51 protein-coding genes and 1 tRNA gene (2 of these 52 cut by a window edge) are annotated in these 57,039 nt (G+C 65.8%); 24 read left to right on the top strand and 28 right to left on the bottom strand.

The window, feature by feature from the left end:
* Positions 1–1,460 carry the 5' portion of a BamA/TamA family outer membrane protein gene (locus KF724_11185; protein ID MBX3356245.1) on the bottom strand. Its footprint begins 937 nt before the window's first position, so the window shows 1,460 of its 2,397 coding nt (coding positions 1–1,460); it begins with the start codon at positions 1,458–1,460; the stop codon falls past the left edge of the window.
* 170 nt (positions 1,461–1,630) lie between these two features.
* Between KF724_11185 and lpxD the strand changes: the two genes are divergently transcribed.
* Both lpxD and gcvT read left to right on the top strand, forming a co-directional pair.
* Entirely contained in the window at positions 1,631–2,719 is a 1,089-nt protein-coding gene (gene lpxD, locus KF724_11180; protein ID MBX3356244.1) for a UDP-3-O-(3-hydroxymyristoyl)glucosamine N-acyltransferase, read from the top strand.
* Positions 2,716–3,864: a glycine cleavage system aminomethyltransferase GcvT gene (gene gcvT / locus KF724_11175; GenBank protein ID MBX3356243.1), complete on the top strand. Its 1,149-nt coding sequence runs from the start codon at positions 2,716–2,718 to the stop codon at positions 3,862–3,864. Before lpxD ends, gcvT begins: the two co-directional genes overlap by 4 nt.
* 244 nt (positions 3,865–4,108) lie before the next feature.
* Here gcvT and KF724_11170 read toward each other — a convergent pair whose 3' ends face one another.
* Positions 4,109–5,005 (bottom strand): sigma-70 family RNA polymerase sigma factor, encoded by an 897-nt coding sequence (locus KF724_11170; GenBank protein MBX3356242.1) that lies wholly within the window; start codon positions 5,003–5,005, stop codon positions 4,109–4,111.
* A gap of 304 nt (positions 5,006–5,309) precedes the next feature.
* Positions 5,310–6,116 (bottom strand): methyltransferase domain-containing protein, encoded by an 807-nt coding sequence (locus KF724_11165; protein MBX3356241.1) that lies wholly within the window; start codon positions 6,114–6,116, stop codon positions 5,310–5,312.
* Between the two features lie 120 nt (positions 6,117–6,236).
* On the opposite strand from KF724_11165, the gene KF724_11160 reads away from it, so the two are divergent.
* Complete coding sequence (locus tag KF724_11160; GenBank protein MBX3356240.1) at positions 6,237–6,839, top strand: DUF456 domain-containing protein; 603 nt, start codon at positions 6,237–6,239, stop codon at positions 6,837–6,839.
* A 61-nt stretch (positions 6,840–6,900) separates the two neighbouring features.
* Here the strand turns inward: KF724_11160 and KF724_11155 are convergent, their stop codons facing one another.
* On the bottom strand, positions 6,901–7,326 hold the full coding sequence (locus KF724_11155) for a hypothetical protein (protein ID MBX3356239.1): 426 nt from the start codon (positions 7,324–7,326) through the stop codon (positions 6,901–6,903).
* Positions 7,327–7,363: 37 nt separating this feature from the next.
* Here KF724_11155 and KF724_11150 point away from each other — a divergent pair, with 37 nt between their 5' ends.
* Positions 7,364–8,053: a tetratricopeptide repeat protein gene (locus tag KF724_11150; protein MBX3356238.1), complete on the top strand. Its 690-nt coding sequence runs from the start codon at positions 7,364–7,366 to the stop codon at positions 8,051–8,053.
* Positions 8,053–9,024 carry an ArsR family transcriptional regulator gene (locus KF724_11145; GenBank protein ID MBX3356237.1) on the top strand — a complete coding sequence of 324 codons (972 nt, stop codon included), beginning with the start codon at positions 8,053–8,055 and terminating at the stop codon, positions 9,022–9,024. The genes KF724_11150 and KF724_11145 overlap by 1 nt, the downstream gene beginning before the upstream one ends.
* Positions 9,025–9,033: 9 nt before the next feature.
* On the opposite strand, the gene dnaK is transcribed toward KF724_11145, so the two are convergent.
* Together dnaK and KF724_11135 are read right to left on the bottom strand one after the other, a co-directional pair.
* Entirely contained in the window at positions 9,034–10,947 is a 1,914-nt protein-coding gene (gene dnaK, locus KF724_11140) for a molecular chaperone DnaK (protein MBX3356236.1), read from the bottom strand.
* 141 nt (positions 10,948–11,088) lie between these two features.
* A complete protein-coding gene (locus tag KF724_11135) occupies positions 11,089–11,832 on the bottom strand; it encodes a type II secretion system protein (GenBank protein ID MBX3356235.1) in 744 nt (247 codons plus the stop codon).
* Between the two features lie 220 nt (positions 11,833–12,052).
* Between KF724_11135 and KF724_11130 the strand changes: the two genes are divergently transcribed.
* Together KF724_11130 and KF724_11125 are read left to right on the top strand one after the other, a co-directional pair.
* Entirely contained in the window at positions 12,053–12,616 is a 564-nt protein-coding gene (locus tag KF724_11130) for a sigma-70 family RNA polymerase sigma factor (GenBank protein ID MBX3356234.1), read from the top strand.
* Between the two features lie 276 nt (positions 12,617–12,892).
* Complete coding sequence (locus KF724_11125) at positions 12,893–13,756, top strand: hypothetical protein (protein ID MBX3356233.1); 864 nt, start codon at positions 12,893–12,895, stop codon at positions 13,754–13,756.
* A gap of 52 nt (positions 13,757–13,808) precedes the next feature.
* On the opposite strand, the gene KF724_11120 is transcribed toward KF724_11125, so the two are convergent.
* A complete protein-coding gene (locus KF724_11120; GenBank protein ID MBX3356232.1) occupies positions 13,809–15,893 on the bottom strand; it encodes an ABC-F family ATP-binding cassette domain-containing protein in 2,085 nt (694 codons plus the stop codon).
* Between the two features lie 54 nt (positions 15,894–15,947).
* Here KF724_11120 and KF724_11115 point away from each other — a divergent pair, with 54 nt between their 5' ends.
* A complete protein-coding gene (locus KF724_11115) occupies positions 15,948–16,460 on the top strand; it encodes a hypothetical protein (GenBank protein ID MBX3356231.1) in 513 nt (170 codons plus the stop codon).
* Positions 16,461–16,476: 16 nt separating this feature from the next.
* Positions 16,477–17,361 carry an aminotransferase class IV family protein gene (locus tag KF724_11110; protein MBX3356230.1) on the top strand — a complete coding sequence of 295 codons (885 nt, stop codon included), beginning with the start codon at positions 16,477–16,479 and terminating at the stop codon, positions 17,359–17,361.
* On the opposite strand, the gene KF724_11105 is transcribed toward KF724_11110, so the two are convergent.
* Entirely contained in the window at positions 17,327–17,626 is a 300-nt protein-coding gene (locus KF724_11105) for a hypothetical protein (GenBank protein MBX3356229.1), read from the bottom strand. The two genes, KF724_11110 and KF724_11105, sit on opposite strands and share 35 nt — an antisense overlap.
* Positions 17,627–17,818: 192 nt before the next feature.
* On the opposite strand from KF724_11105, the gene dnaE reads away from it, so the two are divergent.
* Positions 17,819–21,775, top strand: coding sequence for a DNA polymerase III subunit alpha (dnaE, locus tag KF724_11100; protein ID MBX3356228.1), 3,957 nt, complete (start codon positions 17,819–17,821; stop codon positions 21,773–21,775).
* A gap of 77 nt (positions 21,776–21,852) precedes the next feature.
* On the opposite strand, the gene pdxH is transcribed toward dnaE, so the two are convergent.
* Both pdxH and KF724_11090 read right to left on the bottom strand, forming a co-directional pair.
* Positions 21,853–22,512: a pyridoxamine 5'-phosphate oxidase gene (gene pdxH, locus KF724_11095; protein MBX3356227.1), complete on the bottom strand. Its 660-nt coding sequence runs from the start codon at positions 22,510–22,512 to the stop codon at positions 21,853–21,855.
* A gap of 3 nt (positions 22,513–22,515) precedes the next feature.
* Positions 22,516–23,025: an NYN domain-containing protein gene (locus KF724_11090; GenBank protein ID MBX3356226.1), complete on the bottom strand. Its 510-nt coding sequence runs from the start codon at positions 23,023–23,025 to the stop codon at positions 22,516–22,518.
* A gap of 337 nt (positions 23,026–23,362) precedes the next feature.
* On the opposite strand from KF724_11090, the gene rpsU reads away from it, so the two are divergent.
* The 5 genes from rpsU to trmB all read left to right on the top strand — a co-directional run bounded on the left by rpsU (position 23,363) and on the right by trmB (position 27,381).
* Positions 23,363–23,596, top strand: a complete 234-nt coding sequence (gene rpsU, locus KF724_11085; protein MBX3356225.1) for a 30S ribosomal protein S21 — start codon at positions 23,363–23,365, stop codon at positions 23,594–23,596.
* Entirely contained in the window at positions 23,593–24,027 is a 435-nt protein-coding gene (gene rsfS, locus KF724_11080) for a ribosome silencing factor (protein MBX3356224.1), read from the top strand. The genes rpsU and rsfS overlap by 4 nt, the downstream gene beginning before the upstream one ends.
* A gap of 36 nt (positions 24,028–24,063) precedes the next feature.
* Positions 24,064–24,435 carry an aspartate 1-decarboxylase gene (locus KF724_11075; GenBank protein MBX3356223.1) on the top strand — a complete coding sequence of 124 codons (372 nt, stop codon included), beginning with the start codon at positions 24,064–24,066 and terminating at the stop codon, positions 24,433–24,435.
* A gap of 187 nt (positions 24,436–24,622) precedes the next feature.
* Positions 24,623–26,680, top strand: coding sequence for an alpha/beta hydrolase (locus KF724_11070; protein MBX3356222.1), 2,058 nt, complete (start codon positions 24,623–24,625; stop codon positions 26,678–26,680).
* A gap of 32 nt (positions 26,681–26,712) precedes the next feature.
* Positions 26,713–27,381 carry a tRNA (guanosine(46)-N7)-methyltransferase TrmB gene (gene trmB, locus KF724_11065; GenBank protein MBX3356221.1) on the top strand — a complete coding sequence of 223 codons (669 nt, stop codon included), beginning with the start codon at positions 26,713–26,715 and terminating at the stop codon, positions 27,379–27,381.
* Between the two features lie 7 nt (positions 27,382–27,388).
* Here trmB and KF724_11060 read toward each other — a convergent pair whose 3' ends face one another.
* From KF724_11060 to KF724_11050, 3 genes are all read right to left on the bottom strand, one after another.
* Positions 27,389–28,354 (bottom strand): homocysteine S-methyltransferase family protein, encoded by a 966-nt coding sequence (locus KF724_11060; GenBank protein MBX3356220.1) that lies wholly within the window; start codon positions 28,352–28,354, stop codon positions 27,389–27,391.
* A gap of 98 nt (positions 28,355–28,452) precedes the next feature.
* Positions 28,453–28,656, bottom strand: coding sequence for a hypothetical protein (locus tag KF724_11055; GenBank protein ID MBX3356219.1), 204 nt, complete (start codon positions 28,654–28,656; stop codon positions 28,453–28,455).
* Between the two features lie 192 nt (positions 28,657–28,848).
* Complete coding sequence (locus KF724_11050; GenBank protein MBX3356218.1) at positions 28,849–30,408, bottom strand: glycine--tRNA ligase; 1,560 nt, start codon at positions 30,406–30,408, stop codon at positions 28,849–28,851.
* A 221-nt stretch (positions 30,409–30,629) separates the two neighbouring features.
* On the opposite strand from KF724_11050, the gene KF724_11045 reads away from it, so the two are divergent.
* A complete protein-coding gene (locus tag KF724_11045) occupies positions 30,630–31,430 on the top strand; it encodes an SDR family NAD(P)-dependent oxidoreductase (GenBank protein ID MBX3356217.1) in 801 nt (266 codons plus the stop codon).
* Positions 31,431–31,592: 162 nt separating this feature from the next.
* Here KF724_11045 and folE read toward each other — a convergent pair whose 3' ends face one another.
* Complete coding sequence (gene folE, locus KF724_11040) at positions 31,593–32,327, bottom strand: GTP cyclohydrolase I FolE (GenBank protein ID MBX3356216.1); 735 nt, start codon at positions 32,325–32,327, stop codon at positions 31,593–31,595.
* A 39-nt stretch (positions 32,328–32,366) separates the two neighbouring features.
* Entirely contained in the window at positions 32,367–34,493 is a 2,127-nt protein-coding gene (locus KF724_11035; GenBank protein MBX3356215.1) for a S9 family peptidase, read from the bottom strand.
* Between the two features lie 44 nt (positions 34,494–34,537).
* On the opposite strand from KF724_11035, the gene KF724_11030 reads away from it, so the two are divergent.
* Entirely contained in the window at positions 34,538–35,920 is a 1,383-nt protein-coding gene (locus KF724_11030; protein MBX3356214.1) for a formimidoylglutamate deiminase, read from the top strand.
* On the opposite strand, the gene KF724_11025 is transcribed toward KF724_11030, so the two are convergent.
* Positions 35,871–37,220, bottom strand: coding sequence for an FAD-dependent oxidoreductase (locus tag KF724_11025; GenBank protein ID MBX3356213.1), 1,350 nt, complete (start codon positions 37,218–37,220; stop codon positions 35,871–35,873). The genes KF724_11030 and KF724_11025 overlap by 50 nt on opposite strands.
* Before the next feature lie 47 nt (positions 37,221–37,267).
* Between KF724_11025 and KF724_11020 the strand changes: the two genes are divergently transcribed.
* Positions 37,268–38,350: a Gfo/Idh/MocA family oxidoreductase gene (locus KF724_11020; protein MBX3356212.1), complete on the top strand. Its 1,083-nt coding sequence runs from the start codon at positions 37,268–37,270 to the stop codon at positions 38,348–38,350.
* Positions 38,351–38,453: 103 nt separating this feature from the next.
* Here KF724_11020 and KF724_11015 read toward each other — a convergent pair whose 3' ends face one another.
* Positions 38,454–39,557 carry a redoxin family protein gene (locus KF724_11015; protein ID MBX3356211.1) on the bottom strand — a complete coding sequence of 368 codons (1,104 nt, stop codon included), beginning with the start codon at positions 39,555–39,557 and terminating at the stop codon, positions 38,454–38,456.
* A gap of 98 nt (positions 39,558–39,655) precedes the next feature.
* Between KF724_11015 and KF724_11010 the strand changes: the two genes are divergently transcribed.
* Positions 39,656–40,546: a bifunctional 5,10-methylenetetrahydrofolate dehydrogenase/5,10-methenyltetrahydrofolate cyclohydrolase gene (locus tag KF724_11010; protein ID MBX3356210.1), complete on the top strand. Its 891-nt coding sequence runs from the start codon at positions 39,656–39,658 to the stop codon at positions 40,544–40,546.
* On the opposite strand, the gene KF724_11005 is transcribed toward KF724_11010, so the two are convergent.
* The gene (locus KF724_11005; GenBank protein MBX3356209.1) at positions 40,530–41,480 is read right to left on the bottom strand and encodes a phosphoribosylaminoimidazolesuccinocarboxamide synthase; all 951 of its coding nucleotides are present in this window, start codon (positions 41,478–41,480) and stop codon (positions 40,530–40,532) included. The two genes, KF724_11010 and KF724_11005, sit on opposite strands and share 17 nt — an antisense overlap.
* Positions 41,481–41,526: 46 nt before the next feature.
* Here KF724_11005 and KF724_11000 point away from each other — a divergent pair, with 46 nt between their 5' ends.
* Genes KF724_11000 through mfd form a run of 3 tightly spaced genes read left to right on the top strand, consistent with a single transcriptional unit; the run spans position 41,527 to position 46,894 of the window.
* Positions 41,527–43,083, top strand: coding sequence for a hypothetical protein (locus KF724_11000; GenBank protein MBX3356208.1), 1,557 nt, complete (start codon positions 41,527–41,529; stop codon positions 43,081–43,083).
* Positions 43,080–43,475 (top strand): helix-hairpin-helix domain-containing protein, encoded by a 396-nt coding sequence (locus KF724_10995; GenBank protein MBX3356207.1) that lies wholly within the window; start codon positions 43,080–43,082, stop codon positions 43,473–43,475. The genes KF724_11000 and KF724_10995 overlap by 4 nt, the downstream gene beginning before the upstream one ends.
* Positions 43,472–46,894, top strand: a complete 3,423-nt coding sequence (gene mfd, locus KF724_10990) for a transcription-repair coupling factor (protein ID MBX3356206.1) — start codon at positions 43,472–43,474, stop codon at positions 46,892–46,894. Before KF724_10995 ends, mfd begins: the two co-directional genes overlap by 4 nt.
* Before the next feature lie 230 nt (positions 46,895–47,124).
* Here the strand turns inward: mfd and KF724_10985 are convergent, their stop codons facing one another.
* The 10 genes from KF724_10985 to KF724_10940 form a co-directional block, all read right to left on the bottom strand.
* Positions 47,125–47,517, bottom strand: coding sequence for a hypothetical protein (locus tag KF724_10985; protein MBX3356205.1), 393 nt, complete (start codon positions 47,515–47,517; stop codon positions 47,125–47,127).
* A gap of 125 nt (positions 47,518–47,642) precedes the next feature.
* A complete protein-coding gene (rplI, locus tag KF724_10980) occupies positions 47,643–48,296 on the bottom strand; it encodes a 50S ribosomal protein L9 (GenBank protein MBX3356204.1) in 654 nt (217 codons plus the stop codon).
* A gap of 138 nt (positions 48,297–48,434) precedes the next feature.
* Positions 48,435–48,884 carry a single-stranded DNA-binding protein gene (gene ssb, locus KF724_10975; GenBank protein ID MBX3356203.1) on the bottom strand — a complete coding sequence of 150 codons (450 nt, stop codon included), beginning with the start codon at positions 48,882–48,884 and terminating at the stop codon, positions 48,435–48,437.
* Between the two features lie 226 nt (positions 48,885–49,110).
* Positions 49,111–49,533, bottom strand: a complete 423-nt coding sequence (rpsF, locus tag KF724_10970; GenBank protein ID MBX3356202.1) for a 30S ribosomal protein S6 — start codon at positions 49,531–49,533, stop codon at positions 49,111–49,113.
* 2 nt (positions 49,534–49,535) lie between these two features.
* Entirely contained in the window at positions 49,536–50,147 is a 612-nt protein-coding gene (pth, locus tag KF724_10965) for an aminoacyl-tRNA hydrolase (GenBank protein ID MBX3356201.1), read from the bottom strand.
* Positions 50,144–50,806: a 50S ribosomal protein L25 gene (locus tag KF724_10960; protein ID MBX3356200.1), complete on the bottom strand. Its 663-nt coding sequence runs from the start codon at positions 50,804–50,806 to the stop codon at positions 50,144–50,146. The genes pth and KF724_10960 overlap by 4 nt, the downstream gene beginning before the upstream one ends.
* An 81-nt stretch (positions 50,807–50,887) precedes the next feature.
* Positions 50,888–51,871 (bottom strand): ribose-phosphate pyrophosphokinase, encoded by a 984-nt coding sequence (locus KF724_10955; protein ID MBX3356199.1) that lies wholly within the window; start codon positions 51,869–51,871, stop codon positions 50,888–50,890.
* Positions 51,868–52,686 carry an NTP transferase domain-containing protein gene (locus KF724_10950; GenBank protein ID MBX3356198.1) on the bottom strand — a complete coding sequence of 273 codons (819 nt, stop codon included), beginning with the start codon at positions 52,684–52,686 and terminating at the stop codon, positions 51,868–51,870. Before KF724_10950 ends, KF724_10955 begins: the two co-directional genes overlap by 4 nt.
* A 23-nt stretch (positions 52,687–52,709) precedes the next feature.
* Positions 52,710–52,780, bottom strand: a tRNA-Gln gene (locus KF724_10945).
* A gap of 603 nt (positions 52,781–53,383) precedes the next feature.
* Positions 53,384–54,301, bottom strand: coding sequence for a polyphosphate kinase 2 family protein (locus KF724_10940; GenBank protein MBX3356197.1), 918 nt, complete (start codon positions 54,299–54,301; stop codon positions 53,384–53,386).
* A 127-nt stretch (positions 54,302–54,428) separates the two neighbouring features.
* Between KF724_10940 and KF724_10935 the strand changes: the two genes are divergently transcribed.
* Together KF724_10935 and KF724_10930 are read left to right on the top strand one after the other, a co-directional pair.
* Positions 54,429–55,274, top strand: coding sequence for a hypothetical protein (locus KF724_10935; GenBank protein ID MBX3356196.1), 846 nt, complete (start codon positions 54,429–54,431; stop codon positions 55,272–55,274).
* 45 nt (positions 55,275–55,319) lie between these two features.
* Positions 55,320–57,039, top strand: the 5' portion of a protein-coding gene (locus KF724_10930; GenBank protein ID MBX3356195.1) for a fumarate reductase/succinate dehydrogenase flavoprotein subunit. Its footprint extends 95 nt past the window's final position; 1,720 of the gene's 1,815 nt are visible here — the first part of the coding sequence; the start codon lies at positions 55,320–55,322; its stop codon lies off the right edge, out of view.

Here is a 57,039-nt window from a genome sequence, read left to right as displayed (position 1 = left end):
GCGCGCCCGGAGATGAACTCCGAGAAGGAGAGGGGCCAGTCTGCAATGTCGAAGTTGGACTGAGAGAGTGAAACCTCTCCGCCGAAACCCTGGTCGGAGCCGATCGAGACTCCGAAATTGAGCGACCCCGTGTTGCGCTCCTTGACCTCGATGAGGACATCGCGGGTGGTCGGGTCATCTTCGGAGGGCGCCTGGGCGGTCACGCGGGCGTCATTGAAGAGCCCGGTGGCGACGAGCCTCGCCTGAGTGAAATCCGCCACTTCTCGGCCGTCGATCGGGCGGCCCGGCTGGATGCGCGCCTGGCGTCGAATGACCTTGTCGCGGGTCAGGAAGTTCCCCTGAATTCGGATCAACCCGGCGTCGTAGGTCTCTCCCGGATCGACCGAAATGAGCATGTCGACCTCGGCCGTCTCGCCGACGCGGTAGTAAGTCTCCTGGACGCGAACATCGATGTAGCCCATCACGCGATGAGCTGTCTCGAGGCTCTGGATCGTCTTGTCGATGAGGTTCCGCTGATAGACATCGCCCGGACGGATGACCATCAGCGCCCGAAGCTGTTCCTGATCAAAGACCTGCCGAAGTTCCGGCGCGTTGCCGAGCCCTTCGAGTCGCACCGAGCGCAGACGGTATTGTCGCCCCTCGGTGATGACGAAGATGAGCTTCGCCTCCTTCTGATCGGGACTCAGCTCGATGCGGCGATCAACGCGCACATCGATGTAGCCGCGATCCCGATAGAAGCGATTGATGGCCGCGACATCGTCAATGAGCTGCTGCTCGTCGATGTTGCCCTTCACAAAGAGGAAGAACCACGGCTTCGTCTTGATCTGCGCCTGGAGCTGCCGCGCTTCGAAGGCCTTGTTGCCCACGAACTCGATGTCGCGAATGCGCACGCGCGGCCCTTCGATGATGCGGAAGATGACGATGCCGGAGTCCCGCAGGCGCGTCTCATCCACCGTGACTTCCACGAGATAGTGGCCCCGATTGCGATAGAGCTCGCGGATTCGGAAGATCGACTGCTCCATGAGGAAGTCGTCGCGAGGACCTCCGGCCACCAGCGGAATGGCCGCGCGAAGCTCCTGGTCCGTCGCGGCAGTGTTGCCCACCGTCTGGATGTCGCGGACCATCGCCTGCTCGGTCATGGAGAAGGTCACGACCACCGTCCCGTCGCTCTGAAGCGTCGCGTCGGCCGCGACCGTCTCAAAGTGACCGAGGCGATAGAGGGTCGCCACATCGTTGCGCACGGCGGCCGCTTCGTAGGGCTGCCCTGCACCGATCCTCAGGTTGTTGCGAACTTCCTGCTCCGTGATCCGGTCGAGGCCGCGGATGACGACGCCGGAGATCGGACGATCGGCGAAGGTCTCGTCCTCCACGCTTTGCGCCGAAGTCGCGGCTGCCAGGTGAAGCGTGACCAGCAGGCCGAGAAGGGCGAAGCGGACCACGCCCCACGCGCCGAGGGGCATGCCATGATGACGGGGCCACTTCGACTCTTGGTGTCGGTGTGTTCCGAGGGAAGCGCCGATCCGTGCGGCGCCTGGCTCCAAGCGTGTCGGGCGCAACGGCGGCATCAAGTCTGCGGGAGAATAGCGGTGACCGCCACGACCTGCTACCGTGATCGTTCCCGCGTCGAACCATGACCATGACGCTTGCCGAACTCGCTTCACGGATCGGCGCCGAGTTGGCCGGCGACGGTTCGGTCTCCATCCGCGGAGTCGCGCCGATCGATCGTGCCGAGCCGGGCGAAGTCACCTTCCTCGCGAACGCGCGCTACACGGCGCATCTGCCCACGACCAAGGCGTCGGCCGTCATCATTGGACAGGGCATCGCCTCTCCGCCCCACCTGGCGCGGCTCGAAGCCGAAGACCCGTACTTCGCGTTTCGGCAAGCGCTGGTGTTGCTGCATGGCGAGCGGGTGCACCCCGGGCCGGCGGATGCCGTCGACGGGGCCGACATCAGCCCCGGCGCGGTGATCCACCCCGAGGCGACGATCGGCGAGGGAAGCCTGATTCACCCTGGTGTGGTGATCGAGCGCGGCGCCTCGATCGGACGCGGATCGGTGCTCTATCCAGGCGCCTATGTCGGCGTCGGAGCTTCACTCGGTGAGGAGTGCGTGCTCTTTCCCAATGCGGTCATCTACGACGGCTGCCGCCTCGGGCGCCGCGTCACGATCCATGCCAACGCGGTCATTGGCTCGGATGGCTTCGGCTACGCGACGCACAAGGGGCGTCACGAGAAGATCCCTCAGACCGGCATCGTCGTCATCGAAGATGAAGTCGAGATCGGCTCGGGGTGCGTGATCGAGCGGGCCGCCATGGAGGAGACGAGGATCGGCGCCGGAACCAAGTTCGCCGATCTCATTTCGATCGGGCATGGCACCCGCATCGGTCGAGGCTGCCTGCTGGTGTCGCTGGTCGGTATCTCCGGAAGCGTCGAGGTCGGCGACTTCGTCGCGTTTGGCGGGCAGGTGGGGGTGACGGGGCACCTCTCGATCGGTGATGGCGCGCGCATCGCTGCGAAAGCCGCAGTGGTCACCGACATTCCCGCGGGCGCTCGCGTGGCCGGAGTGCCGGCCATCGACCTCGAGGCCGCCAAGCGCAACGCGCTGGCTGGGCGCGATCTCTACGGCATGGCGCGGCGACTGCGGGATCTGGAGCGCCAGATCCAGCGAATGCAGCAGAGCCTCGGAAGCCAGGGCGCCGCGGCGCCCAAGGACACCCCATGAGCACCACCACCGAACTCCTGAAGACTCCGCTCCACAAGCTGCACCTCGACTCGAAGGCGACGATGGTCGACTTCGTCGGCTGGGAGATGCCGCTGCACTACGGCTCGATCATGGAGGAGCACCGGCAGACGCGCACGAGCGGCGGCTTCTTCGATGTGAGCCACATGGGGCGCCTGCGATTCAGCGGCCGTCATGCGCGGCGCTTTCTCGATCGCGTCTGCACACGGCAGATCCTCGGCATGGATCGCGGCGCGGTGCGCTACTCGCTCGTCTGCAATGATCGTGGCGGGTGCCGAGACGATGTCCTTGTCTACTGCTTCGACGAGGACGACTACCTGATGGTCTGTAACGCGGCCAATCGTGCGAAGCTCCTCGAGCACTTCGCCCGCGAGAAGGGGGACATGGTCTTCAAGATCGACGATCAGACGCGATCGACCGCCATGGTGGCGGTGCAGGGGCCGAAGGTGATGGAGGTCGTCGCCAGCCTCTCACGCGAGATCCCCGCGCTCAAGCGCTATCGCTTTGTTGAGAAGAGCCTCATGGTGGTGAAACTCATCGTGAGCCGGACGGGCTACACGGGCGAGGATGGCGTCGAGGTCATTCTCGGTGCCACCATGGCGAACCTGGCCCTGAAGATGCTGCTGAAGGACAAGGGTGATGCCGGGGCGCTCATCAAACCCTGCGGCTTGGGCGCTCGCGACACGCTTCGGACCGAGGCGGGCATGCCGCTCTACGGCCACGAGATTTCGGAGGAGTTCGATCCGCTCTCGGCGGGATTGCGCTTCGCGGTCAAGCTCGACAAGGGCGATGATGACGAGCGCGCCGGGCGTTTCATCGGCCAGGAGGCGCTCCGAGCGATCGACGCGAAGGGTCTGTCCCGGACGCTCGTCGGGCTCACGCTCGAAGGGCGCCGCAGTGCCCGGCAGGGCATGAAGGTCTTCCACAGCGATCGGGAGATCGGATTTGTCACCAGCGGGTGCATCAGCCCCACGCTCGAGAAGCCGATTGCGATGGCCTATGTGCCCCCCGATCGCGCCGCTCCCGGAGGCGAGGTGCAGATTGATCTTGGGCGCGAGAAGGTCTCGGCCCAGGTCGGCCCGCTGCCCTTCTACAAGGCGCCCCCGGCGCAGCGCGCGGGACAGTAAGGGAGTGCTTCGAGAGTTCTGCCTCGCCGAGAGTGAGCCAGCAGGACCCGGGCGAGGATGAGCGGCCCCATGAGCGCGCGAGCACCGTGGGTCTCACGCCGTGCGGCATGCGAACTTCGACACAGGAGCGCGATGCACGAGCCGGTCGAGGACGGCGCAGGCCTTGAGTCGACGATGAACTCGCCCCGCGCCATGGCGCAACGGCCGCGATCGATGGCCTATCGGCCGCTTTCCCAGGTTGTCGTCATTGACCGCGACGAGTCTTCGCCGACGCGCCCTTCCGCGTGGTGGGGTCCTGCAGGAAGCGCATCGGGCGATCGTCGTTCAATTGCTGCTGGAGCTTGCGCAGCGCCTCGACCTCGATCTGTCGCACGCGCTCGCGCGTGAGGCCGACCTCTTCACCGATCTGCTTCAAGGTCAGCGGCTCCTTGCCCTCGAGGCCGAAGCGCAGCCGCAGGACGCGGGCATCGCGCTCGTCGATGCTCTCGAGCAGTCGCAACACCACCTGGAACTCCTCGCTCTGGGCGACACAGGAGTCGGGAGGACCGTGACGAGTGTCCTCGAAGAGGTCGGAGAGATCCACCGCCTCGCCATCCTCGTTCGAAGGAACCTGGCTCGGCGCGTGGTAGGCCTTCACTGCGCGGCGGATGATCTGGAGTTTCTTGACCGGGACCTTCATCACCTTCGACAGCTCATTGAGCGAAGGTGGACGCCCAAGTTCCTCTTCCAGCTTGCGAGTCGATTCCTTCCAGCGCGCGATCAGTTCGACCATGTAGGCGGGAATGTGGATCGGCTGCACGGCGTTGATGAGCGTGCGCTTGATCGCCTGCTTGATCCACCAGCTCGCATAGGTGCTGAAGCGGGCGCCTTGGGCCGGGTCAAAGCCCTCGACCGCCCGAATGAGGCCAATGTTGCCTTCCTCGATGAGATCCGCCAGCGGGAGCCCGCGATTGGCGTAGGTCTTGGAGATCGAAATGACGAGGCGAAGGTTCGCCTTGATCATCCGCTCCTTCGCTTCGAGGTCGTTGTCATTGATGATGCGCCAACCGAGATCCTTCTCCTCCTCGGCCGTGAGGAGGGGAACATCGTGGATCTCACGCAGATAGAGTTGAAGTTCCGACTGCAGTGATTGACGCGACATGATGCTCCCTGACCGCCCACCCGAGTCGCGGAACCTCGAATGCTAGGGATGGGGTCGGCAGAATGCCAGCGCGGGGTTGCTCGAAGTTGAGACTGGCATCGGTCTCGCATTCCGGCGCGGATCATGAGGTTGGGTCGTGAGATGTGCCCGGAAGAAGTGGTCCGAGATTCAGGGCGCATCGCTGGCGGAGTGACGAACCGGGCGAGGCGGCGGGGGTGTTCATTTGGAACCCGGGATCCGGCGATGGACCTCCAGTTGCGTTGAGTTCCGAAGCGGCTGAGGACGCGACGCCGCGATCGCGCCGTCAGGAGGAGGGGCGCTCCTTGGTCGAAAGTACGGACGATGACAGGGGGGGCGGGTCGGCGGCGGTCATCGGTCGACGAGCGAAGGCGAAGAGCGTGCTCCGCAGTGGCGGGGGCATGACCCGGTGAAAGAGCGATGCGATTCGAAAGAGCGTGGGGCTGAAGGCGAGATAGGAGGGCTCCGACTCGTGGGTCCAGACCACCGGATCGAGGCCGGCCCTTCGAAGCGCCGCTGCCAGCGTTCGCCTGCGATTGCACCGGTACCAGGTGGGAAAGACATCGGCGGCGTCGCGGTTGGCCTGGACCTTCGCAAGCAATCGGGCCTTGTGCCGATGGGGGGTCAATTGTGACGCGATGGCGGGATAGCCCCATCGGTTCGGAGTTCGCGCGGCAAAGATTCCTCCCGGCCGCAGCACCCGGGCGGCCTCGGAGAGATAGATGAGCGGCTCTTCCACATGCTCGAGGACAAAGTCACTCAGCACCAGGTCCGCCGACCTATCGTCGACAGGCCAGCGAGCAGGATCGACGATCAGCCTGAACTCCGTGATGCAGGGGTTCGTCGCCGAGGCGGGATCGATGTCGATGCCGATGACTCGACGATTCTCGCCGCGCAGATCTCGCAATCGCTCTCGCCACGCACAGGGATCGGAGGAGATTCTGCCGCGGCCGCACCCGGCATCCACAACGACCTGGCCCGGCCGGAGGAGCGCGTGAACCCGGTTCATGAACGCGATCGTGCCATCGTGTCGCGTGTAGCCGCCGTAACGGGACTCCGGGAATGCCTTCTCGACATGCGAGTGAGTCGCCATTGGGACGAGCGCAGCATAGGAGGATCAATGCTTCGACTGCGGATAGGCCTCGGAATCTTGCGAGCGGCCGAGTCGTGATCTACGGAATGCCGTGAGGCGATTCCCAAGTAGTCTCCCGAAATGACCCTCTGGAGCGTCGTCGTGGGCCTTGGATTCTCGCTCATCGGAGCCGTCTGCGTTCTGCTGGTCATCGTTGGTCTTCCCGGCGCATGGATCATGTTGGCCGTCGCGGCGCTGATCGATCTTCTGTTGGCTCCGCGAGTCGGCGACGGCGCCGCCTTCTTCGGGTGGTGGGCGATCGGGGCCGGCGCCGTGGTGGCGCTCCTGGGCGAGGTGATTGAGACCTTGGCCGCCGCCGAGGGTGCGCGGCGAGGCGGAGCAAGTGTGCGGGGCGCGATCGGCGCGACCATCGGAGGCATCGTCGGCGCGATCGCCGGCACCATTCTGATCCCCATTCTGGTGGTCGGCTCACTCGTGGGTGCCGCGCTCGGCGCGGTCGCGGGCGCGGTCCTCGGGGAGCTCACCCGTGAAGGCATGCGCTTGCGCGACACGGCCAAGCCTGCGACGGGTGCGGCCATCGGCAAGGTGCTCGGCACCATCGCAAAGATCCCCTGTGCCGTGGTGGTCTGGCTGGTCCTTTCGATCGCGGCGCTTCTGCATGGGAGCGGCGCAGCGGTGCCAAGTGACGGCGGCGAGATCGAGCAATGGACCGTCGATGAGTGATTCTCAACGACTTGGGGAGGGGCGCTTCTCTTCGGACGCTTGATCGCTCGGGGCGAACGCATCACTCCACGCGGCGGAGACGCGTCGCCGGTTCGAGGCGCTCGGGCTGCCGGGCGTCGAGAACCTCGCCGTCCCTCTCGAAGTGAACGATCATCGGTGGTGCGTGGGGGCGCCAGAGAAGGTGGGCGTCACGCTCGGCGCCGGCGTGCCATCGCCCGTGGGCGATGGGATGCACGGTGCCGCGTCCTTCGCTGAGTTCGATCGGTTCCGTGAGTTCAAGGTAGAGCCCCCGGTGGCGGAGGATCGGCGTGAGTTCGACGCATTCGCCCGGAGCGAGATCGTGGAGATTGACCGTCGAGCGCCACGCCATGGCGCAAGGATCGCCGGGCGCCGGGTGCGCCTCCAGTCCCAGCAGCAGATCGAAGTGGCTTCCGATGCCGGGGACATCGTGCCGGAGGAGCGCCGAAGGTCGAGAGGGCTCGCTCATATGGGTATCATCGCGACCTCTTCATCAGGAGACCAGCATGTTTCGTGTTCAATTGATTGTTCGATGGCGCTCCGGTCTCGCTCTGGCCCTCATCGCGGCCGCTGTCATGGCGTGCCAGTCGGTGCCACCGGCCGAGAGCAGCGCCGCGCGGGCCAGCTTTCTGAACGATTACGCCCGCTACCAGGAGGCTGCGGATCTTCTTCAGCCGATCATCGAGGCGACGCCCGGTGTCTGGCAGGTGGAGTACGAGTACGGTCGCGCACAACTCGGACTCGGCAATCTCGACGAGGCTCGCCGCTCGCTTGAGCGGGCCAATGCGCGTGTGCCGACGAACCTGACGATCATCTTCACGCTGGCGGAGTGCTACGGCGCGCTGGGTCAGAACGCCAGGCTCTACGAGCTGCTGCGCAACGCGGGAACACAGCTTCGATCAAGCGAGGCGTGGATCAAGCTCGCGGTTGCGGCGGATGAACTGGGTGATCCCGACACTGCACTCCAGTCGATCAATGCGGCCATTGAGATCGATGACGGATTCGACATCCGTCGTGGTACGGAGTGCTACTGGGTGGCGAGCCAGCTTGAGGAGAAGTACGGCAGCAGTGAGGCCTCGTTGCGGCGCCTTCGGCAGGCGTTCGGCGTCAATCCCGAAGATCCGCGTGTGCGCCGGGCGCTCGAAGAAGCGGGCATGCCGCTCGATCGAAGAACGGCGCTGCCGCCGGGCCAGTAATGGCGCGCCGACCTCGCACCGATCCTGGTCAATGGAGTGCGCTCACCTCGCTCGTGGGTGATGTGGTGCGCCTTCGGATCATCCGGCTGCTCGAGCGCGAGGAACTCGGCGTGGGGGAGCTGGCTCGCGTGCTCCAGCTTCCGCAGAGCACCGTGAGCCGTCATCTGAAGGTGCTGCTGGATGCAGGATGGACGCACCGGCGACACCAGGGCACGGCGGGGCTCTATCGCGTGGACCCGGCGCAGCTTGATGAGACGGCGAGGCGAGTCTGGGAGATTGCGCGAGATCAGGTTTCCGCGGCACACATGGCGGCCGATGAGGCGCGCCTCGCGGGCGTGCTCGCGGAGCGGCGCATCGATTCACGCGACTTCTTCGGACGCCTCGGCGGCGACTGGGATGTGCTGCGCCGCGAGCTCTTCGGGACGCAGTTTCCCTCTCAGGCGCTGCTGTCGCTGCTTGATCCGCGCTGGGTCGTTGCCGACCTCGGGTGCGGCACGGGTGATGTGGCGGAGCAAATCGCGCCGCTCGTCAAGCGCGTGATCGCGGTTGATCGGGAGCCGGCCATGCTCGACGCGGCTCGCCGGCGACTGTCCGGCGCTCGCAATGTCGACTTCCGCCGCGCCGATCTCCAGTCACTGCCGATCGGCGACGGCCAGATCGACGCGGCTGTCCTCATGCTCGTCCTGCACCATGTGGACGCTCCTGCCGATGTGCTGCGCGAGTGTGGGCGAACGCTGCGCGCCGGCGGCCGACTTCTGGTCGTTGACATGGTGCGTCATGATCGCGAGGAGTACGCCCGCACGATGGGACACAGACACCTCGGCTTCGAGGAGCGCGATGGTCGCGCATGGGCTCGTACGAGCGGTCTCTCGCTCGAACGATGGCAGACGCTCAGGGCGAGCACCGAAGCGCGCGGACCCGCCCTGTTCGCCGCGCTCTTCCTCGCCGAGGGCGATCGCTCGAAGAAGTGACGCTCGGGCTCAGCGGCTGTCCTTGACCTCGAACTCGGCGTCGATCACATCGTCCTTGCGACCTCGTGATGGGCCGCTGTCAGCCTGCGACGATGACTCCTGACCGGGGCCTGCCGCAGCACCCGCTTCATTGGCCACTCGCCCCAGTTCGCTCGCGGCGTCGGTCAGTGTCTTGAGCGCGGCATTGATGGATGCCTTGTCGTCGCCCTTCAGAGCCGACTCGAGGTTCGACACGGCGCTCTCGATGCGGCCCCGAATCTCGGCCGGCACCTTGGCACCGAGCTCGTCGAGCGTCTTGCGAGTCTGGTACGCGACCGACTCCGCCTGGTTCTTCAGATCGACCAGCTCGCGCCGCGCCTTGTCCTGCGCCGCATTGGCCTCAGCTTCCGTGCGCATGCGCTCGACCTCGTCCTTGGAGAGGCCGCTCGAGCCGGTGATCTTGATCTCCTGCTTCTTGCCGGTGGCCTTGTCGGTCGCCGTGACATTGAGAATGCCGTTGGCGTCGATCGCGAACTCCACTTCGATCTGCGGAATACCGCGAGGCGCCGCGGCAATGCCCGAGAGATCGAACTTGCCGAGGGTGCGGTTGTCGGAGGCGAACTCGCGTTCGCCCTGGAGCACATGAATGGTGACCGAGGTCTGGTTGTCGCTCGCCGTCGAGAAGGTCTCCTTCTTGCTGGCGGGAATGGTGGTGTTCCGCTCGATCAGCCGCGTCATCACACCACCCTGCGTCTCGACGCCCAGCGAGAGCGGTGTCACATCGAGCAGCAGCACATCCTTCACATCGCCCGTGAGGACGGCGCCCTGAATGGCGGCGCCGATCGCCACGACTTCGTCGGGGTTGATGCTCTTGTCGAGTTCCTTCGTCTGGAAGATCTCCTTGGCGATCTCCTGCACGCGCGGAATGCGGATCGAGCCGCCCACCATGACGACTTCCTGGATGTCCTTGGGCGTGAGCTTGGCGTCCTTGAGCGCCTGCTGGCAGGGGCCCTGGAGACGCTTGAAGAGATCGGCGCACATCTGCTCGAATGCCGCCCGGGTCACCGTGACCTGGAGGTGCTTGGGGCCGCTCTGATCGGCGGTGATGAAGGGGAGATTCACAGTCGTCTCGAGCTGGGTCGAGAGCTCGATCTTCGCCTTCTCCGCAGCTTCCTTCAGGCGCTGGAGCGCCATCGCATCCTTACGGACATCGATGCCTTCCTTCTTGCGGAACTCTTCCGCGAGGTGATCGATCAGCCGCTGGTCGAAGTCGTCGCCGCCAAGGTGGCCGTCGCCATTGGTCGAGAGCACCTCGAAGACTCCATCGCCGACATCGAGGATCGAAACATCGAAGGTACCGCCACCGAGATCGAAGACGACGATGCGCGCGTTCTTCTTCTTCTCGAGGCCGTAGGCGAGCGCCGCGGCCGTCGGCTCGTTGATGATGCGCTCGACCTTCAGGCCGGCGATTTCACCCGCGTCCTTGGTGGCCTGGCGCTGACTGTCGTTGAAGTAGGCGGGCACGGTGATGACCGCGCGCTCGACCTTCTCGCCAAGGTAGTCCTCGGCGGTCTTCTTCAGGTCCTGGAGGATCATCGCGCTGATCTCCGGCGGGGTGTAGAGCTTCCCGCGGATGTTCACCTTGACGAGTTCGTTCTCTCCACCGACGACCTCATAGGGCACCAGCTTCTCCTCGCTCTGGACCTCGTCGTGACGACGACCCATGAAGCGCTTGATGGAGAAGACGGTGTTCTTCGGGTTGGTCACCTGCTGGTGCCGCGCCGGCTGGCCGACGAGGCGCTCGCCCTTGTCAGTGAATCCGACCACGCTTGGGGTGGTTCGGCTGCCGGAGGAGTTGATGAGCACCTTGGGCTGACCGCCCTCCATGATCGCCACGACGGAGTTGGTGGTCCCGAGGTCAATGCCGATGATCTTGCTGGACATGGCCGTCAGGAGTGCAACGGCGGTGCCAGCCTGACGAGCCCTTGCTGCGGCACGATGGCGGTCGACGGCGACCCCGGGGCATCGATCAAGGCGCTTGATCGCTCGAGAGCCCCGGCCGCCTGCCTTTCTGGCAGCGCGGCGTCACTCCTGGACGAGGGCCTGCCAGATCTGGAGATACAGCGTCTGCTGCTGATTGGCCGGAATCTCGGAGTGGGGGAGCACGCTTCCGATCCACTCATTCTGATCGCGCCACCATGAGACTGAGAGATCGCCATGCAGGCGATTGGCGCCAGTGACATGATTGAAGTCGGACTTCGTTCGAAGCCCATCAGTCACGAAGATGGTCGACCACGGGGAATCGATCATGCGGACGCGGCGCGTCGCCGGATCGATGTGTCCGCCGTAGTGATAGTTCATGTAGCTGCGATCGGTTCCGACGGTGAAGCCCTTGGGGTAGTTCTCGCGGTCGTGATTGCCCCGATGGCTTGCGCAGAAGAAACAGCGGTCGCAGTCGACATATCCACCGGCCCGCGATGAGAGCCAGCCGAGACCTTCCCACTTGTTGGCCACCTGCTCGGTGAAGCCGATCGTGGCCGCCATCATTTCCTGGGGGCGGTTCACCGTCGCGCTGCCGAAGTAACTGGGCGGCAGCCGGTCGCGGTAGTCCTTGGCGTAGAGGCCGAGCCCTGTACCGATTCCGTACAGGTTGCTCGCGCACGCGAGTCGCTGGGCCGTCTCACGCGCGGCACCGAGCGCCGGCGTCAGAAGAGCGATGAGGATCGCCACAACGCTCAGCGTGATCAGGAGTTCAAGCAGAGTGAAACCGCGCGGTCCTGCATTCGCACGGAACCGCCGCGAGGCGAGCATGTCTCGATGACGAGCCATCGGCATTTCAATTCGGGTCAAACGACCCGCGAGTACCTCCACCCGCACGACACCTCCCACAGGTATCGTAGCCTGTCCGAAAACATGCCACACAAATCAAGAGAAGGGTAGCAAAGTATGGACCTTTCCCATGAGTTTCGTTCGGGAACGGGTAGACTTTCTTCGGTCAAGGCCCTCTCGGCTGGACCGGCAATCACCGAGTGGTGGGAGTGTCGGCGTCTTGGATCCACTTGAACACGATGACTGGATGCTGATGAGGCGCGTCGCGGCTGGCGACGAGCAGGCTGTTGTCAACCTGTACGACCGCTTCGGCTCACTTGTTTACAAGGCGGCTCGCCAGGTCCTCAATTCTCGTGCGGAAGCGGAGGATGCGGTTCAGGATGTTTTTGTTCGGCTCTGGCAGACTGCCGACCGATTCGATCCACGACGGGCGAGGCTTGTCACCTGGGTCATGCTGATCGCCAGGCGGCATCTCATCGATCGCCTCCGTCGCAAGGGATCGAGGCCCGAGCGGCTCGGATTGGATTCTCAGACATCAGCCGGGGAGGCGGATCCGGAGGCTCACCGACAGCAGGAAGCGTCCGAAGGTTCCCCAAAGTTGCGGGAGAAGCTTCGCGAGCTGCCCGAGCTTCAACGAGAAGTGATCGAGCGGGCGTATCTCCAAGGCTTCACCCTTCGCGAAGTGAGCCAGCAGCTCAATGCGCCACTCGGAACTGTCAAGTCGGCTCTGAGTCGCGGGCTCCAGCGCCTGCGGGATCGAATGGGGTCCGAGAATGCGCTGTGATTCAGTTCAATTCGGTCAGGAAGAGGCGGCGAACGCCTTTTGGACCCGCTGGCTCCGGTGGCGCGGGCTTGTCCGTGTGATCGTGACTCTGCATGGGAACCTTTGGCGTGACCGAGCGAATAGGACGACGCCATTTTCAGGCGCAGTGGCCGCCGACGCGTTGAGTCGGCATCTGTCGAGGGTCGCTTCCCGTGAAGTGATCCCGATCGTCCGGGCGGGGCCAGCTTGCGAGTGGCAGAGAGGGTCGCCTCTTCGGCGACATCGGAGTCGAAGGCCATGAGTTCGTCGGAGTCCGTGTCACGAGAAGAACTTCTTGACCTTGCGTGGCTTGAAGCGATAGGTGTTCTCGATGAGGTCGACTGCGACCGGATGAATCGCCTCTTCCACGCGGCCTCGACCGCGCTTCAGAATGAGGTCCGGGCGGTGCAGGCGTCGGTGGTTGCCGAACTTGCTCGTCACGAGGAGGAAGAGCCTGCCGTCAACCTCCGTGGCACCGCGATCACCCGAGTGCGCGATGCGATGACGGCCGAGCAGGCGGCCTTGGCGCCTATCGCGAGCATTGGTCCCCGTCGTGGCGGAGCCTCTCCGGATCCTGATCAGGCCATTGAAATCGTCCGGCTCCGCGCCGAGTGCGAGTCGACGCGCTCCGATGTCAGTCGGTGGAGCCGTGCCGCCGTCATCTGGCGCGCCGCAAGCATCGTTGTCGGGGCTCTCCTTCTGGTCAGCCTCTACTACAACCTGGCGTCGAACTACTACGCAGTTCGGATCGGCCAACTCGCCCTGGATGCGAACGCCCGCGACGCGCTCATCCGAGAGCTCGGACCAGGCTACAGGGACTTCGTCGACGCCGCGACCATGGTGCGAGGGCTGGCCGCCACGCAGCGTGGCTTCAGTGGCGCCGCCACGGTCTATGTGAACAGTCGCAGCAATCAGTCGCTCGTCGTGGTCTTCGGCCTTCGAGAAGAGGCTCGATACACGGTGCGCCTGGTCTCCGACGATGGACGCGCCGTCAATGTGGGCACGATCGTGCCGAGCGGGCCTGTTGCGCTGCTCCGCGTTGATGGCGTGGATGGCATGCAGCTCGCCTTCAGTCGCTGGGAGATCGTCGACTCGGCTGGTGAAGTCGTGCTGCGGACCTGAGTGCAGTCCCGGTTCCCTTGAAAGTAGCGCTGTTGACTGCGGGCGAGTCCCGTCAGCCCGGGTTCGCCGCGCGGCGATTCCATTCAGCCTCGAGCGGCTTCAACTCGTCGACGAGTTGTTCCCTTTCGGCGGAGATCTTCTGGTGTCGCGCGGCGTTCTTCCAGAAGTCCGGGTCGCCCATCTCGGCCTCGATCTCCCGCAGCCTCGACTCGATCTCCTCGATGCGGGCCTCAAGGACAGATTGCGACAACCGAGCGAGCCGCTGACTCGTGCGATCTCGGGGTGGGTCACTCGAAGGCTTGGCGTTCGGCGCCTTGGTCGATGCGTTGCTCTGCGCTTTGGTTTGCACTTTGGCCTGCTCCTTGGTGTGCGCCGGAGTCGCACGCGGGGGCGCGGCAGCCCCGTCCTTGCTCGCCGCGCGGGGCGATGAGGAGGCGCTGGCTCGCCGCGGCGGTGTCGCCGATGGTGATGCGGAGGGCGTCGCCGCGGCGTGATCAGCCTGGTCGAGCCACTCGGGCACATCACTCGATACGAGCGTCCATCCGCCGCGCCCGTCGAGGACAAGGAGCCGGTCGCAGACATTCGCCAACAGGGCGCGGTCATGGCTGACCAAGAGGATCGTGCCGCTGAAGCCGCCATCAGCAGGGTCCGTGGCGAGGGCCGCTTCCAGCCGCTCGGTGGCCGGGATGTCGAGGTGGTTCGTCGGCTCGTCGAGCACCAGCAGGTTCTTCGAGCTTGCGACGAGACCCGCGATCACGGCGCGGCTTCGTTCACCGCCGGAAAGCGTGCGGAGGATCTTCTCCTGATCGGCACCGGAGAAGAGAAAGGCTCCGGCGAGGTCGCGCGCCTGCTGCTCGCTGGCTCGTGCACCGCCATCTTCCGCCACGATGACCGATTGGAGGTACTCCCAGACGGAGAGGGTGAGGTCGAGGTGCTCCTGCGTCTGTCGGAACCACCCCACTCGAAGCTGCGGCGAGGTGCGCAGGTCGCCGGCATCGATCGCCTCTTCACCGAGCAGGCAGCGCACGAGCGTCGTCTTGCCGGCGCCATTCGGGCCCACGATGCCCAGCCGCTCACCGGGTGTGATCACGAGGTCGAGGTCGCGGAAGAGGACACGATCTCCATACGCCTTACGCAGTGCTGTCGCCGCAAGCACCCGATCGCCAACGCGCGGTGCCGGAGGCAAGCGCACCTCGAAGACATCGAGTTCGCTCGGACGATCGACCATCTCGTCGCTTCTGAAGCGCTCGAGGCGCGTCTGCCTTCCGCGGGCCTGCTTCGCGCGCTGTCCCGCCTTGTAGCGGCGGATGAAGGCCTCTTCGCGACGAATGTGATCGAGCTGCTTGCGATGTGCGCGCGCTTGCGCGAGCTGACGCTCGGCGCGAAGGGCACGGTACTGCTCGTAGTTGCCGGGATAGTCGTGGAGGGCGCCGCCTTCGACTTCTTCGATCCGGTGGACGACGCGATCGAGCAGCCAGCGGTCGTGGCTCACGAGCACGACGGCACCCATGAACTCATCGGCGAGGAAGGTTTCAAGCCAGCGCCGCCCCTCGATGTCGAGGTGATTGGTCGGCTCGTCAAGGAGCAGGAGATCGGGCGACTCAAGCAACAGTCGAGCGAGCGCCAGTCGCCCGCGCTGGCCACCCGAAAGGGTGCCGACGCGCTGCGGGAACTGTTCGTCGGTGAAGCCGACGCCATGCAGTGCGGCTTCGACCCGATGGGCAACGGCGAATCCTCCGGCCGCGTCGCGCCGATGTTCGAGGTCCGCCTGTCGGCGCAACAGGGCGTCGAGTGCGTCGCCTTCGGCTGTCGCCATCTCGTCATAGAGCGCTTCGAGATCACGCTCGATCGACTCGAGCGCCGCAAACGCGCCTTCCGCAGCCTCGAGCACGCTCTGCTCGGGATCGATCTGCGGATGCTGTCGCAGGTAGCCGAGTCGTCGGCCTCGCTCCAGGTGCACGCTCCCGCGATCGGGCTCGAGGTCACCCGCCATGATGCGCAGGAGCGTGCTCTTGCCCTGGCCGTTCCGACCGACAAGGCCAACGCGCTCGCCCGGCTCGATGGCGAAGTGCACTCCATCGAGCACGACATGCGTGCCGTGGGCGAGTCGAATCCCGGTGACACCGGCGAGGGGCATTCGGAGATGGTACGCGCCATTGCGGCGAACGGCCCCCGCGGTGATGATGCGTCCATGCACAGCGATTCCGATCCAGTGGCCTCGCGCTCCGCGCACGGTCCATGCACGGCACGAGGTCGCCCTTTGAGGATCGTGGCGATCGGGGGGTGTCTCCTTGGCGTCGTTGTCGCGTCGGGGTGCACCGATAGCTTTCGGGTGGAAGCGCCCTATGACTGGGCGTGGGAGCGCGCGATGACCGCCATGACCGACGCAGGCTTCGAAATGGTGGTCGAGAACGATGAACAGCGGATGATCCCCGCGTCGAGCGCTGCCACTGGTCGCGCGTGGTTTCTTGGCTGGCCCGATCCGGATGCGGTTCATCCCTCCCCGCGCGTGATCTCGATCACCATCGAGCCGGTGCTTCCTCCCGAAACAGCGTGGCGAACGGTCAGCGTGAAGGCGCAGGATCGAAGCTGGGTCGCGCGCGCGGAAGTGCCCGATCCAGAGGTTCGAACGCGCGTGACCTGGATTCTGCGCGAAGCGCTTCTCGCTCCGGGCACGACCGGTGCGCCGAGCTTCGACCACTAAACCATGCCGCGGTCTCATGCGACCTGAAGTCTGGCTCAATGGCGCGTTCGTCTCCGCAACCGAGGCCCGAGTGCCGGTCTTCGATGCAGGCCTTCAGCATGGCATCGGCCTCTTCGAGACGATGCTCGCGAAGAACGGCAGGGTCTTCCGCGTCGACGCGCACTTGCGGCGCCTCGCGGAAAGCGCGTCGATCCTCGGGCTGACGAAGTCGATTCCAATGGAGCGCCTGCGCGCCGCGACCGTAGCCACGGTCGAGCGGAGCGGCCTGCGCCAAGCTCGAGTGCGACTGACACTCACCGGTGGATCGTTGAACCTGCTCGCGCGAGAGCGGCGACCGCCGGCCCACTTCACCACCATGATCGTGGCGCAACCCGCAGTGGTCTTCAAACCGGAGGCGTACGAGCAGGGCGTGCGCGTGCAGGTGGCGGAGCCTCGGCTCAACCCCACTGATCCGATGGGTGGCCACAAGACGGTCAACTACTGGCTGAGGCTCTCCGTGCTCCACGCCGCGGGAGAGGCGGGCATGGATGAAGCGCTCTGGTTCACGACCGGCGGGAGACTCGTGGGCGCCTCGATCGGCAACGCGTTCGCAGTGATCGATGGGGTGATCGTGACGCCGCCGGTGCGGAGCGAGACCGAGGGACACCCCGTGCTTCCCGGCATCACCCGGGCCGCCGTGCTGGAGGTCGCGTCGATCGAGGGGATTGCGGTCGACGAGCGTCACCTGACCCTGGCGGAGATTCTCGCGGCCGATGAGATCTTCCTGACGAACTCGACATGGGGGGTTCTTCCCGTCTCCTCGGTCGAAGGGCAGTCGATCGGATCGGGTCGATGCGGACCGGTCGCCCGCGCCATGCGCAGCGCGATCATGGATCTGATCGATGTGGAGACACGCGAATGACCGTGTTTTCCTGACGGGAGCGCACGAGGCCGATCCGGGCGAGCAACCCCCAGATCCAGGCCACGCAGAGCGCTGCGAAGGTGAGCGCCGTGGCGCCGAGGAGCGCCACCACCAGCAGGGCGAAGATGGGGATGGCCAGCAGCACCGTCGCGGCAATCCAGAGGGCCCGTTCAAGTCCGCCGCGGCGGCCCGACTGCTGCCAGGCGCGGCGCCCTTCAGCGGCGCTTGAGCCAAGTTGGACCCAGATTTCGCGGCTGAAGCCCATCGGTTGAAGTGTATGGGGCGGGCAGGGCGGGGCTCCCAAGGTCGAACATCCTTCGCCCTCTGGACTTGGGGCGGAGTGGCGCGCCGCAGGAAGCTCGAAGGGCTTGTGGACAAGATGGCGCGGGGTGGCGGTCGAGCCCGCTACCGTGTCTCATGCTCAGTCGGCACGCGTGATCCCCAGGAGGTGATGGCCATGGATGGCACGAAGAACGGAAAGGGCACGGCGCCAGCGCGCTTCGTTCACCTTCATCTCCACAGCGAGTACAGCCTGCTTGACGGGGGCAATCGCTTCAAGCCGCTGGTAGAGCGGGTGAAGGAACTGGGCATGGACGCCGTGGCGGTCACCGATCACGGGAACCTGCACGGCGCCTGGGAGTTCCATGAAGTCGCTCGGGCGGCAGGCGTCAAGCCGATCCTTGGCATCGAGGCCTATGTCGCGCTCGGCGATCGACGCGATCGGACGCACACCGGCTCCGTCGACGGAGGCTTCCACCTCGTGCTGCTCGCCGAGACGATGGAGGGGTGGCGCAACCTGCTGAAGCTCTCAAGCGACGCCTTCCTGAACGGCTTCTATTACAAGCCGAGGATGGACAAGTCGACGCTCGCCGAGCGGAGCGCCGGACTCATCGCCATCAATGGTCACCTCGGGAGTTCCATTGCCCACCACCTGCTGGCGTTTGTCCAGGGTGGCGACCAGCGCCACTGGGAGTCGGCGCTCGAGGAGGCGCGATGGCACGCGAAGACCTTCGCGCCGAACGAACGCGGCGAACCATGCTTCTTCGTCGAACTTCAACGCCACATCGAGGAGCAGGAGTCGATCAACCCGCTGCTCATCAAGCTGGCGAGGGAGCTCGACCTGCCGCTGGTGTGTGACAACGACGCGCACTTTCTGCGACGCGAGGATCACGACACGCACGACACGCTCTTCTGCATTTCTCTTCAGAAGCAGAAGGACCAGGTGGATCGCATCCGCTACAGCCCCGAGCTCTATGTCAAGAGTCCGGAGGAGATGGTCGCGCTGTTCCCCGAGGTGCCCGAGGCGGTGGCGAACACCGTGGCGATCGCCGAGCGCTGCAATGTGGAGCTGCCGAGCAAGGCCAACCACGCGCCCGTGGTCCGGGTGGTTCGTCCGAAGAGGCTCGATCCTTACGACGGAGGCGACCTGACCGCGTGGTTCAAGCGGGTGTGCCGGACCGTCGAGCTTCATCCCTTCGACGCGACGCGCGACTCGGAGAGTCCCGAGGAACTCCGTCGCGGCTGTGATGAAGCCCTTCGACTGCTGTGCGAGGCGGGGCTCATCTGGCGTTACGGGGTCGACGGTGTGAGCGAGGCGATCCGCGCGCGTGCGGAGCGCGAGCTCGCGGTCCTTTCGGGCAAAGGCATCAGCGCGTACTTCCTCATCGTCTGGGACTTCGTGAACTGGGCGCGGCAGCATGGCATTCCGGCAACGGCGCGCGGCTCTGGTGTCGGCACGATGGTCGGTTTCGTGCTCGGTCTTTCGAACGCCTGTCCTGAGCGCTTCGGCCTCCTCTTCGAGCGCTTCACCGACCCCGACCGCGCGGAGTACCCCGATATCGACATCGATCTCTGTCAGGATGGTCGAGCGCGGGTGCTCGACTATGTTCGTCAGAAGTACGGGCATGTCGCGCAGATCGGCACCTTCGGGCGGCTGAAGGCGCGCGCGGCCATCAAGGATGTGGCGAGGGTCATGGGCCTCTCACCGAGTGAGGGCCAGCGTCTCTCGAACCTCGTTCCCGCGGAACTCAAGATCACCATCGAGCAGGCGCTCTCGAAGGAGCCTGAACTCGCATCGCTCTACAAGTCCGATGAGCGCATCCGTCGTGTGATCGATTCGGCACGCGCGCTCGAAGACCATGTGCGCTCAAGCAGCACCCATGCGGCGGGCGTGGTCATTGCCACGCGGCCTCTCGATGACATCGTTCCTCTCGGGCGACCGCCGGGTGGAGGCGACGAAGTCGTGACCCAGTGGGATGGCCCGACCTGCGAGGCGGCGGGCCTTCTGAAGATGGACTTCCTCGGACTTCGCACGCTCAGCACCATCGAGCGGGCGAAGGCGCTTGTGGTCGAAGCGCTCGACGAGGCGGCGATCTGGCGCGCCGTGGGGCGCGATCTCAAGGCGGAGCGCACGAGCGAGGCGGAGGAGGCGGGCCCGGGACTTGAACTGGCGGTGACCGAGGGGCGGGAGCTGACCAAGCGACCTCATCCGCTTGATCTCGACCGACTGACCTGCGATGACCAGCGGGTGCTGGCCCTCTTCCGTCGCGGCGAAACGCAGGGGATCTTTCAGTTTGAATCAGGCGGCATGCGCAAGCTGCTGGTCGACATGCAGCCCGATCGACTGGAGGACCTGATTGCCGCCAACGCGCTCTTCCGGCCAGGGCCGATGGAGCTGATTCCCCAATACAACGCGCGCAAGCATGGCCGAGAACCGGTGCCGAGCATTCACCCGGTGGTCGATGAGATCACGCGAGAGACCTACGGCATCATGGTCTATCAGGAGCAGGTGATGCAGGTGCTGCACCAGCTCGGCGGCATTCCGCTCCGCGCCGCGTACACGATCATCAAGGCGATCTCGAAGAAGAAGAAGGAGGCCATCGAGAAGGCGCGGAGTGAGTTCGTGGATGGGGCCGGCACGCGCGGCGTGGCGGTGTCGATGGCACGCGATCTCTTCGATCTGATCCTCAAGTTCGCCGAGTACGGCTTCAACAAGAGCCACTCCACCGGGTACGCCATCATCGCCTACCAGACGGCGTACCTGAAGACCTACTTCCCGGCACAGTACATGGCCGCGGTGCTCTCGTTCGAGAGTCAGGCGCGCAAGGTCGAGGAGTGGGCGGTCTATCTTGAAGAGTGTCGCCGCGTGCCCTTCGCGGATCATGCGCCGGATCGGCCGCACATCGGCGTCGATGTCAAGCCCCCCGATGTCAATCTCTCGAAGGCGGACTTTGCCGTCGTCTTCACGCCGGGCGAGGCACGCGACGCGCTGCATGGGCACATCCGCTTCGGACTCCAGGCGATCAAGGGCGCCGGTGAAGGTGCGATCCGCGCGATCATCGCCGAGCGGGATGCGAGGGGCCCGTTCAAGGACATCTTCGACTTCTGCGGGCGCGTCGATCTTCGAAGTGTCAATCGCGCCACCGTCGAACGATTGGTTGCTGCCGGCGCGTTTGACGGCTTGCATGGCGTGGAGGCCCGCGCGTCGCTGGTGGCCACCATTCCCGACGCGATGGCGGCTGGCCAGGCGCTGGCCAAGGATCGTCGCAGCGGTCAGATGAGTTTGCTCGGCGACTTCGAACTCTCCGCACCCGAGACGGCGTCATCGTTCGTCGGCACGCTGCGCCGGGTGGAGCCATGGGATCGCATCACGGCGCTGCAGAAGGAGCGCGACAGTCTCGGGTTCCATGTGAGCGGGCACCCGCTCGATGAACATCGCCGACTCATGGAGGTCTTCTGCAACGCCGATACGGCCTTGATTCAGGATCGACCCGAGGATGCGCCGGTCGTCATGGCGGCGGTGGTGACAAGCGTGCGCCCCATCTTCAGCAAGGGTGGGCGCGACTCGGGCAGCGGCGAGCAGGGCAAGAAGATGGCGATGATCACCCTTGCCGATCGCGCCGGCGTGATCGACGGCGTCTGTTTCAGCGAGGTCTTCGCGAAGCACGGCTCGCTGCTCGTGAACGACAAGCTGGTGGTGGTGGCGGGCTTCGTCGATCGCCGTCGCGCTGAGCCCGCAATCCGCGTCGAGCGGATCCTGGCAATCGAAGACACCGCGGCGCACTGTTCGACAGGTCTCGACATTGTGCTTTCGCTGCCAGCAAGCGATGCTGATGAGCCGATCGAGCCGGTGCTCGAGATGATCGCGGGACACCTTCGCATGGCTGCGGGCTCCTTTGCCGCGACGCGCGGGCGGCCCGTGGAGGTGCTCATTCAGTTGGTCCTTGGTGACCGCGTCGCCGTGCTCTCGTCGCCGTCACTTCGAGTGGTGCCGGAGGCCGCGCTCATTCGGCGGCTGCGCGAGGCGGTCGGCAAGCGGGGCTCGGTTCGCGTCCGCGGCGGCTGGGTGCCGGCGCGACCGGAGCCGCCATGGAAGAAGAATCGCGTCGCAGCCATGGCAGGCGCTGTGGAGTAGCACCCCCGCAGCGCGTCACCCACCCGGGCTCCGCGGGGCACTCCCTCCAAGGTCTCGCGCCTTCGATGGCCGACCGGTTACGGGCAGAGGCGCCGCGCCACCCAGCCTCCGAGGCCCGGCGTGCACTGATATCGCACGCGGTCATGCACGCGGTGGGGATCGCCCTGCCAGAACTCAATCGCATCGATGGCGACCCGGTAGCCGCCCCAATGGGGCGGCCGCGGCACTGGCTTGTCCCGGAAGATCTCGTCCGCTTCGCGGATTCGTCGGGCGAGCTCAGCGCGGTTCTCCACCGGACGACTCTGTTCACTTGCCCAGCTCCCAAGCCGACTCTCGCGCGGGCGGCTCTCCCAGTACTCATCGCTCTCCGTGTCGCTCGTGTGCGAGGCGTGTCCCTCGATGCGCACCTGTCGTTCGAGCAGATCCCAGTGGAACAGCAGGGCGACACGACGATTGCTCTCGATCGCCTCACCCTTCTTGCTGTGGCGATTGGTGAAAAAGACCGCGCCTCGCTCATCGAAGCCGCGCAGGAGCACGATGCGCGCCGAGGGCGTGCCGGTCGAATCGACCGTCGCCAGACACATCGCGTTCGGGTTCGGCACGGGAAGCTGGAGCGCATCTTCGAACCACTTCATAAAGGCCGGAATCGGATCGGCGGGCGGCTCCTCGAAGTCGAAGGGCGTGGGTGTGAAGGTGAGCTTCGGACGGGGGCCGGCATGTGGGCGCGTGATCGTCATGAATCAGGGCTCCTTCCGCGGTGGAGAGTCATTCATACCGAAGGTTTCGAGCCAGGCGTCGACGGACTCGGGCGCGAGTGGCACACTGCGATCAACACCGCTGCTGCCGTCGCGCCCTCGCTGAGGTCCGCGCCGGCGCGAGACATCGCTGGCGAGGCGCTCGAGGAACTCCTCGCCACGCATGATGCGGCAGCCGAAAGACCGGACGCCGGACTGGACCCGGCGATCGTTCGAGATCACATCGATGCGACGGGCGAAGCTCGAGGTCGATGCAATCTCGATGATGACCTCGTCGGCGCTGCGGCGTCCGGTGTGAATGAGAGAGATGTCGAGGTTCGGAAACGGGCGCCGCTCGCCGGGGGCTCCGCCATCGCAGACCAGACGAACCCAGTGGTCGCCCCAACGGCTGCGGGAAATGAGCTCGGCAAGGGCCACCTCGTCCGGTCCGGCAATCTCCGGCGGCAGAACCCCGGTCACATGGAGAACATTGGCCACATCCACGAGAAGCGGCATGAGCACAGCCTAGGTCGGTCCTCACCGCCATGCCGATCGGATCGAGGAGTGGTGGGAGGATGCTGATCGCGGCGCCAGCGGCCTGGCGGTCCCGGGGGGTGTCGACGCCGCCGATCGGCTTTGGCAGGGGATTGGGGCGCCCCGCTGCCGGATCACCCGGCTCTCGCGGAACTCCGGGAAAACCGGCATTTCCGCGCGTTTCATCGCCGCTGCTGCAGCGAGACGGGGGCCGCCGCTTGCCTCCGGCGGTCCGATCCGGTTTACTGCGGGACTTGCGACGGGGATCGTCGAGGACCCGGGCGGGTCCTGCCCCGAGTGCAATGAAGGAAGTCCGCGCATGGCGATTCGCATCAAGTCACGAACTGGTGAAACCATCGAGCAGATGCTCCGTCGATTCAAGAAGCTCTGCGAGAAGGAGGGCCTCACCAAGGATGTGAAGCGCCGCCAGTACTACGAGAAGCCTTCGGAGCGACGCCGGCGCGAAATGCGTCGTCCCGCACCGCGCCCGATGCGGCCCGGTGCGCCGCGAACGGCCGGTGGCCCCTCCGCTGGACGAAGCCGAGAGGCGTGAGTTCTCGACGACCAGTTCGTCTTGCACCGGGGGCGAATGGCACGGCGGAGCAGTTTGCCTTGGATGCGGCGCGCCTTGTCTCGGAGTTGAAGTGCTCCGAGGTGACGCTCATCGATCTCCGTGGCCTGAGTCCGGTCTGCGACTTCATGGTCATCGCTTCCGGTTCGAGCGAGCGACAGATGCGCTCCGTCGCCCAGCGGCTCGAGGACCTCGGGAAGGAGCGAGGCTCGCCTCCCTATCGTCAGTCGCGCGATGGCGGTGATACATGGATCGTCATCGACTTCGTTGATGTCGTCGTCCATCTCTTCGAACCGGAGCAGCGCGCGTTTTATGATGTCGACGGCATGTGGTCTGACGCGCCGCGCCTTCGATGGCGCGAGAGTGCGGACGGAGCGGCGACGGCGAGCCAGCGCACTCGAGAGCGCCGCTGATCAGGGCCATCTTCACCCGCGCCATTGCGATCGTCCATGCTTCGACACGCTCTCCATGCCAAGATCCATCGAGCCACGGTGACCTACTGTGAGCCCGACTACATGGGCTCGATCACCATCGATGCCGATCTCCTCGATGCGGTCGGCATGCGCGTGAATGAGAAGGTTCTGGTCAGCGATGTCACGAGCGGTTCGCGCTTTGAGACCTATGTCTTCAGGGGCGAGCGGGGGAGTGGTGTGATCGGCGTGAATGGGGCAGCGGCGCGGCTGTCGGGGATCGGCCATCTCGTCATCATCATGAGCTTCTGCATCCTCGACGAGGAGGCCCTCGGTCGCCATCGCCCCAAGGTGGCGCTCTGCACGCCGGAGAATCGCGTCGAGCGCCTCATCACCTACGACGCGGGCTGACCCCGAACCGCCGGCGCGGTACAAGTGAGCCATGAGCACCGATTCCGCCACGCAGACTGGTGTTGGATCTCAAGAGTCCGGGTCTGGCCGGAACGCGTCGATTGACGCGAACTCGGCATGCCATCGACGCGCACGGTCGTTCTACTCGGAGGTTGCGTCGATCCGTGGCACTGACGATCGCGAGACCTTGCCGTCACCCTGCGGGGCGGTTGCGTCGACTTGGGCCGCTCGCGACGGCGACGCGCTCACGCAGGCCCACGAGGCACTTCGGGCGCTCGATGTCGCGAGCGATCGAGACGCGCTCCCATCGCGAGTGGGCGGACGATGCGGCGTCCGTACCGGATTCACCGGGCTCATGGCCGCGCTCGGCCTCGCCCTGACTCTGTCAACCGCAGCGCGAGCGCAGGTGCAGGAGACGCCGTCAGCGGAGTCTTCGCCCGCGCTGCCAGCCCAAGGCGACATGCCTTCTGCGAGCGTTACGCCGTCCGCGAGCAACGGCGCTCGGAGCAAGGAGCGAGCCGCGCTCCTTGAAGGCCTCTGGCGCAACGACCTCGGGCCGACGCAGCCGGTGCTGGTCCTTGCCGAGTTCTCTCGCGCATCCGGCGAGTGGGAGATGCGCCTCTCGATTCCGCTCGGATCAGTCAACGATCGCAAGTGCAATGACGCGGTCATCGATGACGAGGGCCGTTTTTCCGGGTCCATTGAGTTCATGGGCGCGACGCTCACGCTGCGCGGCGCTCCGAATGATGCGGGCACGGAGCTCGTCGGGCAGTTTCAGTTGGTGCAGGCCGGCGTGACGCAGGAGGAGCCCCTCATGCTCACTCGCACGGCTCGAGCTGAGAAGCATGCCGGAGCAGTGCGCTATCTCGGCGAGCTTGAAGCGATGGGCATGAAACTGCCGATGGCCCTCACGCTCGTCGATGACTCACCATTCGGTCCCCTCGGGGCCATCGACATTCCCATGCAGGGCGTTTCAGGCCTGCCGCTTCTTGTCACGCGCGACGGGGAGTCGTTCGTCTTCACGCTCCCTGTCGGCGTGCCGGCGACCATGAGGCTCGAGCGGCGCGATGAGGGGGCGCTCCTTGAGGGTTCCTTCGCACAGGGCCCGGTGCAGGCGCCGGTGCGCTTCACGCGATCGACGGCGGCGGTTCGCGGCTCGTCGCGTCCGCAGGAGCCGCGACCTCCGTTTCAATACGAGGCCAAAGAGGTCCAGGTCCCGACACTGGAGGGGCATGTGCTGGCGGGCACGCTTACCATTCCAAGGGGCGCCAGCAGCGACGCGCGAGTGCCCGCCGCGGTGCTGCTGACGGGCAGCGGGCTGCAGGATCGTGATGAAGCGATCTTTGGCCACAGGCCATTCTGGGTCATCGCCGATGCGCTCACCCGCGCCGGCGTTGCGGTGCTGCGCTGCGATGATCGAGGCATTGGTGGCAGCACGGGAGATGGATCGACCGCGACGACCAAGGACTTCGCCGCCGATGGCCGGGCGATGATGGCCTTCCTGCGCGCGCAGCCCGAAGTCGATCCGAAGCGCTGCGGCTACATCGGGCACAGCGAGGGTGGACTCACCGGACCAATCGCGGCGCTCGCCGATCAGGAGGAGGGGAATCCCGTCGCCTTCCTGGTGCTGCTCGCTGGGCCCGGCGTGCGTGGGGCGGATCTCCTGCCGGTCCAGATGCGACGACTCCTTCTCGCGTCCGGTGCATCAACAGAGACGATCGAGCCGATGGTTGCGGCGCAACGCCGCGTGATCGAGGCTGCCATCACGGGAGCCGATCGTGAGGCGCTGGCCGTCGAGATCGCGTCGCTCGTCACTCTTCAAGCGGCCGAAGCTGCGGCGAGGATGGGTGTCGATCCTCCATCGGCGCCGACGGCCGAATCGCTGGAGGTGATGGCAGCAGTTGAACAACTCCTCGGCCCATGGTTCTCCGCGTTCCTCATCCAGGATCCCGAGCCACCGCTCAGGGCCGTGCGAGCGCCGATCCTCGCCATGAATGGTGACCTCGACACGCAGGTTGACAGCGAACAGAACCTTCTCCGCATCGAGGCCATCCGACGCGATGCGGGGTTGCCGATCGCGACGAAGCGCTATCCGAATCTGAACCATCTCTTCCAGCCCGCGATCACCGGCGGGCCCGATGAGTATGCATTCATCGAAGTGACCTTCGATCCCGAGGCGCTGAAGGACATGGTCGAGTGGATCGTGACCGCCATGCAAGGCACTGCCCCTGCGGATGGTCCCTGAGACCGAGCGCGTCCTGAGCAGGTGCGCAGAGCATGTCATTCGGACTCGGACGAGGTCGTGAGTTGGTGACCAGTGGGTGGGGCTTCACCACGGCGGATCTGCCAGCGCTTGAAGCGGGGCGGCTTGGGCCGGAGTTCTTCTTCGGATCCGAGGCTTCGAGTCGCGCTCGTCGTTTCGAGATCGAGATCGGTGTCGGAAAGGGGGCCTTCCTCCTTCAGGAGGCGCCGCAGCACTCCGACACGCTCTTCCTCGGCATCGAGTACGCGGGCGAGTTCTATCGCTATGCCGCCGATCGCATGCGTCGCCACGCGGTTCCCAATGTGCGCGTGCTCTATGGCGATGCGATTGAGTTCATTCATCATCGACTGCGGGACGATTGCGTTGATGTCATTCACCTCTACTTCAGCGATCCGTGGCCGAAGAAGCGCCATCACAAGCGACGCGTGGTGCAAGTTCGGTCACTCGGTGACTTCCATCGCGTGCTGCGACCGGAAGGCGAGGTGCGCCTCGTTACCGATCACGATGAGCTCTGGACCTGGTATGAGCAGTGCGCCGAACAGGTGAACGATCGCTTCGAGCGCGTGCCGTTCGCGCAGCCTCGATCAGCGGCGGAAGGCGAGGTCGTCGGCACGAACTTCGAGCGGAAGTACCAGCGTGAAGGAAGGCCCTTCCACGCGATGACCCTGCGCCGAAGATCGTGATCGGTGTTCAGGAGTTCGGTCGTGCCGCAAAGAGGGGAGCACAGCGATCGGCGATGCACTCGACATGGCGTTCGTCGGTGCCGCAACAGCCCCCGAGCACGGTGATTTGCGGCCAACGCTCAATGAGCGACGCGTAATCCTCGGCCAGTTCGAGGGGCTTGCCCGGGTCAAGCTCCGTGGATTCATTCAGCTCGGCATGGCTCTTGCGCGAGGCGTTCGCGCGGATGCCGCGAATCCTGGAGGTCCATGGTCCTCCATCCTCGAGGGCCGGTCGGAAGTGGGAGGGATGGGCGCAGTTGATCATGTAGTACGCCGGCACCTGCGCCGTGGCGTCGTCCACCGCCTCGATGGCGTGACGCAGGGTTTCACCGGTGGCGAGCCGCGCGTTGACCTCAACGGTGAAGCTGATGGCGACGGGAACACTCAGTCGAACCGCCGTCCGGGTGATCCCGATCGCCTCGTCGATGGTGTTCAGTGTCATGGCGCAGAGCATGTCGACACCGGCATCGACCAGGGCGCGCGCCTGGGGCTGGTGGTACCTCTCCGCCTCATCGGCGCTCATCTGCATGGAAGGCACATAGCCGTCGCCGCGAGGTCCGAGGCAGCCGCTGATGACGACCGGAGTCTCGGGCGCGTCGAACTCGTCGCGGATCGGGATGAGCAGGTCCACGGCGCGGCGATTGGCACGGACCAGCGCCTCGGGTGTGTACCCAAGCCGCGCACCCCAGTCGGCGCTGGCGCGCCAGGTCGCGCTTTCGAGAATCAACCCGGCACCGTGGCGGCGTGCGATCCCGGCGAAGCCCCGGAAGTACCGCACGAGGATCTGCTCACCGTCCTCGCGCCGGAGCAGGGGGAACGCTGCAAACTCGGGAAGTTCGAGCCCATCGTGGAAGACGAGGGTCGTCTCGAGTCCTCCGTCGGTCAGGAACAGCCGTTCTCCAAGCTGCGGAAGCGAGTGTCGATACCGGCTCATCGAGCGAGGTCCTCCCTTCGTGGTCCCTTCCCGGCGGCCCAGCGCACGCACGCCGAGGTGATGAACGCAACGCAGAGTATCTCCGACCGGCTCGATCTTCACCAGCGCACGACACGCTCGCGGAACGGCGACGCATCATCGTACGCGGAGAAGACGAGATCACTCATCATTGGCGCCGGTGCGGGTGTTCCCTTGAACTTGCAGAGCCATCCGGGCTCCGGCACGGTGACTGTGTGGGGAAGCACATGTTCGATCGAACTCCACGCGCTGCGCTCCAACGGCTGAGCCGCTCGGAGCGGCATCGCAAGCCCGTGGATCGCGATCAGGATGGCGATGATCGCCCGCGACAGCCGCAGAGTCCGTGGTCGGCATTCATCCAATGAGTGTCGATCGCAGTGCTCGCGAGAACTCGAACGCACCGCCCGAGGATGCGGATGCCGTTCCGGCGGTGTTGCGGGCCAGGCCGGGCCACTCAAGGAAGCCCAGCAACGCGGTTACGACAGTCGGTCGCTGAGCCAGTTCTCCACATGGTCGACGCCGATGCGCTCCTGCGCCTGCGAGTCACGATGCCGCACGGTCACGGTCTGGTCCTTGAGCGAGTCGCCGTCAATGGTGAAGCAGTAGGGGGTGCCCGCCTCGTCCATGCGCGCGTAGCGCTTGCCGATCGACTGCTTGGGATCGAACTCAACCGGCCAGCGCCGGCGCAACTGGCGTGAGAGAGCCTCGGCCATCTCCGGCATGCCGTCCTTGTTCACGAGCGGGAAGATGCCCGCCTTGACCGGGGCCATGCGCGGATGGAACTTCATGAAGACGCCGCTCGGGCGTGATGGGTCGGGCGTGTACGCCTCGCACAGGAGCGCGAGCGTGCCGCGATCCATGCCCCCGGATGGCTCGATGACATGGGGGAAGTAGCGCTCGGCGCGCTCCTGGTCGAAGTACTTCATCTTGTCGCGCTTGCCGCTGTGCTCGGCGTGCTGGCGCAGGTCGTAGTCGCTGCGGTGTGCGACACCCTCGAGTTCGCCGAAGCCCGGCGCAGTGAATGGGAAGCGATACTCCACATCGCAGCACCCGGCGCCCTCCTTGGCGTAGTGCGCGAGCTCGTCGCGACCGTGCTCGCGAAGCGTCAGGTTGTCACCGGCAAGACCGATCGACTGCCACCAGCGATAGCGCTGATCGCGCCAGAAGGCGTACCACTCGTTCGCAGTCGACGGGTGAATGAAGAACTCGATCTCCGCCTGCTCGAACTCGCGGCTTCTGAAGGTGAAGTTGCGGGGCGTGACCTCGTTGCGGAAGGCCTTGCCGATCTGAGCGATGCCGAAGGGCACGCGCACGCGCGTCGAGTCGACGACATTCTGAAAGTTGGCGAAGATGCCCTGCGCCGTTTCGGGTCGCAGGTAGGCGCGGGCGTCGTCGTCGCGGATGGCGCCGACGAAGGTCTCGAACATCAGATTGAACTGCCGCGGCTCGGTGAGGGTGCCGGGCTCCTTCGCGTCCGGGCCCACGGCGCGCGAGCGCTCCTCGGCCGAGAGATGCGTGAAGGGCCGGACCTGATGACGCACCGAGTCGAGTGAATCGCGCTTCTCGTACTTGGTGAGCGCCTTCTCTGCGCGGGCGAGCGAGTCGGCATCGCCCTCGACAAAGACATGGATGCGGGCGCTGGGCTCGACGGCGCCGAGAGCGAGCAGGTGATCGGCGCGATATCGCAGCTTGGTTTCACGGCAATCGACCATCGGGTCGTTGAAGCCGCCGACATGCCCGGAGGCGATCCAGACCTTCGGGTTCATGATGATGGTGCAGTCGACGCCCACGATGTCGACGGGCTTGCCATCGGGCCCGCGAAGTTCGCGGCGGACCATGTCCTCCCACCATGCGTTCTTCAGGTTGCGCTTGAGCTCCGTGCCGAGCGGACCGTAATCCCAGAATCCGTTGATGCCGCCGTAGATTTCGCTCGAGCCGAAGATGAATCCTCGGCGGCGGCAGAGGGAGACGATCTCATCCATTGACGGAGTCCTGGATGATGGGGGGACGCTAGGGCTGAATTCCGGTGCGGACATGGGGCGGGCATGGTATCCGCGAACGGAGACATGATCGAAGAGGCGAACTCGGCGCGGCAGGGGTCGCATTCGGATGTGCATGCTGAGTTGAGCACGCCGCGCCGAGCTGTTTCGAACGCCCGACCCTGCGGCCTTCAGGACATGCGTGGTCGATGACGCATGGCACCCTCCTCGCTCTGGCGTGGCGAATGCACGGAAAGCGACTCCGTACACTCGCGTGCATGGCTGAGAGCAACATGGGTGGTCGACATCTCGTGGTCACCGGCGGTGCTGGCGCCCTCGGTGCGGCCGTGGCGCGGTCTCTGGTTCAGAGCGGCGCCACCGTCACGGTGCTCGACCGAGTCAAGCCGCAGGCGAACGCCCTGCCGCCGTCGGTGCGCTCGTTCGAGGTCGATCTCAGTGACGAGGCTTCGGTTCGCCGAGCGTTTGAAGCGCTCGAGCGACTCGATGGATCGATTCACTGCGCTGGTGGCTTCGGCATGACTCCGATTTCGGAGACTTCGCTCGCCGACTTCGAGGCGATGTGGCGCATGAACACCGTGAGTTGCTATCTCTGCTGTCGCGAGGCGGTGCGCGCGATGCGCCGCAGCGCGCCGTTGGCGAGCGGCTCTCACGGCGGAGGTGACGGCCGGCATCGCGGCGCGGAGCCGAGCGATGCGGCACCTGCGGCACGCCGTGAGGTCGATGCGGGACGCGGCGGAATGCCGCGTGGCTGGATTGTGAATGTCGCCGCTCGGCCGGCGCTTCAGCCGGTGGGCGGCATGACCGCCTATTCGGCGAGCAAGGCGGCCGTGGTCAGCCTGACCCAATCGCTTGCAGTCGAGCTTCTCAGTGAGGGCATTCTCGTCAATGCCGTGGCACCGTCGATGATGGACACGCCGAGCAATCGAAGCGCCATGCCCGATGCCGACCACTCGAAGTGGCCGAGCGTTGACGATGTCGCCTCGGTGATTCGGGCCCTCGCCTCGCCGCGCAATCGCGTCACCAGCGGCGCGATCGTGCCGGTCTATGGCGCTGCGTGAGTCATGAGAGCCGTGTGAGCTGTGAGTTCCGGCTCCGGCATCACGGTCACGACGGTCCGTTGACAACATTCAGCGAAGCAACACCGGGGTCGGATCGCGTCAATCACGAGCCGGGTCGCCGCGACTCCAGACCGATCGGCCACGCCGAAGGCGATGCCGGGCTCACTCCGGCGGCTTGTTGAAGCCGCAGAGGGTGAGGAACTCCATGCGGGCGGCAGGGCTCGACAGGAAGGTGCCGTGCAGCTTGCTGGTGGTCGTCACTGCGCCGGGCTGCTGCACGCCTCGATAGCACATGCAGAAGTGTCGGCACTGGAGAATGACGCCCACGCCGTGCGGCTTGAGCACTTCCTTGATGGTCCCCGCGATCTGCGCGGTCAGCTTCTCCTGGACTTGCAGTCGCTTGGAGAAGATCTCGACCACACGCGCGAGCTTCGAGAGGCCCACCACGCGGCCGTTGGGGATGTAGCCGACATGGGCACGGCCGACGAAGGGCACCATGTGGTGTTCGCAATGGCTGTGCACTTCGATGTTCGTCAGCAGGACGAGCTCGTCGTAGCCCTCGACCTCGCTGAAGGTCTTGCGCAGCGGCTCGGCGGGGTCCATGCCGTATCCGCGGAAGTGTTCGTGCATGGCGCGGATGACGCGCTTCGGAGTGTCGAGCAGCCCCTCGCGGTCGGGATCCTCGCCGATGTACTCGAGCAGTGCTCGCACATGCGACATGGCATCGTGCGTGGTGGTGTTCGCGAAGTCGGGCTCGGGGAAGCAGATCATGTCGTTGCTCTCTGCGCGGGCCGCGGTCTGGTCCGCAGTGGTGCGGGCCTTCCCGTTCCGACCCGACGCAGGTCGCGTCGACGCAGTGCGGGAGTTGCGGCCTTTGGACCTCGGGTCTTTCGCCATGTGATCCATCCTAGATTCGATGCCCGGGCGACGGGGCCGTCATCGAGTCGAAGACTTGACGAGATGTTCATCCCACCACTGGAGAATCTGCCGGAGTCGGTGAATCCGCAGATCCGAAGGGCCGGAGCGGCTCATGCCGTGGCTCGTTTCACGCGGATAGCGGACAAAGCGTGTGGGGACGCCCTGGGTGACGAGCGCGGCGTGGACCTGTTCGCCCTGTTCGATGTTGCAGCGCAGATCGCCTTCCGAGTGAATGATCAGTGTCGGTGTGCGGACACCCTTGAAACAGGTGATCGGGCTTGAGCGTCGAAGCGCCTGCGGTCGATCCCATGCCACGCCCGGCCAGTAGAGATCGGGCACCTCGGGGTAGTCACTCGTTCCGCACATGCTCGAGAGGTCGCTCACGCAACGGTCGGTGATGGCGGCGCGATACTCCTTTGAATGAGCGATCGCCCAGTTGGCCATGTAGCCGCCATAACTGCCACCCATGATGGCGAGTCGCGCTCGGTTCACGCCGGGCAGGCGGGCCATGAATCGCGTGACCGACTGCACATCCTTCCAGTCGGCGGTCCCCCAGCGGCCGCGGATCGCTCCACAGAAGCGGGCGCCATACCCCTTGCTGCCGCGCGGATTCGAGAAGACCACCGTGTAGCCCGCGGCGGCAAGAACCTGAAACTCGTGGAAGAAGCTGACGCCGTACTGGGCGTGTGGACCTCCGTGCACTTGGAGAATGGCCGCACCGCCTCGGCGCGGTGCGCCCGGCGGTGGACGCATCACCCACGCGTGCACCGCGTGGCCGGAGCGACGCCCCTTCGAGCGCGGCGCACCGCTCCGTATGCGTCCATCGGCCGTCACCCAGACCTCGCGTGGCGTCACGAGAGCTCTTGACTGGCGGAACGAGGAGTTGAATGAGGTGCGCACCTCGACCTCGAAGAGATGGCCATGCACCTCGGCCACGGCGATCTCGGGTGGCTCCATCGGTGCACTGCGCACGGCGACAATCAGCCCCTCGCGCGCGGCAAACGCGCCCGGTGCAAGCTCGGCACCACCGTCCGTGTGCAGGACGACCTCGCCGCCACTGGCACTCACGCTCGCAATGCGCCCGGCACCGTGCCAGCCGATGCGCATCAGCAGTGATTGCCCATCCGGGCTCCAAGCAAACCATGGCGCGAAGCTCGCATCGGCGGTGTCGCTGAGCGTTCCCGACATCAGGCAGAAGTCGCTGGCGCCGGTGAGTGAAGTCGGGCGAACGGCCCTCGGGCGCGAAGCGCTGCCATCGATCGCCGCCGTCCAGAGTTCGACATTGGCCGTGTCATACATGGAGCTACGACCGCGTCGGCCCGCCCACGCGAGGTGAGTGCCATCGGGTGACCAGCGCGGTGAGTCCTTGGGGCCTTCAGGCAAACCCTCGATGGAGCGCGGCGATCGCTTCCCTGCAGGATCAACCAGCAGGATCTCGGCGCGCTCCGGATGAAAGAGCGCCCGGGGGTCACGATTGCACGCGACGGCGATGGTCGAACTGTCCGGTGACCAGTCGAACGAGAAGTCGTCGAGGTGATCGCAACGGAAGACTTCTCGAGGCGCGGCACCGTTGCGACCGAGGTCAAGCACGAAGAGGCGGAAACGGGCCGTTCCGAAGACACCGTCACCATCGAGGCGATACCAGGGATCATCGACGACGAGCGCCGGCGTCGAATGACCGAGCGCCTTGCGCCGCTTGGCCGCCGCCGCAGTGAACTCTGTCATCGTCTGGCGCCACTTGAAGGCGACATGGCGGCCGTCGGGACTCCACTCGACGCTCGCGAGAGAACCCTCGGGCAGCCTCGTCAGCGTGCGAACCTGCGGGCGAGCCTTCCCGCGCACCGGCGGGAGTTTCAGGAGGGCGAGCTGAGGAGCCTCCTTCGTCGCCGATCGCACGAAGAGAAGGGAGTCATCCACGGGTGATGGGCGCGGTGTCGAGTCGCGAGGCCCTGTCGTCAGAGGTCGCTGCCGCTGAGCGCCTCTCGTTGACGCGAGCCAGAGCTCGCTGGTTCGCGCTCCCTTGGCGTCGTAACCCTTTCGAACAAAGACGACTGAGTGGCCGTCGGCGGAGAAGCGGGGGTCGGCCACCGTCACGAGGCGGAGGAGATCCTCGGGTTGAACCAATCGGCTTGATCGTCTGGGCATGGACCGGAGACTACGCCGCCACCGCTTCGCGTACATTCGTGGGCGTGACTTGGGCGGAAATCATCGAAGCCGACCTCGCGTGGGTCGATGGCAGGTTCGAGCGCGGCGTGCGCATCGCGATCGGCGCCGACGGGAGCATCGCGCAGGTGTGGCGTCAGGGCGCGAGCGACCGCGAGAGCATCGCTCGATCCGACTTTCACGCGGGGCTCGCCCGCGCGGGTGCCGTACCTCATCGTGAGTGGCGCGGACGCGCGCTCCTGCCCGGCTTCGTGAACGCGCACTCGCATGCCTTCCAGCGGGGGCTCCGAGGGTGCGGCGAGAGCTTTCCGGCAGGAGCAGGCGACTTCTTCTCGTGGCGAGAGGCGATGTACGCGCTCGTCGAACGACTGACGCCGGAAAGTGCCTATGACCTGAGTCGCGACGCCTTCGAGGAGATGCTCGACGGCGGCTACACCTCGGTGGGCGAGTTCCACTATGTGCGTCACCTGGGGCCCGAGGCGCGATTTGCCCTCGACGATGCGGTGATCCATGCAGCGATCGATGCGGGCATTCGACTCGTGCTGCTGCACACGGCGTATGAGGCGGGCTCGATCGGTGAGTCGCTCAAGGGCGGACAGCGGCGCTTCGAAACGCGCGGTATCGACGAATACTGGCGCGAGCATGATCGGCTTGCGACGGCACTCGGTGCGCATCGCGACGCGTCGCTCGGTGTGGTGGCCCACAGCGTTCGTGCAGTGCCGTGGTCCACCATCGTGGCGCTGCGCAAGGGCGCTCGGGCGCGGGGGCAGGTCTTCCACATGCATGTCGAAGAGGTCATCCGCGAGATCGAGGTCTGCGAGGCGGCGCATGGTCGTCGGCCGATGCGGTTGGTGGTCGATGAACTCGAGCCGGATCACACCTTCACCGCCGTCCACTGCACGCACACGGCGGCAGAGGATATGCAGCGCTTCGCGGCGTCCGGCGCCACGGTCTGCCTCTGTCCGAGCACCGAGGGCAATCTTGGCGACGGCATCGCGGATGTGCCGCTGATGCGCCGCGCGGGGGCGACCGTCGCCATCGGCACCGATCTCAACAGTCGGCTCTGCCCCTTTGAGGAGCTTCGCTGGCTCGAGTATGTGCAGCGCGTCGCGCGACGGCAGCGCGGCGTGGTGGTCGATGAGCACGGTGAGTCGGGGCCGGCCCTCATGCAGGTTGGCACCCGTCACGGCGCGAAGTCACTCGGGATTCAGGCGGGCTCGATCGAGCCCGGCGCGTGGGCCGACTTCTGCCTGGTCGACCTCGAGCATCCGTCGATCGCCGATCGGGCCAGTGACCCCGGCTCACTGGCCGCGGCGCTCATCTTCGGAGCGGGCGTGGAAGCCGTCTCGGGAACCTGTGTCAGCGGGCGCTGGCGGATGCGTCGCGGCGGGCGCCCGCGCGCGGCGTGAGACGACCGAAGCGATCGGCAGCGAGCATCGAGACATCGATCGACGGCGAGCGACCGAGCAGCAGATCCGCTGCCAGGCGCCCGCTCACCGGCCCAAGGGTCATGCCCATCATGGCGTGGCCAGTGGCGATGATGACGCCGCGCGCCCATGGCACCGCGCCGACCGCAGGCATGCCGTCAGGCAGACAGGGGCGATAGCCCGCCCATTCCCTGGCTTCACTCCAAGTCCGCACGCCATGCATGTAGCGAGCCGCGCCATCGACGATCGCATCAATCCGCTCGCGCATCCATGGCCTTCCGGTTGGCCCGATCTCCAGCGTGCCTGCGAGTCGCAGCGATGCACCCATTGGTGTCACGGCCACCTTCGTCTCACCGAGCACGCAGCCCGTGCCCGGCGCCTGGGGCACGCGATCGAAGTGAAGGTGATAGCCGCGGGCGGCCATGAGCGGGAGGCGCACGCCGATCGGCTCGACGAGCGCTGCACTCCATGCGCCTGCGGCGACGATGACTGCATCGGCCTCGATCACCTCTCCGCCGACGAGTCGAACACCGTGAACCGAAGTGAGGTCGTTGCCTCTCTCCAAGGATTGCGTGGCAAGCAGCGATTCGACGGCGGCGTCAATTCGCACAGTGCACCCTCCCCTGCGCAGGGCCGCCATGAGCCCTTCGATGAAGCGCCCCGGGTGAATCCGCGCACTGTCGCAATTGAGCACCGCGCCGGCCACCTCATCTCGGAAGATCGGATGCTTCGCGCGAAGGGCAGCGCCTTCGAGCACCTCGCAGGTGTAGCCGAAGCGCTCGACGACGCGCGCGTCGGACTCGGCCTGTCGCAGGCCTGCGGGCGTGAGAGCCACATCAAGCCACCCATCACGGGCGTAGTCGCACTCGATGGCCGCATCGGCCATGATCGCCTCGAACGCTTCAAGCGCCGGGAAGCCGAGCGCACAGAGCGCCGCGAGGCATCGGTCGCACCACGCCGCGTTACAGTGGCGATGGAAGGACCAGAGCCATGAGAGCACCGACCGATCGACGGTGGGCCGAATGTAGAGCGGGCTGCGGCGACTGGCCATCCAGCGAAGACCCTTCCACGCCACACCCGGTCGGTTGATCGGATAGTGGCCGATCGAGAGAAGGCCCGCATTCCCGGCGCTCGCGCTTTCATCCGGGTCATCCCGGTCGAGCACGGTGACCTCCACCCCTTCGCGCCGCAGCCACCATGCGCAGGAGAGACCCACGATGCCTGCGCCAATGACGATGACTCGGCGAGGCGGCGCCTTCGCGTGGCCATGAGGAGCGATCACGGCGGAAGCGTACCTCTCGCTACGCTCCCCGGTCCCAGGAACGACGCATGGCCATTTCACTCGGCATCGTTGGCGCAGGATCGATCGGAACCGTGCATGCACTGGCCGCCAAGCGGGCTGGCGTGTCGGTGGGCGGTGTCTGGGATCTCCAGCTCGATCGGGCGAAGCGGCTGGCCGGGCAGGTCCCGGGCGCCCGGGCCACGAAGGGCCTCGACGACCTTCTTCAAGATGATCGCATTCATGGCGTGGTCATCGCGACGCCGAATGACTCACACTGCGAGATCGCGATCCGTGCCATCGAGGCAGGGCGTCATGTGCTGCTTGAGAAGCCCATGGCGACCACTCTCTCGGAGTGCGATCAGATCGTTGCGGCGCTTGAGAAGTCGAAGGTCAAGCTTCAGATGGGGTTCGTCTATCGATTTGCTCCGGCGCCGCGCGCGGTCCGCGAAGCCATCGACTCAGGTGAACTTGGACGCATCTATCACGCCAAGGTGAGCATGTACCGGCGCCGCGGCATTCCAGGCCTTGGCGGCTGGTTTACCACCCGCGCTCGTTCGGGCGGCGGACCGTTGATCGATCTCGGTGTGCATGTCATCGACCAGGCCCTCTGGCTCTGCGGCTTCCCGGTGGCGGAGCGGGCGAGCGGCGTTCTCTATGCGAACTTTGGCCCGCGCATGCGCGACTATGTCTATGAGGAGATGTGGGCAGGGCCCCCTCAGTTCGATGGTGTCTTCGATGTCGAAGACCATGCGACGGCGCTCGTGCGCTGTCGAGGCGGCATGACCCTCGAGGTGAATGTCACCTGGGCTGCGAACATTCCTGATGGCGAGCTTCCCGGGGGAGTCGCGCTCTTCGGTGACAAGGCGGGCTGCTGTTTCACACTGCTGGGCAACAAGGTGGTCCTTGCGGGTGAGTCGGGGCGCACACTCGTCGATCGCCCGCTTGAGGTCGATGGCACCCGCGCGCTCGACCGCTCCTTCGAGGCGCAGATCCGATCATTCGCTCGCATGATCGAGGAGGAGAGCGCGCCGGCAGCCACCGCCGGGCAAGGTCGCGCCGTGCAGGCGATTCTCGACGCGATCGAGCGATCGAGTCGAGCCGGTCAGGAGGTCGAGGTCCGTCACTCTTGATCGCGGCAGGGCGACCACGGCGGGGCGGAAGTCACGCCTCGCCGGCCGGAACACGCCCCACGGCTCAAGAACCCGTCACAGCACTCGGCTCACTTCGTGCCGATCACTGCCCCTGATATCGCTTGAGCGTGGCGCGGATCTCCCTTGCCATGATCGTCTGGTCAGAGGGGCTCAGCGCTCCGACGGCCATCGTCTGAATCTCGACCGCCTTGGCCTTGTCGCCCTTGTCCCACCAGATTCGCGCGAGCGTGTCGAGGATGGCGGGGTTCTTCCCCTCGCTGACCTCGTTGCCGCGCTCAGCCAGCCGGTGAGCGAGATCGAGATCGCGTGTGCCGACTGATCCATCATCAACAATGAACCACGCCACCTCGTTGAGCGACATTGGGTCGTTGGCGAGCGTGGCGAGGAGCGTGGCACCGTACTGCGAGGCTTCAGCCGAGCGGCCTGCCTTGCCGGCGAGCAGCTTGAAGCGATTGACCATCGTCGGCGCGTGGTCGGGCACCTCGGCCAGCATCTGGTCATAGAGCGAGAGAGCCTCGTCCCAGTTGGATGCCGCCATCGCGGCTGCCACCTTCGGAGCGATCTCCGCGTTCTTGCGGCGGATGAGCGCATCCTTGCGAGACTTCGCTGCCTCGGCATCGCGATTCCATGAGCCGGAGACGACCTGTTCGAGCGGCTTGTCCATCGCCATCGGATGACCCATCCACTCGATGTTCCCGTCGCGCCCCACGATGAACGACGAGGGAATTCCCGTTCGCCCTGCGGCTGCCATCCAATCGTTCCACAGGGTTCGATCGGATGCGTACGCGACGCGATAGCCGATGACATCGCCCTTGCCGCGCACGAAACCCCGAAGGTATGGCAGACGCTCATCGGGAGCGCCCTCCTTCGGCCTCGACTCACTCGCTGCAATGCCGACGATGACGACCTCGGGGTACTTCTTCTGGAGCTCGGTCAGGTGCGGCATCGCGGCGATGCACGGACCGCACCAGGTCGCCCAGAACTCAACGACATGGACCTTCCCTTCGGCAAAGGAGTCGAAGGCTTCGCCCTTCACCCACACCTCAGGCGCAAAGGCCGGCGCCGGATCTCCCACGGAGAGTGTCACGGGCGGCGGGGCGGGGCGCTCCGCGGGAGCCTGCGCGACAGCAGTCGACAACACAGCCAGCGAGGTGAGCGCGGCGACCGAAAGCAATGCTTGATTCATGAGACTCTCCTTGGGAGTCGCGGGAGCGCTCAACGGAGCCACCCCGCGTGCCTTGAAGCGTACCAGCACCTGCACGGCCAGATGCTACCCTCCGTGCCATGAGCGCCACGGCGAGCGCCACCATTCTTGACGGTCGCGCCGCGTCGGACGAGGTGCGACGCGAGGTGGCCGCACGGGTCGCCGCCGCCGGGCGCAGGGTCAGGCTCGATGCGATCCTCGTCGGCGACGATCGATCGGCCCTCCTGTACGCCACGAATCAGGCCAAGACCTGTGCCGATGTGGGGATCGAGTATGTCCTCCATCGCCTTCCTGCCGGTGCATCCGACGCGCGCATCTCGGCGCGCATCGAGCTCCTGAACAGTGAAGCGGCGGTGCATGCCATCATGCTCCACCTGCCCCTTCCCGAGGGCATCGACACGGAGCGGATGCAGGCGCTCATCGATCCGCACAAGGATGTCGAGGGGGTCAACCCGGCGAACATCGGGAATGTCGTCTATGGCCGACGGAGCCTTCTTCCCTGTACGGCGCTCGCGGCGCTTGAGCTCATCGCCCGCAGCGGTGTCACTCTTCGGGGCGCGCGCGCCGTGGTTGTCGGCGCGAGCAACATCGTCGGGAAGCCGATCGCCGTGCTGCTCATGCGAGAGGAGGCGACCGTCATCAGCACGAACCGATGGACGCCCGACCTCGCTTCATTCACGCGAGAGGCGGAAGTGATCGTTGCGGCGGCGGGCGTCGCGGGACTCGTGACGGGGGAGATGCTGCGGCCTGGCGCAGTGGTCATCGATGTCGGCATCAACCGAGTGTCCGGACCTGACGGCAAGCTGCGAACTGTGGGCGATGTCGACTTCGACTCCGCGCGCCGCGTGGCGGGGCACATCACGCCGGTGCCGGGTGGTGTCGGCCCGATGACGGTCGCGATGCTCCTCCGCAATGTCGTCGAGGCGGCACTCAGGCCGCCCGCCGCCGGCGTCGTCACGCGCTGGTCGTGAGTCGCTCGAGAGCCTCGCGATAGCGCTCAAGTGTTCCTTGCACCACCTCGCGGGGAAGGTCCGGGCCGGGTGGCGTGCGCGCCCAAAGGCCCTTCGTTTCAAGTTCAAGGAGCCATGCGCGAAGGAACTGCTTGTCGAAGGAGGGAGGCTCGCGCCCCGGAGTCCAGCGGTCGGCGGGCCAGTAGCGGCTCGAATCGGGCGTGAGCACCTCGTCGATGAGCATGAGCCGGTCGCTCGGCTGGCCATCGGCATCGATCTCGAATCCGAACTCGAACTTGGTGTCGGCGAGAATGATGCCTCGTGACGCCGCGTGATTCGCAGCGGCGCGATAGAGATCGATGGACCATTTTCGAAGCTGTTCCATCACCTTGCCGCCCACGGTGTCGGCGGCCTGCTCGAAGGAGATGTTCTCATCGTGCCCGTCGGTCGCCTTCGTGGCCGGGGTGAAGATCGGTGCGTTGAGGCGATCGGCGAGTTGAAGTCCCGCGGGCAGGGGAACGCCGCAGATGCGGCCCTCCCGGCGATAGGCGCTCCAGCCGCTGCCCGCGAGATAGCCGCGCACCACGCACTCGATCGGCACGACACGGGCCGCACGGCAGATCATCGACCTGCCGGCGAGGGCCGCTCGCATGGCGGATTCGACTCCGGGAATCTCCGAGACATCGTCGCCCAGAAGATGGTCGGGAATCCCGCCGCGCGCCCGGAGAAAACGGAACCAGAAGAGAGAGAGGCGCGTGAGAAGACGACCCTTTCCGGGAATGGGGGTCGGCATGATGACATCGAAGGCGCTGATTCGATCGGTCGCGACGATGAGCAGGCGCGGCGCCTCGCCGCTGCGGCGGGGAAGTTCGTAGATGTCGCGCACCTTGCCTTCGCGCCGTCCGGGAAGCGGCAGCGTGGTTCGGAAGAGAGCGTCGTCGACGGCCGCGTGCATGAACGCCGAGTCTACGGGCCCCGAGTGGTGGTTACACTCGCCGCGGATGCTCCGCTTCGAGGTGTTCGACGCGACGGGCCCGGCACGGTCGTGGCCCCTGGTGAACGCGCATCTCCTGGGTCGCGACGACCGGCCGCTGCACGGCTCGGTCGATTTCGCGGACGGGATGATTGTCTGCGCGCCGAGAGAGAGTCGCGCCACCGCACTCGCGCTTGAGTACGACGCCGGCCCGATGGGGTGCTACCTGCTCCAGACCTGCCTGCTGTCGCTTCGCGATGAGCCCTATCGCCTGAATCAGGAGTTGGCGCGCCACCGCATCAAGCAGTACATCGCCAAGAGTGAAGAGTGGCTCATGTTCGATCCCGAACTTGCGGGTGATGCCCTCGATCGCTGGGAGCAGGCTCGGGAGATCTTCGTCGAGGCGAGCGTCATCGGTGACCCGTGGCAATCGGAGTCGCGCCATCGCGATGCGCTCGTCGCGGCCATTGACGCGAGTGAGCGGCTCGCCATGGCCCACGCCCAGATCCTTCTCCATCGCCGTTTTGGAGTGAAACCGGCGAGCCGCAACACCTTCGGCATCCGAATCGAGCCGTCGCTTGATCCCGCGACCGCCGGGGAGATCGTAAAGCGCGACTTCGATGTGGTGGTCGTACCGACCAACTGGCGTCAGATGCAGCCGAAGCGCGATGCGATCGACTTCGCCGCGGTCGATCGCTGGATGGTCTGGGCGCGGCAGAGCGGGAAGCCGATCATCGCCGGACCGCTGCTGCGCTTTCTTCCTGACAGCGTTCCGGAATGGGCGCTGCCTTCGCTTCGGGATCCAGCGGCCCTGAGGGATGTCGCATGGACCTTCATGGAACAGGTCGTCTACCGCTATCGGGAGATGGTGGAGATCTGGAATGTCGCCTCCGGTCTGCACATGAACGAGCTCGCGCCACTTGAGGCCGAGCAGCGCATCGACCTGACTCGGCGCGCCGCGGTGCTGGTTCGCCAGAGCCGCAAGGGAGCGCGGACGCTCATCGAGGTGGTCGAGCCATTCGGCGAGCGCGTGGCGGCGCACGCGGGTTCGATCACGCCATGGGAGTACCTCGAGCAGGTGATTTCGGCGGGCATCAAGGCCGATTGCGTCGGTGTGCAGGTGGTCTTTGGTGATCACCACGCGGGGCGCACCACGCGCGATCTCATGCAGCTCAGCTCGATGCTCGATCGCTTCTTCATGCTGGAGATACCGGTGCTCATCTCGGCGCTCGGGGCCCCATCCCATGAGGAGGATCCAAGCGGCGGCCGCTGGCGCTCGGGGTGGAGTGCCGAGGCGCAGGCACGCTGGATCACGCGCGCCGTGCCGATCGCTCTTTCGAAGCCGTATATCGCCTCGGTTGTCTGGGATCGACTCGTCGATGGAAGGGGGATGGGACTGCCTCGAAGCACCGGACTGCTCGATGACGCTGGCCGCGCCAAGGCGTCGCTCGGCAAGTTCGCGGCCCTGCGAAAGCGGCTTCGGGAACCGCTCGGTCCCCTCGCCTCGGTGGTCGCACGCGGTGGTGGTCCGTCGATCGGCGCCGTTGGCATGGGCGAAACTGAAACACGGGGAGCGCCGTCGTGAGTGCAGATCGAGGGGCGCCGTCGATCGGCGGATGCCATGACTCCAGTCGCTTCGCTCGTCGTGGACGCGCGGTGCTGCTGCTTGCCATCAGCCTCCTCGGCGTGCTCGCGTGGCGTGGCGCCATCTGGAGTGAGCGCACGCTGCCTCGTCGAGACGGTGTCGAGGCGCATGAACACCCCGATCGATGGCTCGTCGATGTGAACCTCGCCTCGGCCGCCGAGCTCACGCTTCTACCGGGCGTCGGACCGACCCTTGCGCGACGGATCATCGAGTCGCGTGAGCGCGAAGGGCCCTTGGCGAGCGTGGAGGAGATCGAGCGCGTCTCCGGCATCGGCCCGCGACTGCGCGAGCGAATCAGGCCCTGGCTGCGAGATCTGACGAGCGGCTCATGACTCCATGGTTCGAACGACTCGGTTCGGATCCGGCGCTCGCGGCCATCGGCGACCGAGCGGCGAAGGGTGGAGTGTTCACCGTGCGAGGGGTGGGTGGGAGCAGCACCACGGTGGTGGCGGCGTGGCTCGCGCGGCAGGGGCGAGCGACGGTGCTGCTGGTCGCGGCCCACCTCGATGAAGCGGCGGAGATGGCCGATGAGATCACCGATCTCGGTGTGGTCGCGGAGCTCTTTCCCGCCATCGAGTCGCTGCCAGGTGAGGGGGGGAGCGCCCTTGATCTCGTTGCCGTGCGTCTTCGTCTCGCGGATCGCCTGCTTGCGGAGCGGCGCGGTTCGGCACCACGCGATGCAACGCCGCGCGTGATCGTGGCGCCGATGGCGGCCCTCATGCAGGGCATTCCCGACGGCGACCATCTCGGGCAGGTTCTTCGTCGACTTCGTGCAGGCGATGTCGCCCCTCCGCGAGCGCTCATCGAGTGGCTCTCCGATGGTGGCTATCGGCGAGGCGAGGCGATCGAGCAGGCCGGTGACTTCGCGGTGCGCGGGGGCATCATCGATGTCTTTCCCGCTGGCGGCGGCGTGCCCGTGCGACTCGACTACTTCGGTGACACCATCGAGCGCATTCATGAGGTCGATCCGGCGACGCAGGCGAGCGACCGTCAACTGGATGAGGCGCTCCTGATCAGTGCGGGCGCCGACTCCATGCAGCGCGATGCCGGGCGGATTCCGCTGATGGACCTGCTCCCCGAGGGCAGCGTGGCTGTGATTGCCGAAGTGGCCGAGGTGACCGAGCAGGGGCGAGGCTACTGGGAGCGCATTCACGATTCGCGCGGCGTCTTCGCGCCCCCGGCGGTCTTCCAATCGCTTGCGCGCCGCTGCCGAGCGGTGGTTGACATCAACGGCTTCTCTGTCGGCGTGCGGAGCGCCGACCTCGCGCTGCCCGTGAGGCCGCTTCCCGCCTTTCCCGAGCAGGTGGCGGCTGCATTCGCCGAACTCGGTGCGATGGCCAGGGAGATGGACATCGCGCTCCTCTGTGACTCCGAGGGCGAACTCGCCCGCTCCCGCGAACTGCTGGCGGCGCATGGTGGTTCGGGTGTGGCGCGCGTCACGCTTGAGCGCCGCCACCTGCATCGCGGCTTCATCTGGGGTGACCCCGATCCGGTGATCGCGGTCGTGCCGCAGCACGAGCTTCTCCATCGCTGGACGCCGCGACGACGAACGGCGGCAGCCCCGAGCCTGGCGGGCGGGCGCTCGCGCGACGCCTTCCTTCACTTCGCTCCTGGCGACTTCGTGGTGCACCGCGATCACGGGATCGCGCGCTACGCCGGTCTCTCGACGCTGCCCGAAGCGCGCGGCGGCACCGACGAGGAGTTTCTCACGCTTGAGTTCGATGGCGGTGGTCGCCTGCATGTCCCGGCAGCGCGCGTCGACCTCGTGCAGAAGTACATCGGCGCCGGTGGCGCGAAGCCGCGCCTTTCGACGCTTGGAGGTCGGCGCTGGAGAAGCCAGAAGGAGCGGGTGGGTGAGGCGCTCGTCGATCTCGCCGCGGAGCTGCTCCGGGTCCAGGCCGTTCGCGAGGCGACGCAGGGGGTGCGCTATCCCGACGACACCGAGTGGCAGCGTGAGTTCGAGGCGGCCTTTCCCTGGGAGGAGACGCCCGATCAGCTCTCGGCGATTCAGGCGACGAAACGCGACATGGCGAGGTCGCGTCCGATGGATCGGCTGATCTGCGGTGATGTCGGCTTCGGCAAGACTGAGGTGGCGATCCGTGCCGCCTTCAAGGCGGTTGAGTTCGGCAAGCAGGTGGCGGTGCTGGTTCCCACGACGGTGCTCGCCGAGCAGCATGAACGAACCTTCGCCGAGCGCTTTCGCGGCTTTCCCTTCCGCGTCGAGAGCGTGAGCCGCTTCAAGAGCCCGGCGGAGCAGCGCGAAGTGCTCGAGGCGACCGCCGCCGGGCAGGTCGATGTGCTGGTCGGGACGCATCGCCTGCTCTCGGCCGATGTGCGCTTCCACGACCTCGGGCTGGTCATCGTCGATGAAGAGCAGCGCTTCGGTGTGGAGCACAAGCAGAGACTTCTCGAGCTACGCGTGACCTGTGATGTGCTCACCCTGAGCGCCACACCGATCCCGCGCACGCTGCACATGGCGCTTCTGGGATTGCGCGACATCAGCTCACTGACGACGCCCCCTCCCGATCGCCGTGCAGTCGTCACCGAGGTCATTCCATGGAACGGGCGGCGCATTCAGCAGGCGATCCGGCGCGAGCTGGCGCGCGAGGGGCAGGTCTTCTTCGTGCACAACCGGGTGCGATCGATCGAGCGCGTGGCTGACGGGATCCGCACGCTCGTACCCGAAGCGCGCCTGATTGTCGGGCATGGACAGATGAGCCCGTCAGACCTCGAGGAGGTCATGCTGCGCTTCATGCGCCGCGAGGCCGATGTGCTGATCTCGACCACGATCATTGAGAGCGGCATCGACATCCCCAGCGCGAACACGATGTTCATCGATGACGCCTCGATCTACGGCCTTGCTGATCTCCACCAGCTTCGCGGCCGAGTCGGTCGAAGCAGCCATCGCGCCTACTGCTACCTGCTGCTCGACCCTGAGAAGGTGCTGAAACCGGAGGCGCTGCGGCGCGTGAAGGCCATCGAGGACTACTCGATGCTCGGTGCGGGTTTCAAGATTGCGATGCGGGACCTCGAGATCCGCGGAGCGGGCAACCTGCTCGGGGCCGAACAGAGCGGCCACATCGCCGCCGTCGGCTATGAGATGTACTGCCAGCTCCTCGAGGATGCGGTGGCGACGCTCGCGCGGAAGCCCCGTCCGAGGCCCGCCGAGGTCAAGGTCGAGATCGGGTTGCTCGGCGCGATTCCGCGCGGCTACATTCCCAGCGATCATCGGCGCCTCGAGGCCTATCGGCGCGTGGCGCTCGCGGAGAGCGTCGAGGCGCTTGAGCGGGTTGCGCGGGATCTCGAGAGCGCGTATGGCGCCCTGCCGGAGCGAGCGAAGGTTCTCATCGATCTCGCGGAGCTTCGCCTGCTGGCACTGGCGGCGGGGGTGCGTTCAATCGTCCGCCGGGAGCAGGACATCGTGGTGTCGAGCGAGCGGCCCGAGGCGCTGAAGGAGGCGATGGCTGGTGTGCGAGGCCGAGTGAGCGTGATCGCGCCGGCGCCCGCGGCTCCGGAACCAGCGCCGGTGCTGCCATTCATGCAGGCTGAGACCTCGCCCTCGCCCGCCGCGGGTGAGAAGAAGGCGAACACGAGTGCCGCGGAAGAGCGTGCTTCGCTCGCCGAGGTCTATTGGCGCCCCGAGCCTGCAGCGCGCGAAGGGGCCACGCTGCTGGCGATCCTGCGCAAGCGCCTGCGTGCTGCGGCGCCGATTGCGGCGTCGACGACGCAAGACGATCGGGTTCGGCCGTAAGGAATGGGCCTGCTTGAAGAGACGCGCGGTCGCCCGAAGTCGAGTGAGTTGTGTCGCGGTCTCCGTCGGGCGCCTCGACGCCGTGCGAACTGGCGCGCGGTCACGCATGGGCAAGGGAGTTGCTTCGCGGTTCCCGTGGGGCTCCGATGCCGCGCGAACTTACGCGCGGTCACCCAAGGTCGAGTGAGTGGTCTCGCGGCCTCCGTCGGGCGCCTCGACGCCGCGCGAACTTACGCGCGCTCGTGCGCTCGCGGCAGGCGCTCTTCCTCGACGAAGTGCGCCTGGAGGTAGCGGGCCACATAGTCGAGGATGCTCGTTGCCTCGGGGATCTCCGGGTTGTTCGTGGGGCCGCTCGGTTCGAAGCGCATGCCTCGGAACCGCTCCGCCGCCTCCCTCGCCGAGAGGCCGTGCTGAAGGGCGAGGCTGAAGGCGCGGCAGAAGCCCTGGATGAGACCCGAGAGTGTCGACCCTTCCTTGCTCATCTTGATGAAGATCTCGCCGGGACGACCATCGGGGAAGAGACCGATGGTGAGATAGCCCTCGTGGCTTCCGATCGAGAACTTGTGGGTGAGCGAACGGCGGGTTTCAGGAAGGATCTCGCGACGCAGAACGACAGTTGGCATCGTGTGCTCCTGGCGACCTTGCGGGGCCGGACGATGGGACGGACTCCCCGGCACGGGTCCCGCCAATCCGTCGGCGGGAGTCCGGGTGGGGGCCGGGTCGGGATCGTTCCCGTCGGCGCTTGCCGTCATCGGCCTTCGCGGGCCGGAGTCTCGCCTTTTCGTGCCTTGCCGCCCTTGCCACCTGCGGCCTCGGTGTCGGCCGGGCCCTTACGGCCTGGGGCGGAGTCGCCCTGCTCGCCCTCATCGGAAGCGCCATCCTTCGGAGCTTCTTCTGTTGCTTCGGTGGTCGCGCTCTGCTGCTGGGTGAATGCCTCGATCGCGCGGTCGGGGAGCACATCGATGTGAATCTCGGCGCGGAGATCGCGATCGAACTGGATGACGCAGTGATAGGTGCCGATCCGCCGAATGGGGCTCGCGAGACGGACGGCGCGAGTGTCGACGCCGTACCCGTCGGCCACGAGCTGGTCGGCGATGTCACGCTGACTGACGGCCCCGTAGAGCAGGCCCTGGTCGTTGCAGCTTCGGACGAGCTTGATGGTGACCGAGTCGATCCGCTCAATGAGTGCGACGCGCTCGGAGCGGAGCCGCGCGAGTTCAGCCTGTGCCTTGGCGCGGGCCTCCTTGAGAGCCTCGATCTTCTCAGGGGTCGGGTGCTCGGCGATGCGATGGGGGAGGAGATAGTTGCGGGCGAAGCCTGGCTTCACCTTGACGACATCACCGACGATGCCGAGGTTCTCGACATTTCGATTGAGCAGCAGCTCGATGCGCGACTTGTTCATGATTCGCTGTCCTTCAGGGAGTTAGGGCGTGCCACGACGCCCAGCGTGTTGGCCGGGGACCTCGATGGTCCCCGACCGTGGCGAGCCGGGTATTGTGCCAGAAGTCGTTACCGCAGTAAAGCGGCTCGGTGCCACCGATCAGAAGGGGACATCGGACTCGGGTGGCGCGACATGCGCCGCTTCATACGAGGGCGAATTGGAGCGATCGCGGCCGCCATCGTCGGCACGACGGGAACCCCCATCGCGCCCACCGTTCTCGCGGGCGCCGACGAACTGGAAGTTCTCGACCACCACCCTGAGCTGGGAGCGCTTGTTGCCATCCTTGTCCTCCCACTGGTCGAGCTTGAGACGGCCCTCGATGAAGACCGGCTGACCCTTGCGGAGGTACTGGCCCATGACCTCGGCCGTCCGACCCCACGCCTCACAATCGACGAAGGTGGTCTCCTCGCGCTCATCGCCTTCCTTCGTGCGATAGCGGCGATTCATGGCGAGTCCGATCTTCGCGACCGACTGCCCCCCGGCAATCGACTTGACCTCCACATCACGAGTGAGGTTGCCCAGCAGAATGACCTTGTTGAAGTTCGCCATGATGTCGTCTCCGTACAGAAGCGGTTCGAGAGTGGGCCTTGCGGCCCTGATCCTTGGGAGAGGCCGCGGAAGCGTCCTCACGCGTCCGTCCTGGACGCGATGTTCGGATTCTATACGGGTCAGGCCGGGCCGTGGGCCGCCTTTCCTTCTTTCCGGAGTTGGAGCCCCCGAGCCCCGCCGGACGCCAGGTCACCCGGGGGCGATCGCCCCCGCCGACCTTGCCGGTTCAGGCGCTCGTCGTCTCCTCGGTCGTGACGCCCTCGGGGGCCGTCGCGACCGGATCGCGGCGCAGTCGGGCCTCATCCTGGGTGCGCTGCATCGCCTCGGCGTTGCGCATCTGCTCCTCGGTGAGGTGCTCGCAGCGGGTCACGAGGGCCCGAAGGATGCGCTCCGAGAGGGTGAAGTCGCGCTCAACCTGATTGACGAGCTTTGTGTCGCAGCGGAAGTAGGCCAGCAGGTAGAGGCCTCGCTTGTTGCTTCGAATGTCATAGGCGAGTCGGCGCTCATCCCACTTGGCGATGCTGAGCAGCTCCGCCTTGCGGTTGGCGATGATCTCGGTGACATGATCGACGCATCCCTGGAGATCGGCGGCCGCCGACTGGGGGAAGAGGACGAACGCTTCGTAGTTGTGAACTCGGGTCTCTGACATGGTCATGCCTTTGGGGTTGGGTCGCTCGTGCCGGGAGCATTCGAGCGACGATTGAAACGATTCATGGCGGTCTCGAGTCCTTCAGTGGCCCAGCAGAGGCTGGCGGCCACGGACTCTTCGATTGACGACTCCACCGCGGGGAGCTGATCGGGACGGAAGCGGCCGAGGACATAGTCGGCCTGGGGAATCTGACCGGGAGGATCGATGCCGATTCGAAGCCGCGCCCAGTTGAATCCTCCGAGCGCGGCGCCGATGTCGGAGAGGCCGTTGTGTCCGCCGGCGCCTCCATCGGGACGAAGCCGAATGCTCCCACAGGGGAGCGCCAGGTCGTCCACGATCACGAGCAGGTCCTTCGCCAGATCGAGCTTGTGAAAGCGCACGGCCTCGGCCACGCTCCTTCCGGAGCGATTCATGAAGACGGTGGGCTTGAGCAGGAGAAGGCGCTCGTCGTCGAGGTCGGCTTCGAGCAGCAACCCGGAGAAGCGGGCCTTCGCCACCGACCGCTGCGGGTCGACGAGACGGCGCGCCACGCGGTCCACCACCTCGAACCCGACATTGTGTCGGGTCCGCTCGTAGGCGGGGCCGGGATTGCCGAGACCGACGATCAACTTCATGACTTCGGCTTCGCCTCGCCTTCGCCTTCCTTGTCCTTGCGGGCCGTGAGCACTTCGGGCTCGGCGGCGGCTTCGGCGCCTGCCGCCTCGGGCGATGCGGCGACCTCCTCCTTGACGATCTCAACATGGCTCACCAGGGTGTCGGCTGGCGTCACGAGTTCGACGCCGGCGGGCAGCTTCACATCGCGCGCCGCGAAGTCCTCATCCATCGCCGAGAGATCCACTCGGATGCCCTCGGGAATGTCGCGCACCTTGCAGCGCACTTCGATCTCGTTCAGGTCGTGCACCATGACGGCGCCGGGACGGCGAGCCGACTCGGGCTGCCCGAAGAAGTTGAGGTGCACCTTGACCTCCACGACTTCGTCGAGATCGACGCGGGCGAGGTCGAGATGCACGACATTGTCACCGAGGTAGCCGAACTGAAGCTCCTTCACCAGGCAGGTCTCGGTGGCGCCGCCTTCGATGGCGATGTTCAGCACATGCGCGCCGCGCTTGAGCGAGGTGAGGACCTCCTTCTCGTCGAGGCTCACGGCGAGAGGATCGGTCTTGTGTCCGTAGATGACGGCGGGGAGGCGACCGCCCTGACGAAGGCGTCGGGCGTAGCGGGTGCCCAGGCGATCGCGTCGCTGAGCGGTGAGGGTGGGGGTGTCCTTGGACATTGAAAACTCCTTCGATCGTGAAAGGCGTTGAGTGTGGGTTCGAGGCGTCGAGGGGAGCGGCGCTGCGCGTCGAAAACGCGATCAGCGCTTGACCCCCACGCCATTGCGGAAGAGCGCTGAAACGGATTCGTTGTGATGGATGCGATGCACGGCCTCGCCGAGAAGCGGGGCGACCGTGAGCGTGACGAGCTTGCTGCCGAGTTTCTCCAGCCTCGTCCCGATGGGAATGGTGTCGGTCACGACGACCTGACCGATGGGGCCCGAGCGCAGGCGCTCGATGGCCGGGCCGACCATGAGCGCGTGGGTACAGGCGACATGCACACCGACGGCGCCGGCATCCATCACCACCTGCGCGGCCTCGCAGACGGTGCCCGCGGTCGAAATCATGTCGTCGAACATCAGGACCGCGCAGCCTTCGACCTCGCCGATGAGTCCCTTGATGACCACCTGCGAACCGCTCTTGCGGCGCTTGTCGATGATGGCGAGATCGACGCCGAGGATGTCGGCGTACATGTTGGCGACCTTGGCGTTGCCGACATCGGGGGAGACGACGACGCAGCGGCCGAATCGCTCGCGATTGTGAATGAAGTAGTCGCTCAGGACCGGCGCGGCGGCGAGGTGATCAACCGGGAGGTCGAAGAAGCCCTGAATCTGGGCCGCATGCAGATCCATGCAGAGCACGCGATGCGCGCCGGCAGCCGAGATGAGGTTCGCCACGAGCTTCGCCGTGATCGGCACGCGGCCTTCGTCCTTGCGATCCTGCCGGGCATAGCCGAAGTAGGGCATGACCACGGTGATGCGCTTCGCACTCGCGCGGCGCAGGCAGTCGATGAAGATGAGCAGCTCGACCAGGCTGTCGTTCACCGGATCGGAGGTCGATTGCACCACGAAGCAGTCGCGCCCTCGGACATCTTCGTCGAGCTTGACGAGCAGTTCGCCGTCGGGGAATCGCTTCGTCTCCGCAGCACCAAGCGGAAGTTCGAGATGACGGCACATCGCCTCGGCCAGGGCCTGACCGGTGGAGCCCGCGAAGATCTTGAGAGAATCCCGATCGCTGGCGCTCATGGGCGACCCTCCAGGTGCGGACGCGAAGCGCCACCGTCGATCGTCAGGAGGCGAGCGCTGAGGAGCGCTTCGACCTCGTCGCGCTGCTCGGGCGTGTTGATGCTCAGGACATCTTCGGCGGGGACTGCGTCGACGACCGCGACCGTACCGCCGTCGGCGCCGAGAAGGGCAAAGACATCGGTCAGGTAGTACTCACGCGCGGCATTGGTGTTGGTCACGCGCGAAAGGGCGGAGTAGAGCTGCGCCGTATCGAAGCAGTAGTAGCTTGGGTTGATCTCCCGGATCCGCTTGATCTCGGGGCTCGCGTCGCGCTCTTCGACGATACGGTCGAGACTTCCGTCGGCGCGGCGCACGATGCGCCCATATCCCGTCGGATCGGCCACCTGGCTCGTGGCCAGCGTCGCCACGGCTCGGCGAGCTCGATGGGCTTCAAGCAGCGTGCGAAGCGTCTCCGCGCGGATGAGCGGGCCGTCGCCGGCCAGCACCAGCGTCTCCGAGCCGAGCCGACCCGCCTCGACCAACGGACGGGCCTGATCCACCGCGTGACCGGTGCCCAGTTGCGGCTCCTGCACGACGAACTCGACGCGACCCCCGCGCCGATTGATGGTCGATCGCACCAGCTCGGCGCCATGACCGATCACGAGGACGACCGGCGCGGCACCCGCTTCGAGTGCGGCATCGATGACCCATTCGACCATCGGGCGCCCGGCAACCGGATGCATGACCTTCGGCAGGTCGCTCTTCATTCGAGTGCCCTTGCCGGCGGCCATGATGATGGCGGAGGGCGATGCGTGATGGGTGGCGGAGTGTGGCAAGGCGATGTTCAGCGTGAGGAGGATTGGCCCGCCTGGATTCGAACCAGGACTCTAAGAATCAAAATCTCGTGTGCTACCGTTACACCACGGGCCAGCGGGGGAGCGGTGCGAGGCCAATGACCTTACGCCGCGCGAACCGGTTCACGGTGGAATGCGGGCGCGGTCGGCGAACCGATTCCACGATCGGAGGTGGGTTGTCGGTGTTCGGTGAAGGGGAGTGTCCTGAAGCCGCCGTGGCGGCGCCTGTTCTGCGACGCGCGAAACGCGGAACAGGGACCATCCCTGCCGCGGCACCAAATCCCAAGGCGAGAGCATCGATCAGCCGCGATCCGATGCCCCATGCGGCGCCGTGAGAGCGTCGAGTGTCGCAAGCCCGAGTGCAGACTCGAGGTTTGCGAAAACCCGATGAACGCTCCCGCCGTCACCGACGGCCCTTGCAGGGGAGAGTCGAGAACCTTATCAGAAGCCGCGGGATCGATGCAACACCCAATCCTCGAGAGAGGCCCGGAGATTGCCCGAGCGCGGGGTGTTCTATCCGGCCGGAACGCTGGTGGCTGCGAGGGGCGGCATCATGAACGAGGCGGAGGCGTCAGCAGGTCACCCGGTCCGGCCGGAAGGTCCGCGGCGGCACGGGGCGATCGGTCCCGGCGTGCCGGCGGCCCGGGATTCGCGCGAGCGCCGCCGCACCCCCTCGACTTCAGCCCTCCGATTCCAGTTGCGCCCGCGCTTCCCGAAGTGCCGCCTCCTGCTGGGCCGTGACAATCGGATATCGAAGATCGAGGCGCGCCAGGGATTCGAGGAGCACCGCCCCGACGACGATGCGCGTGTACCACTTGTTGTCGGCGGGCACGACATACCACGGCGCGTCGCGGGTTGCCGTGCGGCGGATCGCATCTTCGTACGCGTCCATGTAGGCGTCCCAGTGACCTCGTTCGCGGATGTCGGCCGCGGAGAACTTCCAGTGCTTCTCAGGGTCGGTGAGCCGCTCCAGAAAGCGGCGCCGCTGCTCCTGCCGCGAGACATTGAGAAAGACCTTGCGGACGACCGTGCCGTTGCCGGAGAGGTAACGCTCGAAACAGCGGATGTCGCGGCAGCGGTCCCGCCAGATGCGCTTCGTCACCTTCTCGGGCGGAAGCTTCTGCGCTTCGAGCAAGTGGCGATGCACCCGGACAACGAGCACTTCCTCGTACCAGGAGCGATTGAAAATGCCGATCCGTCCACGCTCGGGCAGTCGCTTGATGCAGCGCCAGAGAAAGTCATGATCGAGTTCCTCGGATGATGGTGCCTTGAACGAAACCACCTGGCAGCCCTGCGGGTTCACGCCGCTCATGACATGCTTGATGAGGCCATCCTTTCCAGCGGCATCAAGCGCCTGAAGAATCAGCAGCAGCGACCATGTGTCGGAGGCGTAGAGCTTCTCCTGGAGCTCGGAGAGAAATCGAATGCCGTTGGCGAGCGCCTCGCGCGCTCTCGGCTTGTCTTCCGCGGTGAAGGGGCCGGTGTCGGCGGGATCATGGTCCGAAAGCCGGAAGGAAGAACCGTCAATCACGCGATGACGCCGGGCGATTGTGCGTGCAGACTTGAAGGCTTGGGGCAGGTCGGTGGCTCTGTGCAAGCGCCTCTCCTTTCGCCATGCATCCGGGGCACAGGCGGATCGAAAGAGCCATGTCGTCGGATGGCTCCGCGAGCGAGGCGCGCAGTGTATGCTTCGCCCCCTTCGGAATCGCCCACGAGGAGGCACGATGGCACGGTCGGATGTTTCGCTTCCACAGTTGACGCTGCCGCCGATGCGCGGCTTCGGGGAGACCTCTCGCACGGACGCCTGGTGGCTGCAACCCGTCGTGGTCTTCGGCGGGTTGATGATCTTCGTCATCTATGCCACTTGGGCGGCGCTGCAAGGCAACAACTACTTCTATGCGGGCGGCGGCGCCCACTACCTTTCGCCCTTCTACGCGCCGCTGCTCTTCGGTCAGGAGGGCGAGCCGCGACTCTTCGGTTCGACCCAGCCAGGCTGGTGGCCCGCATGGCTTCCCTTCTCACCGGCCATTCTGATTCTCTGGGCGCCCGTCGGCTTCCGGATGACCTGTTACTACTACCGAGGCGCCTACTACAAGGCCTTCTGGGGCGATCCACCCAACTGTGCCGTGGGTGAGCCGAGCTTCCGCGGAGAGAACTACCGCGGCGAGCGCTGGCTTCCGCTGGTGCTTCAAAACGCCCATCGCTTCTTCTTCTACATCGCCGCGCTCTTCATCCTGATCCTGCTCTATGACGGCATCCGCGCGTTCTTCTGGGAGACGCCCGAGGGCATCCGCTTCGGAATCGGCGTCGGTTCGATCGTGCTGCTCCTGAACGCCGTCTTTCTCGGCATGTACACCTTCGGCTGCCATTGTGCACGGCACATCGCGGGCGGTCATGTCGATCAGCCGTCGAAGGCTCCGATTCGTCACGCCTGCTGGAAGTGCGTCACCTCGCTCAACAAGCGTCACATGCTCTGGGCGTGGGTCAGCTTGATCTGGGTGGGCGGCAGCGATGTTTATGTGAGGCTGCTCGCGTCGGGGAAGATCAGCGACTTCCACTTCATCTTCTGAGGAATCATGCGCCGGGGTTCACTCCCGCCGCACGCAGGACCAGCCATGAGCGACTTCAAGACCCACGAACACGATGTCCTGGTCATTGGCGCAGGCGGCGCAGGGCTCCGGGCCGCGATCGAAGCGGCGGCAACGCCCGGCACCTCGGTCGGCCTCGTCTGCAAGTCGCTCCTCGGCAAGGCGCACACGGTGATGGCCGAAGGCGGCATGGCGGCCGCGATGGGCCATGTCGATGATCGCGACAACTGGAAGGTGCACTTCGCCGACACGATGCGAGGCGGTCAGTACCTGAACAACCCGATCATGGCCGAGCTTCATGCGAAGGAGGCACCCGACCGAGTGCGGGAGCTCGAAGCGTGGGGCGCTCTCTTCGATCGCACGAAGGATGGCCGGATCCTCCAGCGGAACTTCGGCGGACATCGATTCCCGCGATTGGCGCATGTCGGCGATCGCACCGGTCTCGAGATGATCCGCACGCTCCAGGATCACGGCATCCATCAGGGGATCGAGATCTACATGGAGCACACGATCACGGCGCTCCTGAAGGATGGCAATCGCGTGGCCGGTGCCTTCGGCTACGACCGCGAGCTCGGCCGCTTCCGCGTCTTCCGTGCGAAGGCCGTGGTGCTGGCCACCGGCGGCATCGGCCGCTCATTCAAGATTTCGAGCAACAGCTGGGAGTACACCGGCGACGGGCATGTGCTCGCCTATGACGCCGGCGCCGACCTGATGGACATGGAGTTCGTGCAGTTCCACCCGACCGGCATGGTCTGGCCGCCATCGGTGCGAGGCATCCTGGTGACCGAGGGCGTGCGCGGCGAAGGTGGTCGCCTGGTGAATGCCAGGGGCGAGCGCTTCATGTTCAACGACATTCCCGACAACTACCGCAGCCAGACGGCGAAGGACGCGGAAGAGGGATGGCGCTATGTGACCGGTGACAAGAGCGCCATGCGACCGCCGGAACTCCTTACTCGAGACCATGTCGCCCGCTGCATCGTGAAGGAGATCAAGGCGGGGCGGGGTTCACCGCACGGCGGCGTCTTCCTCGACATTGCCTGGATCAAGGAGAAGATCCCGAGCGCACAGGAGCACATCAAGAAGAAGCTCCCGAGCATGTACCACCAGTTCAAGGAGTTGGCCGGGGTCGACATCACGAAGGAGCCGATGGAGGTCGGTCCGACGGTGCACTATGTGATGGGTGGCGTGCGCGTCGATGGCGTGACGCAGATGAGCACCGTCCCCGGGCTCTTTGCGGCAGGCGAAGTCGCCGCCGGACTGCATGGCGCGAATCGCCTCGGTGGAAACTCCCTCTCCGATCTTCTCGTCTTCGGCAAGCGAGCCGGCGAGTTCGCGGCGAAGTGGGCGAAGGAGAAGGGCGAGGTCCGGATCGATGAAGCGCAAGTCAGGTTGGCGGCGCAGAGGGCTCTCGAACCCTTCGATCGCCCCGATGGTGAGAACCCCTTTGCCATCCAGAAGGACCTTCAGAACCTGATGCAGGATGGCGTTGGCATCGTGCGCCACGAGAACGACATGCAGAAGGCGCTTGACGGCATCGAGGAGTTGAAGAAGCGGGCGCGCAAGGCGGGCATTGACGGAAGTCGCGAGTACAACTCGGGGTGGCACACGGCGCTCGATCTGCCGAATCTTCTCTGCGTGTCCGAAGCACTCGCCCGCTGTGCGCTCGATCGGCGCGAGAGTCGCGGCGGTCACTTCCGCGATGATTTCCCCGAGAAGGATCCGGCGGCCCAGAAGTACAACACGGTGG

It is taken from the genome of Phycisphaeraceae bacterium (assembly GCA_019636735.1).
Taxonomy (GTDB): Bacteria; Planctomycetota; Phycisphaerae; order Phycisphaerales; family SM1A02; genus VGXK01.
Note: the sequence above shows the minus strand (reverse complement) of the source record. Positions and strands in the feature narration are given on the sequence as shown.

What these genes read in the sequence shown, in the direction of transcription:
- lpxD (MBX3356244.1), top strand. Translation starts at nt 1,631, where the DNA reads ATGACCATGACGCTTGCCGAACTCGCTTCACGGATCGGCGCCGAGTTG.
- gcvT (MBX3356243.1), top strand. Translation starts at nt 2,716, where the DNA reads ATGAGCACCACCACCGAACTCCTGAAGACTCCGCTCCACAAGCTGCAC.
- KF724_11170 (MBX3356242.1), bottom strand. Translation starts at nt 5,005, where the DNA reads ATGTCGCGTCAATCACTGCAGTCGGAACTTCAACTCTATCTGCGTGAG.
- KF724_11165 (MBX3356241.1), bottom strand. Translation starts at nt 6,116, where the DNA reads ATGGCGACTCACTCGCATGTCGAGAAGGCATTCCCGGAGTCCCGTTAC.
- KF724_11160 (MBX3356240.1), top strand. Translation starts at nt 6,237, where the DNA reads ATGACCCTCTGGAGCGTCGTCGTGGGCCTTGGATTCTCGCTCATCGGA.
- KF724_11155 (MBX3356239.1), bottom strand. Translation starts at nt 7,326, where the DNA reads ATGAGCGAGCCCTCTCGACCTTCGGCGCTCCTCCGGCACGATGTCCCC.
- KF724_11150 (MBX3356238.1), top strand. Translation starts at nt 7,364, where the DNA reads ATGTTTCGTGTTCAATTGATTGTTCGATGGCGCTCCGGTCTCGCTCTG.
- KF724_11145 (MBX3356237.1), top strand. Translation starts at nt 8,053, where the DNA reads ATGGCGCGCCGACCTCGCACCGATCCTGGTCAATGGAGTGCGCTCACC.
- dnaK (MBX3356236.1), bottom strand. Translation starts at nt 10,947, where the DNA reads ATGTCCAGCAAGATCATCGGCATTGACCTCGGGACCACCAACTCCGTC.
- KF724_11135 (MBX3356235.1), bottom strand. Translation starts at nt 11,832, where the DNA reads ATGGCTCGTCATCGAGACATGCTCGCCTCGCGGCGGTTCCGTGCGAAT.
- KF724_11125 (MBX3356233.1), top strand. Translation starts at nt 12,893, where the DNA reads ATGAGTTCGTCGGAGTCCGTGTCACGAGAAGAACTTCTTGACCTTGCG.
- KF724_11120 (MBX3356232.1), bottom strand. Translation starts at nt 15,893, where the DNA reads ATGCCCCTCGCCGGTGTCACCGGGATTCGACTCGCCCACGGCACGCAT.
- KF724_11115 (MBX3356231.1), top strand. Translation starts at nt 15,948, where the DNA reads ATGCACAGCGATTCCGATCCAGTGGCCTCGCGCTCCGCGCACGGTCCA.
- KF724_11110 (MBX3356230.1), top strand. Translation starts at nt 16,477, where the DNA reads ATGCGACCTGAAGTCTGGCTCAATGGCGCGTTCGTCTCCGCAACCGAG.
- KF724_11105 (MBX3356229.1), bottom strand. Translation starts at nt 17,626, where the DNA reads ATGGGCTTCAGCCGCGAAATCTGGGTCCAACTTGGCTCAAGCGCCGCT.
- dnaE (MBX3356228.1), top strand. Translation starts at nt 17,819, where the DNA reads ATGGATGGCACGAAGAACGGAAAGGGCACGGCGCCAGCGCGCTTCGTT.
- pdxH (MBX3356227.1), bottom strand. Translation starts at nt 22,512, where the DNA reads ATGACGATCACGCGCCCACATGCCGGCCCCCGTCCGAAGCTCACCTTC.
- KF724_11090 (MBX3356226.1), bottom strand. Translation starts at nt 23,025, where the DNA reads ATGCCGCTTCTCGTGGATGTGGCCAATGTTCTCCATGTGACCGGGGTT.
- rpsU (MBX3356225.1), top strand. Translation starts at nt 23,363, where the DNA reads ATGGCGATTCGCATCAAGTCACGAACTGGTGAAACCATCGAGCAGATG.
- KF724_11075 (MBX3356223.1), top strand. Translation starts at nt 24,064, where the DNA reads ATGCTTCGACACGCTCTCCATGCCAAGATCCATCGAGCCACGGTGACC.
- trmB (MBX3356221.1), top strand. Translation starts at nt 26,713, where the DNA reads ATGTCATTCGGACTCGGACGAGGTCGTGAGTTGGTGACCAGTGGGTGG.
- KF724_11060 (MBX3356220.1), bottom strand. Translation starts at nt 28,354, where the DNA reads ATGAGCCGGTATCGACACTCGCTTCCGCAGCTTGGAGAACGGCTGTTC.
- KF724_11055 (MBX3356219.1), bottom strand. Translation starts at nt 28,656, where the DNA reads ATGCCGCTCCGAGCGGCTCAGCCGTTGGAGCGCAGCGCGTGGAGTTCG.
- KF724_11050 (MBX3356218.1), bottom strand. Translation starts at nt 30,408, where the DNA reads ATGTCCGCACCGGAATTCAGCCCTAGCGTCCCCCCATCATCCAGGACT.
- KF724_11045 (MBX3356217.1), top strand. Translation starts at nt 30,630, where the DNA reads ATGGCTGAGAGCAACATGGGTGGTCGACATCTCGTGGTCACCGGCGGT.
- folE (MBX3356216.1), bottom strand. Translation starts at nt 32,327, where the DNA reads ATGGCGAAAGACCCGAGGTCCAAAGGCCGCAACTCCCGCACTGCGTCG.
- KF724_11035 (MBX3356215.1), bottom strand. Translation starts at nt 34,493, where the DNA reads ATGCCCAGACGATCAAGCCGATTGGTTCAACCCGAGGATCTCCTCCGC.
- KF724_11020 (MBX3356212.1), top strand. Translation starts at nt 37,268, where the DNA reads ATGGCCATTTCACTCGGCATCGTTGGCGCAGGATCGATCGGAACCGTG.
- KF724_11015 (MBX3356211.1), bottom strand. Translation starts at nt 39,557, where the DNA reads ATGAATCAAGCATTGCTTTCGGTCGCCGCGCTCACCTCGCTGGCTGTG.
- KF724_11010 (MBX3356210.1), top strand. Translation starts at nt 39,656, where the DNA reads ATGAGCGCCACGGCGAGCGCCACCATTCTTGACGGTCGCGCCGCGTCG.
- KF724_11005 (MBX3356209.1), bottom strand. Translation starts at nt 41,480, where the DNA reads ATGCACGCGGCCGTCGACGACGCTCTCTTCCGAACCACGCTGCCGCTT.
- KF724_11000 (MBX3356208.1), top strand. Translation starts at nt 41,527, where the DNA reads ATGCTCCGCTTCGAGGTGTTCGACGCGACGGGCCCGGCACGGTCGTGG.
- mfd (MBX3356206.1), top strand. Translation starts at nt 43,472, where the DNA reads ATGACTCCATGGTTCGAACGACTCGGTTCGGATCCGGCGCTCGCGGCC.
- KF724_10985 (MBX3356205.1), bottom strand. Translation starts at nt 47,517, where the DNA reads ATGCCAACTGTCGTTCTGCGTCGCGAGATCCTTCCTGAAACCCGCCGT.
- rplI (MBX3356204.1), bottom strand. Translation starts at nt 48,296, where the DNA reads ATGAACAAGTCGCGCATCGAGCTGCTGCTCAATCGAAATGTCGAGAAC.
- ssb (MBX3356203.1), bottom strand. Translation starts at nt 48,884, where the DNA reads ATGGCGAACTTCAACAAGGTCATTCTGCTGGGCAACCTCACTCGTGAT.
- rpsF (MBX3356202.1), bottom strand. Translation starts at nt 49,533, where the DNA reads ATGTCAGAGACCCGAGTTCACAACTACGAAGCGTTCGTCCTCTTCCCC.
- pth (MBX3356201.1), bottom strand. Translation starts at nt 50,147, where the DNA reads ATGAAGTTGATCGTCGGTCTCGGCAATCCCGGCCCCGCCTACGAGCGG.
- KF724_10960 (MBX3356200.1), bottom strand. Translation starts at nt 50,806, where the DNA reads ATGTCCAAGGACACCCCCACCCTCACCGCTCAGCGACGCGATCGCCTG.
- KF724_10955 (MBX3356199.1), bottom strand. Translation starts at nt 51,871, where the DNA reads ATGAGCGCCAGCGATCGGGATTCTCTCAAGATCTTCGCGGGCTCCACC.
- KF724_10935 (MBX3356196.1), top strand. Translation starts at nt 54,429, where the DNA reads ATGGCACGGTCGGATGTTTCGCTTCCACAGTTGACGCTGCCGCCGATG.